This window comes from Veillonella sp. LMAG:90 (genome assembly GCF_008679445.1).
In the GTDB taxonomy this organism is placed as follows: domain Bacteria; phylum Bacillota; class Negativicutes; order Veillonellales; family Veillonellaceae; genus Veillonella_A.
Window position 1 is genome coordinate 749,730 of sequence record NZ_NAND01000001.1, and the last position, 57,671, is coordinate 807,400.

General features: G+C 41.2%; 50 protein-coding genes and 3 tRNA genes (1 of these 53 only partly in view). 45 read left to right on the forward strand and 8 right to left on the reverse strand.

The window, feature by feature from the left end:
* Window positions 1–183 precede the first annotated feature (183 nt).
* The 20 genes from CCC71_RS03295 to CCC71_RS03390 all read left to right on the forward strand — a co-directional run bounded on the left by CCC71_RS03295 (window position 184) and on the right by CCC71_RS03390 (window position 19,409).
* Window positions 184–999 (forward strand): amino acid ABC transporter substrate-binding protein, encoded by an 816-nt coding sequence (locus CCC71_RS03295; protein ID WP_021841583.1) that lies wholly within the window; start codon window positions 184–186, stop codon window positions 997–999.
* A gap of 116 nt (window positions 1,000–1,115) precedes the next feature.
* On the forward strand, window positions 1,116–1,778 hold the full coding sequence (locus CCC71_RS03300) for an amino acid ABC transporter permease (protein ID WP_021841582.1): 663 nt from the start codon (window positions 1,116–1,118) through the stop codon (window positions 1,776–1,778).
* 11 nt (window positions 1,779–1,789) lie between these two features.
* The gene (locus CCC71_RS03305) at window positions 1,790–2,548 is read left to right on the forward strand and encodes an amino acid ABC transporter ATP-binding protein (protein WP_156703893.1); all 759 of its coding nucleotides are present in this window, start codon (window positions 1,790–1,792) and stop codon (window positions 2,546–2,548) included.
* A gap of 18 nt (window positions 2,549–2,566) precedes the next feature.
* Window positions 2,567–3,808, forward strand: a complete 1,242-nt coding sequence (locus tag CCC71_RS03310) for a hypothetical protein (RefSeq protein WP_156703891.1) — start codon at window positions 2,567–2,569, stop codon at window positions 3,806–3,808.
* Window positions 3,809–4,002: 194 nt separating this feature from the next.
* Window positions 4,003–4,470 carry a universal stress protein gene (locus tag CCC71_RS03315; RefSeq protein WP_021841579.1) on the forward strand — a complete coding sequence of 156 codons (468 nt, stop codon included), beginning with the start codon at window positions 4,003–4,005 and terminating at the stop codon, window positions 4,468–4,470.
* 63 nt (window positions 4,471–4,533) lie between these two features.
* Window positions 4,534–6,108 carry a DUF2157 domain-containing protein gene (locus CCC71_RS03320; RefSeq protein WP_021841578.1) on the forward strand — a complete coding sequence of 525 codons (1,575 nt, stop codon included), beginning with the start codon at window positions 4,534–4,536 and terminating at the stop codon, window positions 6,106–6,108.
* Window positions 6,098–6,739, forward strand: a complete 642-nt coding sequence (locus CCC71_RS03325) for a hypothetical protein (protein ID WP_021841577.1) — start codon at window positions 6,098–6,100, stop codon at window positions 6,737–6,739. Before CCC71_RS03320 ends, CCC71_RS03325 begins: the two co-directional genes overlap by 11 nt.
* A 129-nt stretch (window positions 6,740–6,868) precedes the next feature.
* On the forward strand, window positions 6,869–7,165 hold the full coding sequence (locus CCC71_RS03330; RefSeq protein WP_021841576.1) for an ArsR/SmtB family transcription factor: 297 nt from the start codon (window positions 6,869–6,871) through the stop codon (window positions 7,163–7,165).
* A 221-nt stretch (window positions 7,166–7,386) separates the two neighbouring features.
* Complete coding sequence (locus tag CCC71_RS03335; RefSeq protein WP_226974236.1) at window positions 7,387–8,550, forward strand: isochorismate synthase; 1,164 nt, start codon at window positions 7,387–7,389, stop codon at window positions 8,548–8,550.
* Between the two features lie 198 nt (window positions 8,551–8,748).
* Window positions 8,749–10,692, forward strand: coding sequence for a 2-succinyl-5-enolpyruvyl-6-hydroxy-3-cyclohexene-1-carboxylic-acid synthase (gene menD, locus CCC71_RS03340; protein WP_296332952.1), 1,944 nt, complete (start codon window positions 8,749–8,751; stop codon window positions 10,690–10,692).
* The gene (menH, locus tag CCC71_RS03345; protein WP_156703885.1) at window positions 10,682–11,599 is read left to right on the forward strand and encodes a 2-succinyl-6-hydroxy-2,4-cyclohexadiene-1-carboxylate synthase; all 918 of its coding nucleotides are present in this window, start codon (window positions 10,682–10,684) and stop codon (window positions 11,597–11,599) included. Before menD ends, menH begins: the two co-directional genes overlap by 11 nt.
* Window positions 11,600–11,772: 173 nt before the next feature.
* The gene (gene menB, locus CCC71_RS03350) at window positions 11,773–12,615 is read left to right on the forward strand and encodes a 1,4-dihydroxy-2-naphthoyl-CoA synthase (RefSeq protein WP_006556072.1); all 843 of its coding nucleotides are present in this window, start codon (window positions 11,773–11,775) and stop codon (window positions 12,613–12,615) included.
* A gap of 18 nt (window positions 12,616–12,633) precedes the next feature.
* Window positions 12,634–14,085 carry an o-succinylbenzoate--CoA ligase gene (gene menE / locus CCC71_RS03355; protein ID WP_021841573.1) on the forward strand — a complete coding sequence of 484 codons (1,452 nt, stop codon included), beginning with the start codon at window positions 12,634–12,636 and terminating at the stop codon, window positions 14,083–14,085.
* Between the two features lie 136 nt (window positions 14,086–14,221).
* Entirely contained in the window at window positions 14,222–15,451 is a 1,230-nt protein-coding gene (gene menC, locus CCC71_RS03360) for an o-succinylbenzoate synthase (protein ID WP_247239908.1), read from the forward strand.
* A 107-nt stretch (window positions 15,452–15,558) separates the two neighbouring features.
* Entirely contained in the window at window positions 15,559–15,936 is a 378-nt protein-coding gene (locus tag CCC71_RS03365) for a PaaI family thioesterase (RefSeq protein ID WP_021841571.1), read from the forward strand.
* Between the two features lie 158 nt (window positions 15,937–16,094).
* Window positions 16,095–17,309, forward strand: a complete 1,215-nt coding sequence (locus CCC71_RS03370) for a chloride channel protein (protein WP_247239909.1) — start codon at window positions 16,095–16,097, stop codon at window positions 17,307–17,309.
* A 193-nt stretch (window positions 17,310–17,502) separates the two neighbouring features.
* Window positions 17,503–17,579: transfer RNA gene (locus tag CCC71_RS03375), tRNA-Pro, on the forward strand.
* A gap of 9 nt (window positions 17,580–17,588) precedes the next feature.
* Window positions 17,589–17,662, forward strand: a tRNA-Gly gene (locus CCC71_RS03380).
* A gap of 256 nt (window positions 17,663–17,918) precedes the next feature.
* Window positions 17,919–17,995: transfer RNA gene (locus CCC71_RS03385), tRNA-Arg, on the forward strand.
* 301 nt (window positions 17,996–18,296) lie between these two features.
* A complete protein-coding gene (locus tag CCC71_RS03390) occupies window positions 18,297–19,409 on the forward strand; it encodes an IS1249 family transposase (protein ID WP_296333591.1) in 1,113 nt (370 codons plus the stop codon).
* 673 nt (window positions 19,410–20,082) lie between these two features.
* On the opposite strand, the gene CCC71_RS03395 is transcribed toward CCC71_RS03390, so the two are convergent.
* Window positions 20,083–20,316, reverse strand: coding sequence for a DUF2314 domain-containing protein (locus CCC71_RS03395; protein ID WP_295243880.1), 234 nt, complete (start codon window positions 20,314–20,316; stop codon window positions 20,083–20,085).
* 462 nt (window positions 20,317–20,778) lie between these two features.
* Between CCC71_RS03395 and CCC71_RS03400 the strand changes: the two genes are divergently transcribed.
* Window positions 20,779–21,858, forward strand: a complete 1,080-nt coding sequence (locus tag CCC71_RS03400; protein ID WP_226974713.1) for an IS30 family transposase — start codon at window positions 20,779–20,781, stop codon at window positions 21,856–21,858.
* A gap of 127 nt (window positions 21,859–21,985) precedes the next feature.
* Here the strand turns inward: CCC71_RS03400 and CCC71_RS03405 are convergent, their stop codons facing one another.
* Window positions 21,986–23,800: an N-6 DNA methylase gene (locus CCC71_RS03405; RefSeq protein WP_021842556.1), complete on the reverse strand. Its 1,815-nt coding sequence runs from the start codon at window positions 23,798–23,800 to the stop codon at window positions 21,986–21,988.
* A gap of 394 nt (window positions 23,801–24,194) precedes the next feature.
* On the opposite strand from CCC71_RS03405, the gene CCC71_RS03410 reads away from it, so the two are divergent.
* The 6 genes from CCC71_RS03410 to CCC71_RS03435 all read left to right on the forward strand — a co-directional run bounded on the left by CCC71_RS03410 (window position 24,195) and on the right by CCC71_RS03435 (window position 31,340).
* Window positions 24,195–25,361: a DUF2827 family protein gene (locus CCC71_RS03410; protein WP_156705911.1), complete on the forward strand. Its 1,167-nt coding sequence runs from the start codon at window positions 24,195–24,197 to the stop codon at window positions 25,359–25,361.
* 495 nt (window positions 25,362–25,856) lie between these two features.
* Window positions 25,857–26,723: an alpha/beta hydrolase gene (locus CCC71_RS03415; protein ID WP_226974380.1), complete on the forward strand. Its 867-nt coding sequence runs from the start codon at window positions 25,857–25,859 to the stop codon at window positions 26,721–26,723.
* A gap of 20 nt (window positions 26,724–26,743) precedes the next feature.
* On the forward strand, window positions 26,744–26,884 hold the full coding sequence (locus CCC71_RS03420; RefSeq protein ID WP_156705906.1) for a cupin domain-containing protein: 141 nt from the start codon (window positions 26,744–26,746) through the stop codon (window positions 26,882–26,884).
* A gap of 395 nt (window positions 26,885–27,279) precedes the next feature.
* Window positions 27,280–28,713 carry a 23S rRNA (uracil(1939)-C(5))-methyltransferase RlmD gene (gene rlmD / locus CCC71_RS03425; protein ID WP_226974379.1) on the forward strand — a complete coding sequence of 478 codons (1,434 nt, stop codon included), beginning with the start codon at window positions 27,280–27,282 and terminating at the stop codon, window positions 28,711–28,713.
* A 37-nt stretch (window positions 28,714–28,750) separates the two neighbouring features.
* Window positions 28,751–29,716: a Fic family protein gene (locus CCC71_RS03430; protein WP_021842624.1), complete on the forward strand. Its 966-nt coding sequence runs from the start codon at window positions 28,751–28,753 to the stop codon at window positions 29,714–29,716.
* A gap of 211 nt (window positions 29,717–29,927) precedes the next feature.
* A complete protein-coding gene (locus tag CCC71_RS03435) occupies window positions 29,928–31,340 on the forward strand; it encodes a glucose/sorbosone family PQQ-dependent dehydrogenase (RefSeq protein WP_021842625.1) in 1,413 nt (470 codons plus the stop codon).
* Window positions 31,341–31,691: 351 nt separating this feature from the next.
* Here CCC71_RS03435 and CCC71_RS03440 read toward each other — a convergent pair whose 3' ends face one another.
* The 4 genes from CCC71_RS03440 to CCC71_RS03455 all read right to left on the reverse strand — a co-directional run bounded on the left by CCC71_RS03440 (window position 31,692) and on the right by CCC71_RS03455 (window position 36,926).
* Window positions 31,692–32,720 (reverse strand): virulence RhuM family protein, encoded by a 1,029-nt coding sequence (locus CCC71_RS03440; RefSeq protein WP_021842626.1) that lies wholly within the window; start codon window positions 32,718–32,720, stop codon window positions 31,692–31,694.
* A gap of 345 nt (window positions 32,721–33,065) precedes the next feature.
* The gene (cooS, locus tag CCC71_RS03445; RefSeq protein WP_296332958.1) at window positions 33,066–35,216 is read right to left on the reverse strand and encodes an anaerobic carbon-monoxide dehydrogenase catalytic subunit; all 2,151 of its coding nucleotides are present in this window, start codon (window positions 35,214–35,216) and stop codon (window positions 33,066–33,068) included.
* A 324-nt stretch (window positions 35,217–35,540) separates the two neighbouring features.
* A complete protein-coding gene (locus tag CCC71_RS03450; RefSeq protein WP_296332961.1) occupies window positions 35,541–36,671 on the reverse strand; it encodes an alpha/beta hydrolase in 1,131 nt (376 codons plus the stop codon).
* 21 nt (window positions 36,672–36,692) lie between these two features.
* The gene (locus tag CCC71_RS03455) at window positions 36,693–36,926 is read right to left on the reverse strand and encodes a hypothetical protein (protein ID WP_021842630.1); all 234 of its coding nucleotides are present in this window, start codon (window positions 36,924–36,926) and stop codon (window positions 36,693–36,695) included.
* Window positions 36,927–37,073: 147 nt separating this feature from the next.
* On the opposite strand from CCC71_RS03455, the gene CCC71_RS03460 reads away from it, so the two are divergent.
* From CCC71_RS03460 to CCC71_RS03485, 6 genes are all read left to right on the forward strand, one after another.
* On the forward strand, window positions 37,074–37,946 hold the full coding sequence (locus CCC71_RS03460) for a LysR family transcriptional regulator (RefSeq protein WP_296332964.1): 873 nt from the start codon (window positions 37,074–37,076) through the stop codon (window positions 37,944–37,946).
* 93 nt (window positions 37,947–38,039) lie between these two features.
* A complete protein-coding gene (locus CCC71_RS03465) occupies window positions 38,040–38,429 on the forward strand; it encodes a hypothetical protein (RefSeq protein ID WP_226974377.1) in 390 nt (129 codons plus the stop codon).
* Window positions 38,430–38,457: 28 nt separating this feature from the next.
* On the forward strand, window positions 38,458–38,787 hold the full coding sequence (locus CCC71_RS03470; protein WP_296332967.1) for a hypothetical protein: 330 nt from the start codon (window positions 38,458–38,460) through the stop codon (window positions 38,785–38,787).
* 19 nt (window positions 38,788–38,806) lie between these two features.
* A complete protein-coding gene (locus CCC71_RS03475) occupies window positions 38,807–39,481 on the forward strand; it encodes an alpha/beta hydrolase (protein ID WP_156705827.1) in 675 nt (224 codons plus the stop codon).
* A 37-nt stretch (window positions 39,482–39,518) separates the two neighbouring features.
* Window positions 39,519–40,379, forward strand: coding sequence for a GIY-YIG nuclease family protein (locus CCC71_RS03480; RefSeq protein WP_247239640.1), 861 nt, complete (start codon window positions 39,519–39,521; stop codon window positions 40,377–40,379).
* 125 nt (window positions 40,380–40,504) lie between these two features.
* The gene (locus tag CCC71_RS03485; RefSeq protein WP_021842636.1) at window positions 40,505–41,098 is read left to right on the forward strand and encodes a helix-turn-helix domain-containing protein; all 594 of its coding nucleotides are present in this window, start codon (window positions 40,505–40,507) and stop codon (window positions 41,096–41,098) included.
* 157 nt (window positions 41,099–41,255) lie between these two features.
* On the opposite strand, the gene CCC71_RS03490 is transcribed toward CCC71_RS03485, so the two are convergent.
* Complete coding sequence (locus tag CCC71_RS03490) at window positions 41,256–42,416, reverse strand: toxic anion resistance protein (RefSeq protein WP_021842637.1); 1,161 nt, start codon at window positions 42,414–42,416, stop codon at window positions 41,256–41,258.
* A gap of 166 nt (window positions 42,417–42,582) precedes the next feature.
* The gene (locus tag CCC71_RS03495; protein ID WP_021842638.1) at window positions 42,583–43,275 is read right to left on the reverse strand and encodes a 5-bromo-4-chloroindolyl phosphate hydrolysis family protein; all 693 of its coding nucleotides are present in this window, start codon (window positions 43,273–43,275) and stop codon (window positions 42,583–42,585) included.
* 360 nt (window positions 43,276–43,635) lie between these two features.
* Here CCC71_RS03495 and CCC71_RS03500 point away from each other — a divergent pair, with 360 nt between their 5' ends.
* From CCC71_RS03500 to CCC71_RS03555, 12 genes are all read left to right on the forward strand, one after another.
* Window positions 43,636–44,940 (forward strand): ATP-binding protein, encoded by a 1,305-nt coding sequence (locus tag CCC71_RS03500; protein ID WP_296332971.1) that lies wholly within the window; start codon window positions 43,636–43,638, stop codon window positions 44,938–44,940.
* A gap of 679 nt (window positions 44,941–45,619) precedes the next feature.
* Window positions 45,620–47,551, forward strand: coding sequence for an N-6 DNA methylase (locus CCC71_RS03505; RefSeq protein ID WP_296332974.1), 1,932 nt, complete (start codon window positions 45,620–45,622; stop codon window positions 47,549–47,551).
* Between the two features lie 26 nt (window positions 47,552–47,577).
* Window positions 47,578–47,940 carry a hypothetical protein gene (locus tag CCC71_RS03510; RefSeq protein WP_296332976.1) on the forward strand — a complete coding sequence of 121 codons (363 nt, stop codon included), beginning with the start codon at window positions 47,578–47,580 and terminating at the stop codon, window positions 47,938–47,940.
* Window positions 47,941–48,082: 142 nt separating this feature from the next.
* Window positions 48,083–48,448, forward strand: a complete 366-nt coding sequence (locus tag CCC71_RS03515; protein ID WP_021842642.1) for a hypothetical protein — start codon at window positions 48,083–48,085, stop codon at window positions 48,446–48,448.
* A 30-nt stretch (window positions 48,449–48,478) separates the two neighbouring features.
* Window positions 48,479–48,892 (forward strand): hypothetical protein, encoded by a 414-nt coding sequence (locus CCC71_RS03520; protein ID WP_021842643.1) that lies wholly within the window; start codon window positions 48,479–48,481, stop codon window positions 48,890–48,892.
* Between the two features lie 176 nt (window positions 48,893–49,068).
* Window positions 49,069–49,494 (forward strand): hypothetical protein, encoded by a 426-nt coding sequence (locus tag CCC71_RS03525; RefSeq protein WP_021842644.1) that lies wholly within the window; start codon window positions 49,069–49,071, stop codon window positions 49,492–49,494.
* A 233-nt stretch (window positions 49,495–49,727) separates the two neighbouring features.
* Window positions 49,728–50,648, forward strand: coding sequence for a restriction endonuclease (locus CCC71_RS03530; protein ID WP_295785432.1), 921 nt, complete (start codon window positions 49,728–49,730; stop codon window positions 50,646–50,648).
* Between the two features lie 24 nt (window positions 50,649–50,672).
* Entirely contained in the window at window positions 50,673–52,175 is a 1,503-nt protein-coding gene (locus CCC71_RS03535; RefSeq protein WP_021842646.1) for a class I SAM-dependent DNA methyltransferase, read from the forward strand.
* Window positions 52,165–52,797, forward strand: a complete 633-nt coding sequence (locus CCC71_RS03540) for a restriction endonuclease subunit S (protein ID WP_296332980.1) — start codon at window positions 52,165–52,167, stop codon at window positions 52,795–52,797. The genes CCC71_RS03535 and CCC71_RS03540 overlap by 11 nt, the downstream gene beginning before the upstream one ends.
* A gap of 648 nt (window positions 52,798–53,445) precedes the next feature.
* Entirely contained in the window at window positions 53,446–54,426 is a 981-nt protein-coding gene (gene xerA, locus CCC71_RS03545; RefSeq protein ID WP_021842649.1) for a site-specific tyrosine recombinase/integron integrase, read from the forward strand.
* 16 nt (window positions 54,427–54,442) lie between these two features.
* Window positions 54,443–54,988, forward strand: coding sequence for a restriction endonuclease subunit S (locus CCC71_RS03550; RefSeq protein WP_295256059.1), 546 nt, complete (start codon window positions 54,443–54,445; stop codon window positions 54,986–54,988).
* A 702-nt stretch (window positions 54,989–55,690) separates the two neighbouring features.
* A protein-coding gene (locus tag CCC71_RS03555) for a type I restriction endonuclease subunit R (RefSeq protein ID WP_156705816.1) crosses the window boundary here: on the forward strand, window positions 55,691–57,671 show its 5' portion. It continues 1,178 nt past the right edge of the window; only the first 1,981 of its 3,159 coding nucleotides appear in the window; the start codon lies at window positions 55,691–55,693; its stop codon lies off the right edge, out of view.

Genomic DNA, 57,671 nt, shown 5'->3' on the forward strand with positions numbered 1-57,671 from the left:
TTTGAAATTAAAAAGGCCGGCCGGTCTATTTCATAACTATGACTTTTGGTAAAAGTTCCTATGATTAATTAGAAGTATAAATTAAAATTTAACTCTTTATTTCTTTAGTTAGATAAAGTATAATGAGTTCATGAATTAAAACTAATGCTTTGGATTGAGAAAACAGAAAGAGGGGACTTAGTTATGAAGTTGAAGAAGATGTTGGCCTTGGGCCTGGCAATGTTTACGATGGCGGCGTTTGCAGCCGGTTGTGGTAATGACGCCGATAAAGATAAAGCGGCCGCCACTGAATTACCGAAGAAAATTGTAATCGGTTTGGATGACAATTTCCCACCAATGGGCTTCCGTGATGATAAGGGCGAAATCGTAGGTTTTGATATCGATTTAGCCAAAGAAGTGGCGAAACGAGCCGGTATGGAAGTAGAATTTAAACCAATCGACTGGGACAGCAAGGAAGCAGAACTTAAGAGTAAACGTATCGACGCTTTGTGGAATGGCTTAAGCCTTACACCGGAACGTGAAAAGAATATTTTATTCTCCACCCCATATGTACAGGATAAACAAATCATTGCCGTGCGCGCTGATTCCCCAATCCAAAGCAAAGACGACTTAAAAGGTAAAATCGTAGGTACCCAGCAGGGTAGTAGCGTAGAAGCGGCTGTTGAAAAAGATGCGCAAGAACGCGGTTTTAAAGAAGTGAAAAAATATGGCGACTTCGTTAACGCCTTCATGGATTTGGAACTCGGTCGTATTGATGCCCTCGTAGTTGACGGTATCGTTGGTCAGTTTACCATGACTCAAAAACCGGGCGTATTCCGCTTGGCTAACGGCGACTATGGCGCTGAAACAATGGGCGTTGGTTTCCGCTTAGACGATAAAGCGTTACAAGCCAGAATCAATGAAGTATTAAAACAAGTAATGAATGACGGCACAGCCGACAAGATTGCTGAAAAATGGTTCGGCAACAGTAACTTATTAAATAAAGATGCTTTTAAATAATCGCTTTGTGGCAGTGATGGCGTAAGGCTGTAACCGTTTACACAACCCGGTTAATATAGCAGTGAAGAAAGGAGGTAGTCCTTACCTCCTTTCTTTCTTTGAAAGGAGTCAGTTTGATGGAATTAATAGACTATTTATTGAAGATTACGCCGGTCATCGCCAACGGGCTGGGAGTAACCGTCTCCCTGTTTTTAATCGTATTGGTATTGTCCGTGCCGTTCGGTGTTTTAGCGGCTCTGTTGCGCTTGTCACCTATCGGCATTGTACGCAAAATTATGGCATTCTATGTATATATTATGCGTGGCACCCCGTTAATGTTACAGATCTTATTTATTTACTACGGCTTGCCATTCATTCCTTACGTCGGCGTGCAACTCGACGATACGACGGCGGCGGTTATTTCCTTCGTGCTCAACTATGCGGCTTATTTGTGTGAAATCTTCCGCGGCGGCATTCAATCCATTCCGAAAGGCCAGTATGAAGGGGCCAAGGTTTTGGGCTTTACCTATGTACAGACCATGCGCAAAATTATTTTACCCCAGGTAATCAAACGCGTTTTACCGCCGTTGGCGAATGAAACAATCAACTTGCTCAAAGATACGTCTTTGGTGTATATTTTAGCTATGAACGATGTTCTTAGAATTACGCGCGGTATTGTGCAACGTGATTTTGACACGTCTGCTTTTATCGTGGCGGCTATTTTCTATTTAATAATGACCTTTGTATTGACTAATATTTTTAACTATTTGGAAAAACGTTACGCTGTGTACGATGAATAGGAGGACTACACATGAGCTTTATTGAAATGAAAGAAATAGAAAAAAGCTTTGACGGCCTACCTGTTCTAAAAAAAGTATCCCTGGCTATGGATAAAGGTGAGGTTGTGGCTATCATCGGACCATCCGGTTCGGGGAAATCTACATTTTTACGCTGTTTAGGTCAGCTGGAAGTGATAGACCGTGGTACAATAGTAGTAGATGGTACACCTTTGGTACAGACTGAAGGGGACGGTAATGCCGTGTATACTGATAAAAAGACACAGCAGGCACTCTTGCTTAAAATGGGCATGGTGTTCCAGCAGTTCAATTTATTCCCACACATGACGGTTTGGGATAATATTTTGATTGCCCCGCAAATGGTAAAAGGCATGAAAGCCGCTGATATTGCTCCGACGGCGGAAGCGTTACTTAAAAAAGTAGGCCTCTGGGAGAAAAAGGATGTATATCCGTCCAAATTGTCGGGCGGCCAGAAACAGCGTGTGGCCATTGCCAGAGCATTGGCCATGAATCCGAGCATCATGCTTTTTGATGAACCGACGTCGGCCCTTGATCCGGAATTGACCGGTGAAGTACTGCGTACGATTCAACAATTGGCGGAAGAGCATATGACGATGATTATCGTAACCCATGAAATGGCGTTTGCCCGTCAGGTGGCGGATCGCATCATTTTCATGGCGGACGGCATCATTCAGGAAGAAGGCAAACCGGAAGACGTTTTTACCAATCCAAAGTCACCACGTACCAAGGCATTTTTAGATTCTATGCTATAAGTAAAGGAGACATATGTAATGAAGCAACGATGGCAAATGCGAATTGCTACCTTAGCGGTAGGGGCACTGTTGGGCGTAGTCGGCACCGGCTATGCTAAGAGTTTACCGACTTATGATACGACGAAAGCAACGGCGGAAGCTCAGACTTTTGAAGCTCGCGGGGTTCACAGTGAATCCGATTTACCGGCGGCGTATCAATCGTATGCTACCACGATGATCACAGAAATTCGCGATTACTCTGACGGTTATACATTTACCGTGCCATGGCGTCTCACCAATGGTCGTTATGAATCACAAGCTAAAGATGACGGCAGCACCGAACGCGGTTATTTCTTTAACTTGGCGGAAAGCTCTATTTCCGAGCCATTCCTTGTTTCTTTTACCAAACGTGACAATATTGTGGAAGGCAATGTGAGTTTGCAACAGTGGAACACTACTTGGTATAACGAATCTGTTACGAATATGACGAAAGAACGCTACCTTGCTTTGTGGCGTGAAAACCGCAAGGACTTAAGCGGGTACACCTTAGACGGCGATTTATTCGATTTCAAAGGGGCTACGACGGCTCGTTGGGACTCCTTCGTGCGCAGTGATGCTGGCGAAACCGGTTCTACTTTCTTTGATGCTGAATTTATCATGGCGGCGGACCCTACGCAGCGATATACCATGACCATGATGTATCCTAGCAAATACAATGATTATATGATGCAGGGTGTTGTAAAGAATGTCGTGCCTTCGTTTAAACTTATGAAAGAAAAATATCGCAATACGGGCAACTTGGTATTAACCGATGAAATCAGTTATATTAAACCAAGCGGCTTTAAAGTGGTAACACAAAATAGAAACGGTGCCGTTTTAACCAAAGATTTCTATCGCATCGAAGTGGGCCTATTCCCGATGGATAAAACCGTATCCATCGATTCCCGAGCCAGCTATCCGACTATGACGGCTCGTCAGGAAATTGCCGATTTCTATGTAAATGAATTAGTCACCAATTATGGCGCTACGATTGAAGGTTATAAAACTTTGATTGATAACCATAATACGGGCTCCTTAATCGTAGGCAGCTTACAACGTGGTGAAGGGGTAGCCATTAAGTTTGCTTCTTACATCACCCTTACCGACTCCGGTCAAGCCGTTGTGGCTCGCGTTATGGCGCCGGATAACGGTCAGTTTACCGACGAAGACTTGATGAAAATGGTCGAAGGTGTTCGCATTCAGCACAAAGGCCTTTTGAGTGGCGGTACGGTTATACTGTAAGCGTGTGCAAGAGCTTCTGTTTAGGTTCGCATACGGTGATATTATGAGTATCTCCGCATTAATTTAAAAATTCTAAACTTTTTTTGAAAATTTTTTGAAATAAAAAAGGACTTTTGTAACTCCGTAGAGAATACTTAAGTATAGAAGAAGTCATCGTGAATGAATCGAATCATTCACCAATGGGAGGGATTCATATGCAAGAACAAAATAACGCTAAAGTAGTATACAAGACGATAGTTGTACCGGCTGACGGTTCCGAGAACTCGAAACGTGCATTACAGCATGCTGTTTCGATTTGCGAACGTAACGAAGCACAGCTTGTTATCGTACACGTAGCCAATATCGTGTCCGCTATTTCCAATTTTGACCAGACCCCTATCAGTGGCGGTTATGTATCGGAACAAATCGCGGAAGACATGGAAGAAACAGGTAAAAAGATTTTGGAAGACGTTTCCAAAGATGTACCTGCTGATATTGCTGTTAAAAATGTATTTGAAGTAGGCTCTCCCGGCCCGGCTGTATTAGCGGTAGCTAAGAAGTTTAATGCCGATTTAATCGTAATGGGCAGCCGAGGCCTTGGACCTTTGAAAGGTTTATTTATGGGCAGTGTAAGTAGCTATGTAACCAGTCATTCTACTTGCCCGGTGCTCGTTGTCAAATAAATAGTCACATATGAGGGGCTTTGCTCGCCAAGGGGCAAAGCCTCTTTTTAGAATGGAGGTACTATGAATAAACAACGGATTGTTTGGCTTCATGAACAACTGCCCGAGTGGGAGGCAAAGGGTTGGATTTCTAAAGAACATGCGGCACAGATGCGCGTGTTTTATGGTACCGTAGACACCACTCAGGGGCCTTCGCTCAGAAGGTTATTGGTGTTATTATTAGGGCTGTTGTTAACGAGTTTAGGTGTATTTTTACTCTTTGCCGGTTATTGGTACAGCTTTTCACCGGCCGGTCGTATGGACTGGTGTATTGCGCTCTTGCTCTTGGCGGTTATCGCTTTAGGCTTAGGTCTTTGGAAAGCGCCTAGGGGGAGCATCTATGCGGAAGGCATAGGGCTTTTTTATGTGGCGACCCTTACCATCTCGACGGTGCTCATGAGCGATACCTATTATACGGGTGAAGGCTGGGGCTTTTACGCCCTCATCATAATGCTCCTCACCTTGCCGGTCATATATCTGTTGGGATCCGGCTTCACCATGATGGCCTATCTCTTAATTGGCCTTTTATGGAGCGTATCGGCGCGGGAAGTTACCATGTGGGGTGAACCTGTTTGGTTATGGCTTCTTCTGGCAGCGGGCAGTCCGTTCTTTGCGGAGCAGTTACGTAAACGCACACGCTCATATTTGTCCACGTTGTGGCTCTCATGGGCCTATGTGGCGGCTATTTTCGGGGCGTTCTTTTTTACCATTACGTCGTATAACTTATCGCTCGGTCTATTCTTTGTAGCGTCTTTATCGGCGGCCACTTATGCACTGGGCAGCTTGTCCCGCGAACAGGGTCTCTGGTCTTTGCCGTTCCGCGGTATCGGGGTACTCGGCCTCATGTATGTGGTCGTATACGGTACATTTATCAGTACCTGGCAGGAAGAAGCGGCGGCTTCGGCTGATTGGCTCAGTATCGGCTTAGGAATAGTTGCCTTAATCTTGGTTGCGGGCGGCTTAAATGCACTTTGGCAAAAACGAATGGGCACGGATCTTTTAATCACGTTTTGTCCTATTGTAGTAGGGCTTTTGATGTTGTCTGTTCATTGGGGTGTGACACCGCTAACCGGTTCTATCCTATTTAATGTATATGTAGTATTATTAGCCATTGTCCTCTTGTGGCAAGGTACGGTAACCAAACGTGTAGGTTTGGTAAATGGTTGTATTTTTACCTTCTTAGCTATGATTGCGGCGCGCTTCTTTGATCCTACGTTCTCCTTTGTTGAACGCGGTTTTACCTTTATGGTAACAGGCGTAGCTATTTTTGCGGTTAACTTGTTCTACATGTGGCGTAAGCAATCGCAACAGGCGCAGGTGAATACATCGGTAGCCAGAGCCAATCGACGTTTACGTCGTCGCCAAACCTTGGGTGATGATGAACATATTGAAGTGACGGATACCGGTGAACATACCGAATCGGCCGGTAATTATACGAGTGCGCCGAGCGATGATCGAACGGGGGCAGACGCAGCGAAATCTGCCACTGTTAAAGAAGACGGTAATATGGCCTATACTGCTCGCGAGCAGGAATCGGCGGCCGCTGTAAGTTCTGATAAAACGACGGCACGAAAGGGGGAATCCTCTGATGCGCAATAGAGTTTATATAAAATGGATTCTCTTTATTGTAGTCGGTATTTGTACTTTGCTATCGCCGTTTTTTATTCAACATCGGTCCACCTCATTGTTGCAAGGTGGCGGTGAATATCAATGGCCCGTGTCCTTGTCGCGTACAGCCGGTTGGATTCCGTCCGATTATTTGGAAGTCAGATTTTTAGGCAGTCGCGGACCATGGCAGGGCGGTCGTTTGCCGGTGTATGACCAGGAAGTATATGTGTGGGTAACGGCTAAGCCGAACGGCATCTTGGAAGTAACCGGCGTGTCCGATAAAAAGCCGACTACAGGCGATTATATTTTTGCGCGCGTAACTCGCGTAGATAATACGGATGTAGAATTTAAACTATTATTTAATCGTGTGACCTTGGATTTAAATAAAGTAAATCCCGATTTTTACACGACCTATAAAGGAACTTTATTGGCTACGCTTAAAATCAAAGACGGCCACGGTATCGTTACGGGCGTATATTCGCGCGGTATACCTTTAGAATTGGCTACCCCTGAGAGTGAAGCACAACAGGAAATTGACAGCCGCACACCAATCAATCAAATCGGTGAACCGCAGGCAACTGCTGAAGCAACGGCCGCCATTGACGGGGCGGGTCAAAATTAAACTGGTTAAATTTGCTTGTTTCGTTATATAATAATTAAACAGGCTCTGAAAGCTTTAAGTAACCGTTAGCAAATAGAAGTCTATAAGTATTAGAACGTGAGAATATAAATGGTGTAATAGGAGTTAGGTATGGATGTTGCTCATGCACAAGTAGATGTGCAAGAATTGGCTGATTTGTTTAAAGTGCTGGGAGATCCTACGCGGATTCGCATTGTGCAGCAATTATTGAATAAAGAAATGTGTGTAACGGATATTGCTGAAGCCATGGGTATGGGGCAATCCGCTATTTCACACCAATTGCGAGTGTTGCGCCAAGCGCGCTTGGTAGCATTTCGTAAGGAAGGGAAAACCGTGTACTACAGCCTTAATGACGAACACGTGGTTATGCTTCTCAGTCAGGGAATTGAGCACGTATCCCATCAGTAAAAACAGAATAGCCCTAGGGTTAAACGTAAAAACCGCCTGCAAAGGCGGTTTTATTTTGTTCTGTAAATACAATGTTGCAGACTTAATTTTATGGCAGCGGTTTAATTTTGTTATATGAAGCAGTTGAAAATCGTGGTAAGCCGCATTATGAGAGACATTTTCTTTTGACTGGTGAGAGTGGTATAATAAGATGTTAACGTTATTTATGAATGAGGAAGTTTATGAAATATACAATCTTTCCAACAGATATATGGGAACCCTTAGCTGTTTGGCAACATTTTGAGGGCGAGGAAAGGGTCTATTGGCATGATACGCAGGTTAATCGCGTTATCGTGGCGGCCGGCCGTGTTAAAAGTATTACGGAAGCGGAATTACCGGAGTATCCGTGGGCTTGGTACGGTCAGACTTTTTTTGAAACAGTCAACGATGAAGCATGGCAAAACATGGGGAATGAATTGGTTGTTTTCACCCATTACTATGTACAGGAAGAAGGACGTGCCTATTGGGTCACCGCCGCTGCGGCGCCACCGGTTATTGAATCGGAACCGATTAAGCCGGTAGCACACAGCTATCGCGAAGCGGGGGCCGATGATTATGAAGCCTGGCAGACCTTGTTCGGTCATATTCAAGAAGGTATTGCGTCGGGCGAAGTGACTAAAGTAGTGGCTTCCCGTAAAGTGACGCTGGAAAGCGATACACCGTTTGACAGTACCTCGATTATCGGTCGCTTAGTGGCGCAGAACCAAGGGGCGTTTATTTTTGCCTATAACAAGGGTGACGCCGTATTCCTCGGTGCATCGCCGGAAGTATTGGTGCGTAAGCGCGGTCAGGACTTCATGAGCTATGCCTTAGCCGGTACGATGAAAAAAGATGACATTCATGATCAAGGGGCGCGTCTCTTGGCGGATGCTAAAAACCGCTATGAACACAATATTGTGGTGGATATGATTAAAGCAACCATGAGTGATTTATGCGATAGGGTAGAAGTGAAAGATACGCATATTATGGAACTACCGAATTTGTATCATTTGCGTACCTTACTCTACGGTCATGATACGGAACACTCTATTTTGACCATGGCTAAAGCCCTTCATCCGACACCGGCCATGGGCGGTGAACCGCGGGCAGCGGCGTTGGCCCTTTTACAGCAATATGAGCCGTATGAACGGGGCTTATATGCGGCACCTATCGGTTGGGTTTGCGGGAATACGCCACTTTTCCGTGAAGCGGGCGACGGACTCTTAATCGTAGGTATTCGTTCGGCCCTGATTCATGGCAAGACATTGTATGCCTATGCGGGTTGCGGTGTCGTGGCTGATTCCGATTGCGAGTCGGAATACAAAGAAACAATGACTAAATTACAAACTATTATGCGGGCCTTGTAAGTGGCTTAGGTACCTACAGCTTCGTGGCTAACAGGTTCCTTTGTGGTTAACGGCTTTTTGAACCATCTGATTATAGGCCCTATGAACCAGCCGGTTATAGGCTCTTTGAACCAGCCGGTTATAGGCGTATATCGAAGATTATGATAAAATAAAAAAGCAGGATACGTGTAGTGGTCGTTGTTTTCATGGAGGTGCAGGATGAACGAATATATAGCAGCCGCAGTGGATGAGCTTTTTGAACTTGGTGTGCGCCATGTGGTTTTCAGCGGGGGATCTCGCTCGACGAGTATGGCCGTACCATTCATGGCTCACGGCGGCTACAAAACATATATGAATATTGATGAACGTTCGGCAGGCTTTTTTGCCCTCGGTTTGGCAAAACGTTTGCATACACCGGTGGCTTTGGTATGCACCTCCGGATCGGCAGGCGCTCATTATTTTCCGGCCGTTATTGAAGCGTTTCACAGCCGAGTGCCTTTAATCGTGCTCACTGCGGACCGTCCGCCGGAAGCTCAGTTTGTAGGGGCACCGCAAACGATGGACCAAGTAAAACTCTTCGGTTCTTTCGTGCATCATTTTGAAACCCTCAGTCCCGATATTGCCGGCAGCGGCGCTCTTGAGTCGTCCCTGTATGCGCGTCAGGTAATCCAAAGGGCCTATATGAAAGCCATGGATGTGGTACCGGGGCCGGTACATATTAACGTACCCCTTCGTGAGCCTTTGGTGCCGGATACGAGCGCCGAGCAGTTTGCTAAAGGCCGGTTGAGCGGAGCTAAGCGCTTTGTAACTCAATCGGGTATTATGCGTCTCAGTGAAAATGCCTTAAAGCCTCTGATTGAAGAACTTAAAGGTCGTAAAGGCATTATTTTGTGCGGCCCCGCTACGGGACGCGACGGTGATGATGAGTACTACCGAGCTAATGGTTACGGCAATGGCTTTGAATTTTGCCAGGGCGTAGAAATACGGCCCGGTTTTTACGATAATCCTAAAAACGTAATCAACAATGCCTATGGCACGGCCATGCTAGCCTTAGGTGAAGCTTTGGAAGCGCCCGTACTGGCTGATCCCCTATCGCCGGTTAGAGCTTTGAATCATCCGCTCATCATTGACAAGTATGATGCGTTTTTGAGTAATGAGGAATGGCAAAGTGAGTTGGCACCGGAGTACATCTTGATGATGGGTCAAATGCCGGTTTCAAAACGATTGCAACAATTCATCAAAAAGCATTCCGCAGCTGTTTGTTATCAGATTGATGCGGGGGCCGGGTATCGCAACGGCACGGTAACGACGAACCGTGTTATTCAATGCGACCCCATTGCTTTTGCCTTGGATGTGGCAAAACAGTTGATTTATACCTTATGGGTGCCGGAGATGATTGATAATCTCTTAACCACCAAAGGCGAGTTGAGGACCTTTTTAAAAGCCAAGGAAAATCTTCATAAGAAATTAAGCGACAATGCCTATACGAAAAGTTGGCTGAAAGCACAATATAGAACGAGTCTTTCCATGGCCCGCGTAAGGGAAGAGAAAACTCTCTTTGAGGGCAAGTTCGTGGCCCTCTTGAACGATGGTCTCGATGAGCGAACCTTCATCAAACACGGGGCCCCACAGACGGTGAATGTGGTGGTGGCCAACAGCATGCCGATTCGCGATTTTGACTATTTTTGGCGCCAAGGTAAACCGAATACGCGCGTGTTCGGAAACCGCGGTATCAACGGTATCGACGGCACCGAATCGACAGCGTTGGGGATTGCGGCCGCTTTAGGTGAGCAGACTTTACTCGTGACGGGCGATTTATCCTTCTTCCATGACCTGAACGGTCTTGTGATGGGCAAAAATGAAGGCCTGAACTTAGTAATTGTATTGTTTAATAACGATGGGGGCGGTATTTTTGAATATTTACCGCAAAAAGGCATCGACAATTTCGAATATTTATTTGGAACGCCGCAAGGCCTGAACTACAGTGCCCTAGCTGATTTGATGGGCATTCACTATCAGGCGGTGACGAGCTATGAAGACTTTGAAGACAATGTAGTGCGCGCCATGAAAGCGGGCGGTATCCATGTATTGGAAGTAAAAACAAATCGTGAAGTGAGTCGTGAACTTCACAGAAAGTATACGGTAACTGTGTATGAAAAATGACTTTGACAGTCTTGATGAAACATCAATGTACGATCAAGGTGATCGAGAAGAGATTACGGCTGTGTTGGAAGCGGCCGATGATGTATATATAAGTATTGACAACGTGTCTTATCACGTGGCCCTGCGGGGTGAGGGCATGCCCCTCATTTGTCTCCACGGCTTCGGCGAAGCCGGTGACACGTGGGATAAATTGAATCTCCCCGGTTTTCGCCTCTATTGTGTGGATTTTTTGGGCCACGGCGTATCGGACCGGTCGCACAATCCGGTGCTGTATCAGTTTGATACGGTGCTGCGCCATTTATATACCTTGATTCACACCTTGGTAGGTGAAGAACCATACGGTATTATGGGGTACTCCATGGGCGGTCGCATGGCCTTGCAGTATGCGGCTATGTATGAACCGTCGCGGTTAATGTTCCTCGTATTGGAATCCGCTTCAGCGGGCATTGAAGATATTAATGAGCGGCAGGAACGGGCGGCTGCCGACGAAGTGTTGGCCCACAAAATTGAGACCCACTCCATTGAATGGTTTGAAGAAATGTGGTCAAAACTGCCTATTTTTGCGACTCAGCAAAAACTATCACCGGCGGTGCAGCACACCATCAAAGAGCGTCGTCTCAGTAACACACCGGAGGTGCTCGCCCATACTTTACGCGGCACCGGTCAGGGCATGACGCCCTACGTAGGGAATAAAATTGCCGATTTGGAAATGGAAATCCTTTACGTATCGGGGGCGCTTGATACAAAGTATGATGACATAGGGAAGACTATTTTCGGGTTTTGTGAAAACTCGGCCCATGTGTCGGTCCCTGAGGCGGGGCACAATGTGCACACCGAAATGCCCGATGAATTTAATGATATAGTAAACCTGTTTTTGTCAGATTATAATGACAAAAACATCAGTTGATTAGCTGTTAACTATGAATACTTTATGTGTTTTAGCTGTTAACTATGAATACTTTATGTGTTTTAGTTGTTAACTATGAAGACTTTAAGTGCTTTTTAGATGTATATTAATGTAGCTAGCATTGCCGATTGCAACTGAAATACGGTCGGCAGAGGTTTAAAAAGGAGGCTATTATGAGCAAGTTTGATTGGCAAGTATTGGATCGCGGTTATGAAGATGTAATTTATGAAACCTATAACGGCATTGCCAAAATCACTATTAATCGTCCTGAAATCCGCAATGCGTTCCGTCCTAAAACAGTGGTGGAACTCATTGACGCGTTTACCATTGCTCGTGATGATACCGAAGTGGGCGTAATTATTTTAACCGGTGCCAACCACGGCGGCGATGTGAATAAAGAAGCATTCTGCTCCGGCGGTGACCAGAGTGTGCGCGGTAACGGCGGTTATGTAGGTGAAGACCGCATTCCACGCCTTAACGTGCTCGATTTGCAGCACTTAATCCGCATCACGCCAAAACCGGTTATTGCCATGGTTAACGGCTATGCTATCGGTGGCGGTCATGTACTTCACATCGTTTGTGACTTGTCCATTGCTTCTGAAAATGCTAAATTCGGCCAGACCGGTCCGCGCGTAGGCTCCTTCGATGCCGGTTACGGTGCAGGCTACCTCGCTCGTTTGGTCGGTCATAAAAAAGCCCGTGAAATCTGGTTCTTGTGCCGCCAATACACCGCGCAGGAAGCCCTCGACATGGGTCTTGTTAATACGGTAGTGCCATTTGACCAATTGGAAGAAGAAACCGTTAAATGGTGTGAAGAAATCCTTCAATTATCCCCAATGGCCCTTCGCTTCTTAAAAGCATCCTTCAACGCTGATACCGACGGTCTTGCCGGTTTACAACAGTTCGGTGGCGACGCAACTCTCATGTTCTACACCACCGACGAAGCGAAAGAAGGTCGCGACGCGTTCAAAGAAAAACGTAAACCTAATTTCAAACAATTCCCTAAATTCCCTTGATAGGAGGACGTTTTAATTATGCGATGGTTACGAGAGCGGGCGCAAGCAACTCCCAATCAGCCCTTTCTTGATGGCTATACTTATAAAACGATATATGAGCGCACCGTACTGCAGGCCGGCTTTTTGTCGGCCGTAGTGCGCGGTGAGAACCGCATCGGTCTTTGCAGTGAAAACTCGGTGGACATGGCGGTGATGCTCTTCGCGTTATGGTCCTTAGGGAAAGAAGTATTTTTAGTAAATCCACACCTCACTGTACAGGAGCAGGAACAGCAAGCCCTCGACTTGGGCGTTCATTTAATCTTTGCGTCACCCACGGTGCAGGAACGGGTGGAAGCAACCTGTAACGGTCGTTTTTGCCGACCCCATCACAGTGCGGTCAACGAAGTAGCTTGGCGTACCTGGGGTGCCTTGCCGCCTATGGATGAAACATCCCGCACAAGACTTGTGCAATGCTTTGAAGGTCTCTTGGTGCCGCCACTGATGGATCAGGCTATAGCGGCCATTATGAACACCAGTGCTACAACCGGTTCGGTAAAATCCGTACCCCTTCGCTGGGGGCAGATTGAAGCCCATGTGAAAGCGTCGGCCAAGGTGCTGGGCGTTTCGCCGAACGATAATTGGCTTACCGTACTACCTATGTTCCACGTGTCGGGCTTGTCTATTATTTTGCGGACCTTATATAACGGCACGGCGGCTACGATTATGTCGTCTTTTGACGAAGCCAAAGTCATTGCCGGCATTACGTCCGGTAAACTTACCATGGTATCGTTGGTGCCCACCGTATTGCAGCGCATCATCGATCGTATTGATAACCACGCCTTGCGGGTGGTGCTGCTCGGTGGTGAGTTCATCCCCGATGCGTTGGTGGAAAACTGTTTAGCCAAAGCCATGCCGATTTTTAAGACCTACGGCATGACGGAAACCTTTGCTCAAAGTGCGACGGTGAATGTATTGGCTCATCCGGATAAGCGACAGGCTGTAGGTAAGCCATTACCGGGTGTTGTTATTGAAGTGCGTAATCCCGATGAAACGGGTATCGGGGAAATTTGGCTTCAGTCGCCTATGCTCATGACAGGCTACCTCGGTAAGCCGCCGATTGTTGGCTTTTTCAATACGGACGATATGGGCTATTTGGATGAAGACGGCTATTTATATATTGTGAATCGCCGCCAGGATATTATTATCTCCGGTGGTGAAAACATTTATCCGAAAGAATTGGAAGATTGCCTCTATCGCTTGCCGGGCGTGACGGAATGTGCCGTAGTCCCTAAAGCGGATGAACGGTGGGGACAGGTACCGATTCTCTACTATGCCGGCGAGGCCAGTGTAAAAGCGGTTAAAGAGCACTTGAGTGAAAACTTGGGCCGCTACAAACAACCAAAGGCGATTTGCCGTTTGGCAAAATTACCACGTAATAACTCTGGCAAAATCATGCGTCGCACGCTGATTGACGAAGCGGCGGATATGTAAAATAGAATGATCGGCATGGCAGATTGCTGCGAAGGTAATCGCTATGTGAGGGCGATGCCAACATTTGAAATAAGGCTATGTGGCGTCGATGATATTAATATTGTTTTAAGGCGAGGGACGAACGATGACTCATCAGATGACAATCTCAAAAATCACCTTATGGCACATTGGTTTACCGATGCGCTTTACCTTTCGTACGTCCCAAAGCACCTTATCACATCGAGAAAGTCTTATCGTAGGCGTCACCATATCGTCAGGCTATACCGGCTATGGCGAAGTGGTGGCGTTTACAGAGCCTTTTTATACGGCAGAAACGTTGACCAAGAGTAAAGAGATACTGTTGACGGCGTGGCTGCCGTTTTTTGTAGGCAAAACTATGGTAGGGCCGTGGGCCATGTATGAAATGGTGGATTCGTTACAGGATGTGTCGGTTGAGCCGAATGCGAATGCTGACTATGCTAATGAGGGTGCCGATTCTCCTAGGGCGACGGGCAAAAAATTGCGCATGTGTTATCCTATGGCTTGGGCGGGGCTTGAAAATGCCATCCTCCATGCTTATTATGGTGAACAAGGGTTAGCAACTATCGATACTTTAGTACCCGGTAAAAAATGTAAAACCATTGAATCCGGCGTTGTTTTGGGCGATATGCCGATTCCGGAGCTTTTAAAGGCTGTGGAAAAACACGTAGACAACGGTTGCCGACGTATCAAGTTAAAACTCAAGCCCGGTGATGCGGTGGACCGTGTGGCAGCCGTACGCAAGGCTTATCCAGATATTATCTTGGCCGGGGATGCGAACTGCAGTTTTGCGCCGGACAAGGCTGATGAGATTATTGCTTTAAATGAGTATAATCTGCGGTCCTTGGAAGAACCGTTTGTGGTGAAGGATGCAGCAGGAAACTATAAAAGTGCTGAAGTTTATGGTTCACTGCCTCAAGAATTACGACAGACGATTCAAACGCCACTTTGTTTTGACGAAAGTGTACAATCCTTAGCAGAATTAAAAGCCATGCATCAAACAGGCTGGCTCGATTTATTGAATATTAAAGTAGGACGCCTTGGTGGGCTCCGCGAAACTTTGGACTGCTTAAGTTATTGTCGTCAACATAAGATTGGTTTTTGGATTGGCAGCATGGTGGAAAGCGGTGTTTCAAAATACATGCATGTACAGCTGGCTACCTTGGCAGATACGTGGATGGCCGGCGATTTATCGGATATGAGCCGTTATTTTGAAAAGGACATTATTACCACGCCTATTGAGTTTTTACAGGGAAAGTTAGCCGTGGATTTCAAAGCCGGTCTGGGAACGGATATAAATGATGCGGCTCTGCGAGAATATACCTTGGACAGGACTGTGTTTGAATAGAGCTGGGGCTAGACGACATAGAAGATAGATAAAATAGATCATGGTTAAAAATTGAGCCTTCAAAATGATGAGGTGTAAGATTTATAGCAATCGGAAGGGAGTGCACTATGACTTTAGTTGATCAATTAAATATAGATTATGTAAATTTAACGGATACAGGCTTTGAAAGTACTATGACCATGGGTGAATTTCATGCCCAGCCGTTTGGCTTTTTAAACGGTGGCGCAACGCTTGCGTATTGCGAAGCTATCGCGGGCATGGCCAGTAATCTTATGGGTGAAGGTGCCTATGTGGGCGTAGGACAGACTGTTACAGCTCACCATTTAAAAGCAACGAAGCCTCAGGGCAAATTGTTGGCGCAGGGAATCTTATTACATGGCGGTAAACGCAGTCATGTGTGGGAAATAAAGTTGACTAATGAAAAAGGCGAACACATTTCGCAAGTAACTGTGGTTAATGCATTGATTGAGATGAATTGTAAATAGCTGGTTATGAAGTACTTGTTTAGTAATTGGTTTGTAAAGACGTTTTAAGAGATGTAAATAAACTGTACGGAATGTCGAAAACACAGAGTGAAGTGTTATAATAGGGATATGTTTATAATTTTGGAATAAATAGAGTAATACAGGTGTAGGAGTTTGGTGTGTTAGAGCGTAAAGTATTTGGCCTGGTTGTATTAGTCGGCATTTTTGCCGGTATCGTAGGTATAGTATTTACCAATTTATTGCATGTGATTCAGCATTTTACCTTTGGTTACAATGATTTGAGCTTTGGTGTTGGCGTAGCGCAGGCGAGCGGCGAACGTCGTGTTTGGGCGTTGCTGGCTTGTGGTCTTGTGGGCGGTATTGGCTGGGTGCTGATTCACCGCTATGGCGGCAAACTTGTTGAAGTTAAAGACGCAGTAAAAGATGTGACGAAAGAAATGCCGCCGGTAACTACTTTGATCCACTCTACTTTGCAAATTATAACCGTGGCTATGGGTTCTCCGCTCGGTCGAGAAGTGGCACCGCGCGAAGCAACTTCGGCGCTAATTACTTGGGTGATGCGCTATGTGAAACTAACGAATGAAAATCGATCCCTTCTCATTGCTTGTGCATCCGGTGCCGGTTTAGCGGCCGTGTATAACTCGCCGGTATCGGCCACGATTTTCGTTTTGGAAACACTGCTGTTAACCTGGAACGTGAGAGCGTTGAGCTCCGCTTTTATCGCCTGTGGTATTGCCACATTTGTGGTTCGTTTAGGGCTTGGTGATACGGTTCAGTACGATATGCCACAACCGGTTATGATTGGAAATTTTGCCGAATTTGCCGTACTTATCGGGATTATTATCGGCGTGGCTGTAGTGTTTTTTGATAAATCGCAAGCTTATTTACCTAAGTTTGATCGTAAAAGTCCTAAGATGATTTTATTATCGGTGATTGCCTTTGGCCTCGTAGGCCTTATGGCTGTATATTTCCCGGCCATTTTGGGTAACGGTAAACCTGGAAATCAGCTTACCTTTGCTCATTTAGTACCTTGGGAATATGGCTTAGGACTCTTTGCCGCTAAATGGGCTGCTGTCCTACTCGCTATGGGCGCCGGCGCTTATGGTGGTAAAATTACACCATCCATGATGCTGGGGAGTACTTTGGCCCTCGTTGTAGCCATTGCGTGGAACTTCGCTATCGGGCCTATTTCAATTGGACTCAGTGCCTTTTTGGGGGCAGTAGTGTTCTTGGGTCTCGCGCAAAAAATGCCGCTTACTTCCTCTGTATTTATGCTGGAATTATCGCGGTTTTCAGTGGAACTATTATTCCCGATTGCACTCGCTATGGGGATGGGGATGATTACGCAGGCGTGGCTTAAAGATAAAATATAATGCTAAGATAATCGGCATATTATATAAAGAATACGTACGATTCTTGATGATTTATAATGTTGTAAAGTTTTTTGCAAAATTTGTAAAAAATTTATAAAAAAGTACTTGCGCTGATTTGCGTGGTATGATACAATATCTTTGTTGTTGAGAACGAAGCAATAAACAACGGCGAAAAGAATACTATTCTTTATATCGGGGCATAGCGCAGTTTGGTAGCGCACCTGGCTTGGGACCAGGGGGTCGCAGGTTCGAATCCTGCTGCCCCGACCATTTTTTTATGCGGGTGTAGCTCAATGGTAGAGCCCCAGCCTTCCAAGCTGGTCGCGAGGGTTCGATTCCCTTCACCCGCTCCATAAACGACTTTTACCGCAATCATTCGATGAGTGATTGCGGATTTTTTTGTGAACAGGCACTCTGTTGACTGTTGTCAGTCTGCAAGCTGTTTAAAAATAAAAAAGTATAAAATAATGTAGTTGATATGCATAGAGTAAATCGTGTAAACTATGTAAAGAACTTAGTGATGAGAATTGATTTTTTCTCAAACTTTGGTGTATAATAGTATACAGTGATTTTTGGAGAGCTTCTGATTGTCACAACTAAATTAAATATGGTCCAGTAGCTCAGTTGGATAGAGCAACGGCCTTCTAAGCCGTGGGTCGGGAGTTCGAATCTCTCCTGGATCACCATAAAAATAAAGCAGCCATGCCGATTTTACTAAAGTGTAAAATTGTTCGCATGGCTGCTTTTTTGCTTTTGGGGCTTATTTTTGGGGCTGCGCGATATTTGATGAGTTATAGGACAAAAAGTGTGTGTAAAAAGTGCTGTAAACCTAGATAGATACTGGGTTTATAGCACTTTTATCTTTTTTTGACAAAGATAAAGGGTGGACAAAAAGTGTGTGTAAAAACATGCGTGAACCCACATAACTACTGACTAAAATGGTATTATATCTTCCTAAATAAAAACATAAATAGGAGGATGATTAATATTAAACAAGTAGTTTGCCCTGATTGTGGTCGAAAATGTATAAAACACGGTATATTGAAATCCGGTTCTCAACGATGGTTTTGTAAGCACTGTAAAGTCGCTTTCACTAACAAAATTAACACCGATAGTCATAATCTAAAGCTGTTTTTGAAATGGTTATTTAGTAAACAGATGCAGCAGGATATGCCTGGAGGCGGGCGTACATTTAGACGTAAAACCGCTAAATTTTGGTCCATATGGTGCCTTCCACCAAAGATTGAGGAAGTATATGATGTGCTTTACTTTGACGGCATATACCTAACGCGTAAGCTCTGTGTACTTATTTGTTGTAGTAAGGACCATGTGTTAGGCTGGTATGTATGTAGATATGAGAACTCTAGAGCTTGGCAAGCATTAATGGACCGTATTGCTCCTCCGCGTGTTGTTATCTCAGATGGCGGATCCGGATTTGCTAAGGCCTTGGCAAAGAGGTGGCCAACAAGTAACCATCAACGTTGTTTATTTCACGTTTTTGCGCAAGTAAGAAGGTATACAACTTCTGCACCAAAAACAATAGCCGGCAAGGCTTTATATGAACTGGCAAAGCGTTTATTTAAGATTCAATCGATAGATGATGCTTATACTTGGATTGATGGATTATTAGCTTGGAGAGAAGAATTTGATGACTTCTTACGGGAAATGACAGTCGACGAAAATGGGAATAAAAGGGCTACTCATGAACGCCTCTTAAAAGCTGAGGCAGGACTTTTACGATTAATTAGAGATGACACTCTATTTACCTACCTGACGTTTGTAGATATTACCGTACCTACAACGAACAATCGACTGGAAGGAGGCGTTAATGCGCAACTTAGGGGGATGTTACGAGATCACAGAGGGTTATCCTTAGAAAGACGATTAAAAGCGGTCTATTGGTGGTGTTACGAGCACTCACCTAGACCGCTTCCTGTTGCTGAAATATTAAAATGTATGCCTACAGATAAAACAATCGCTGCTACTTACCGTAGGATAATGCGGAATAACCGTGTGGATAATATCTTGCCGCAATGGGGGGATGCCATTGTTTGGAATGAGTTCCATATGTCCACGGAATTTCCAATTTATTGGGATTAATTTAAAAAAGCCACACACACTTTTTGTCCTATAAGCCTATTTGATTTTCATCGGCTGCGGGCTTTATAATATAAGGAGAAAGATAGTGAACGTTTGGAACCGCTGGCTATCCTCAGAAGAGTTTAGCAACAGGCCCACACCGTTATCGGCGTTGGGCCTTTTGCATTAGTATCTAAAATCTTCAGATGGTAAAAAATACAATACAGATGATGATATGGAATTGAACGATTAGTTTGTTTACAGCAATGGATAAAGACCAGTATACTGATATTATATAGATAGATGTTTTTATATATTGGGGTAAGGGGAAATCATTATGCAATTTATCATTATGATGACATTATTCATTATAACAACGGCCATATTTAACGTCTGGTCCATACCTATATGGGTTGCCATTGCTATTTTTAAAGGTATCAATCAATATATTCTTGAGCCGAGAGAACGTAGAAAGCGCCTCGGATGGCGGGATTAATAGAATAATAGACCGTTGACCGGCACATGTTACCGGAATTCAGTCAAATTTAAAAGGCCCCTACAGGGGCCTTTTTCGTTTATGAGAGTTTTATTTTGGACTTATAGGGGGATAGGGATCTATAGGAGATTTTGGGGCCATTGAAATAGTTGTGTTTTAGGTCTATTTGGTAAGCCACTCATTGATTGGCGTACTATATCACCGTAAGAACACCGCCACAAAAAATCCGTCTTTTACTTCAATTAAATTAAAAACAACTTTGTCGTTTTTATGGATTCCTTCAATGATTTTGGGTTCGTTTAACAACGTACCGAAGAAACGCGGCGGCTGGCAATCTTCGCAGCGAACCCAGCAATATTCCGGTTCTTTTTCTTGGTCGTAGAAGATAACGGCTACATCATCGGGATAATCGGCATGACGGTAAGCATCCAACTCTTTAATTTTGCGACATAATTCAATACCTTTGTCGGCTTTGTAGAACTTGTGAATTTGCTCAATTTTTTCATCATACGCATTAGGCGTAAGTTTATTGAGTAATACAATTTCCTCATCGCCGATAGATTCAGAGCGAAGTTTGACTGAAATCTCGTCATTTCCCGGGAATAGCGTTGTCGTGTCGTTTTCGTGCCGCGCGGCACTTAAAACTTCAAATGTAAGCCCCGCTTCGTGGTCGATATAACCATAGAGTAAGAGTGCGTTGGCATCGTGGTAATTAGGGAATTCTTTGAAAAAATCCGGAATATGAGGATCGTTTTTGTCGATAGGTAATAATATAAATTGGTGGTTAATTGTACAATGAAATTGAACACATAAAAAAATCCATAGTGAATACCGATTTGTGTTATGATTAAGGTCTCTAATCTAAAATCTTATACACGAGGTATCGATATCACTATGGACTCTATTAATCATAACACATCATTACGTACAAACAAACACTTATCTTACGCAGAACGCTTTCATATTGAAAAACAATTGCAAGCGGGTGCTTCAAAACTGTCGATTGCTAAAGCTTTAGGCCGTTCTCGTACAACCATTCATGCTGAAATTCAACGAGGTACTGTTGAACAAATAAAGGCTGGTAAACGGGTCATGGTGTATCTAGCCGATCATGGACAGGCAAAGTATGAAACCTCTCGTAAAGGCTCGTTTAATACTCGAAAAGCCGGTATGATTACACCTTTTCTTACTTGGGTTGAAGACCAGGTATTGGAGCATAAATGGTCATTTGATGCTGCCGTAGGCTATGCATTGCGTAAGTGCTTGTTTGTACGTAATGAAATGGTGTCTACTAAAACTTTATATAACTACCTTCATGAAGACCTTCTCCGCGTTAAACCAATGGATTTACCGCTAGTGCTACGCCGTTCAATGCGTAAAGCTATTACGCGTAAGCACAAGAAAAATCTAGGTAAGTCTATTGAACTACGTGATGAATCTGTTTTGACTCGCGAGGAATTTGGAAATTGGGAACTCGATACCGTTCGAGGCATTAAAGATAAGCATGATGAAGTAATTATCTCTCTATTAGAACGTAAAACACGAATTTATGTAACGTTACGGTCACCTTCCGCTAAAGCAGTTGACATAAAAAACACGCTACACAACTGGCTATTAGGCTTTAGTACCGATATTTCATTACAGCAACTCTGCAAGACAATTACAGCTGATAATGGCCTTGAATTTGCGTCTATTACTGAACTTGAAACAGAGAATTTACAGATCTTTTTTGCTCATCCATATGCCGCATGGGAACGTGGCTCTAATGAACGACATAATGGTTTATTACGCCGCATTATTCCTAAAGGAACACCAATTCGTGACGTATCCGAAACAACACTTCGCCGGGCAACCGACTGGTGTAATTCCTTACCTCGTAAGATCCTAAATTACCGTACGCCGCAAGAAGCCTTTGTTGAAGAAGTTAAGAAGTTAGTGGATTTACAAAGTGTTCAATTTGATATTGCAATTTAGCAATATAAATTGGTGAAATAAGTCACGAAAAGCGTGTTCATGCAACTTCATAGCTCATAACCTCACTTTTAATATTTTGAACTGCTGTAATGCAGTCACAATCAACTAATCTTTTTTATAAATTTTACTACTGTAGAACAGTCTCGATGAGCTGTTCTTTTTCTTTTTCCAAGGTTTTTAAACTTTCTTGAATCTGGCTTTCTTTTTTTAATAGTTTCTTATATGTATCAGCTAGTTTATCCTGTACGGCAGGCTCGATTAAAGGAATCTTTAACTCTTTTAAATCGCTGATGCTTAAGGTACTTGTCGAACTGCCACGTGAAAGTTGTTCCAGTTGTTTTTTACCCGAATTCGAATTTAAATACATCCACAAAAAGAGGGGATTGATTTTTTCTTTGTTAATTTGCAAAAAATAGGTGTTGCCATTCGAGAATACCTGATTGTTTCTGGTGTTTGACACATAGCCGGTCTTAAAAGGCAGAAGTTTGCTCATGACGATAGTGTCGTTGCCGATAGATTTCTTTTTCAAAATATCGTCCGTCTCAATCAATGAGGTAACGGTGGTTAAGTCGATAACGCTATCGTTTAGATGCTTAGGGGTGATGTACTTTACGGAGTTGTCATCAGACACTAACTCATCCAACTCTTGCGCTTTTAAGAGAACCCCGCGGTTGATCTGGCAGACGTCTTTTAGCAAAATATACTCGGCCGGGAAGTCTTCGCCTAAATGACGCGAAGGTGATAGGTTATAGTTGGATTCGGCTAATTCGGAAGCCGAAACATAGCGGATAAGCCCTTGATATCCTTCGAAAAGCTCGGAAATAGGAGTTCGATTAGTAACTAAATACGTTATTTTTTCAATATCGCCGAGAGATAGGCTGAATTTGCGGCGCCCTTCCGTTCTAATACGAGACGCATCAATTAGGCGTACCGTTTCGTTGTTTTTTGAAAAAATCCACAGCATTGACGGGATAGATGTGCCCGGCAATAGGTTTTCAGATAATTGAACAACGCATTCTACTAATCCTTGTTGTACTAAATTACGCCGGATTTCGCTATATGTTTCCGTTGAGGCAGCACCGTTAGTAGTGATAGCGTAGAGTCGCTTTTCATCAGCTAAATCATCTAAGGCTTTCAGTATAAACGGCCATTCGCTCTTATACGCGCTGGGGCCCATAATGTCAGCAAAGCGCGGTAATGTCGGTACTCGCAGCCCTTTGTTATTTTCAAAAAACTCATCAATCATGACACCAAATGGAGGGTGGATGATAGCGGAATGGGGTTGTTTGGTAGAAATATCGCGGAAGTTAGTAAAAATACTTCGATGCCGGTCTTCTTCGTAAAACATATTGCCAAAGTGCAATTTGATGGTCCGCTCGTGTGGCAGGAGGGACAGTCTGAGTTTGGTAACGACATAGCATTCCGGATTGATTTCAATTCCCTCTAGTGATTGCGCGTTGCCGTAAAGTGCGGCGGATAGTAGGAATTGTCCGTAACTAAAGCCCCAATCGTAGATAGACATTTCGTTTTTTACAAGTTCGACGAGCAATCTGTTTAGGCTGCGGCCGCTGTCGAAAGCGGCGTCTTTTTTGCTGTTAGGATTGGCAAACATCAAATAAGTTAGCAGTTGCAGACTAGTGCAGCTTCGTAAGGCTGAATGCATTGGGGTGAATGATTCCAAATTACTGCTTTGATAATAGTCTGCCACCGTTTCAAGCGCTTTGGTGACAAAAGAGTCGTTTAGTTGAGATCTGAGCTGAAAAAAGGCAGACTTGATTCTTGAATTATCTACTTTACTTACCAGCGTTAAAGCCACTATGAATAGGGAGTCTTGAAAACTCGCGACGGCGAACGGTTTGAGTATATCTTCTACCTTTGCGATGTATGCGTTAGTTCTGTCTGTGTTTTGCAGTTTTAATTCTGCGAAAAGCGATTCAAACATGGAAGACCTCCTTTTATTGATTGGTATAGTTATATTACTTTTACTCACTTTTATTGTATCTACTTATCTATTTAAAGTCAAAGGTTTTTAATAACCAATGACTTGAAAGATAAAATTCAAGATTAGCAAAAGACAATTAACACTCAAGCCAGTCAGATTGAAGAATTGCAGGCTCAAGTGAAAGTACTGATGTCCAAAATAAATTCTTAATACAGTATTTATGCTAATAAGGATGTATTTCACATAATTTGTCTGAAAATTCAAATAAACGATTTGTGTATTTGAATAAAGTTTTACTGAAAAAAGCGTTATGTAAGCTATAATATGTGATATATTAATATAAAATACATCATATTTTAATCTAGTTACGATGAATAACAAAAAGGATATTTATATGGGTTTAGGTAAGAACAATAGTGGAAATAAATCAAACAGACAAGGGCTTCGCATTGGCATCACATTTTTCTGGGGCTCAACGTACAAACACATATGGTCCAATGGAGCCGGTCAGAATATGTATTTTTTACGTGAAATGCTCGCTCAAATTGACGGCGTTGACGATGTATACTTCGTGTTCTGGGGCAATGATTTAAAGACATTGCCTAAAGAACTGGAAATCGAAGCCATGGGCGTCGATATTTTCCCATACGAAGAAGTTGTAAAAACCACCGATGTCTTGATTGAAGGTACGCTTACGTTAGAACCAAAGTATGAAAAAGAATTCCGCAAATATGGCGCCAAAATTGTTACCTTCCGCATGGGTAGTGATTTTATCATGGATATGGAAAAATTCGTGAATAAAAAGGATGGCGGTCGCGGTTTTAACGGGTGCACGTTTGATCAAGTCTGGTTAATTCCTCAAGTATATAAGACTAACAAAGACTATTTGGAAGTCATGACCGGGACAAAAGCCTACAAAGTACCGCATGTGTGGAGCCCATTCTTTTTTGACCGACAAGTGGCTAACCTGCAAGACGGTTTGAGTTTTGGTTATAATCCCGACAAATCGAAACGGGGCCGTCGCATAACCGTGATTGAGCCGAATATATCGGTTCTAAAAAATTGCTATACGCCGGTCCTCATTGCCGAGGCAGCCTATAAAAAAGATCCGGAGGCTATTTCCCACGTGTATTTGTGTAACACCTATGATGTACGAGATATTTCCGGTTTTCACAATTTTATCGGTTATACCACACTGGTAAAAAACAATGTTATGACCGTTGCAACTAGACATCTATTGCCCTACTTTTTGTCGCGTTACACCGATATCATGCTGGCTTTTCAGTGGGAACTGGGGCTTAATTATACCTATTACGAAGCCCTTTACGGCAATTATCCGCTAGTACACAATTCGCCGATTTTACTTGATGCGGGCGTTGGTTTTTACTATCCGGAATTTGATGCTCAACGAGGGGCCGACGTATTACTCGACGTAATTAAGAATTACGATGCTCAAATTGAAATTCATAAGAAACACAATCAGGCGTTTTTAGAAACTTTGTCGCCATACAATCCGGCAGTATATAGTGAGTACGAAAAATTATTGAAGCAGTTGTTTTAAAAAGAAACGGTTCCGTTAAGTTGGAGGCTCTTCAAAGTTAGATGTTAAAATCTACCTTTAAGAGAGATTTCACAAAACGGAATCGTTTTTTATTAGCGGAATTATTTATGATGTTAAGTTGTTAGTAATTATAAGGCTAATTTTTCATCCGTAATATGCTTCCAAAATCCTAAGCGACCTCTTAAAAGCATTGTATTGCCATTTAAATCCTCGAAACGCAAGGATTTATTGCCAGCCAGTGCATGGGATGGGGGCGACGGTGCATTTTGATGTTTCGGTATAAAGAAAAATTATAGTAGTCTGCATAATTGTTACTGTACTTTCATAAAGGCGCACTCTAGAATATAGATAGCTAAAAGAGCAAAATAATTTAAAAAATAAAGAATTTAACACAATAAAGTCGTTAAAAGAGTAAAAAGAATTAAAAAACATTATTAGATCGTAATAAGTGTTAAAGAAAGGGAAAATAATAAGATGACAAAAGAGCTATTTTCAATGGGTTCAAAAGTTCGCGATGTCATCCGAGATGAGGCATTTGCCGGCTTCGGCCGGCTTTTGTTTCCGGTAGATTTGGCGATACCGCCACAGACAAATTTAAAAGACTTAGGAAACTATTTTATTTGGTATAGCTATATAAAACCGGAGCGGACGGTGAGTATTGTCAATGAGCTGAAAGAAAGAGTCCTTGCCGGTGAGACCGTTTTTTATGATATTTATAGCCCGCAAGAAAAGGCTGTCGATCTTAATAAAAAGAACACAGGTTTACTTTTCTTTCGCGGTAAGCCTCACGGCAAGACCGCCATTATCAGCGCCGGCGGTGGTTTTGCCTATGTCGGTGCCATGCACGATAGTTTTCCTCATGCCCAAGCATTGGCTAAACGAGGCTATAACGCCTTTGCTCTCATCTATCGCGTCGCTGCTCGCGAAGCCTGTGAGGATTTGTCACGAGCTGTTGCTTTTATCCATGAGCACTCAAAGGAACTTCAGGTTGATGTCCGTGATTATTCACTGTGGGGCGGTTCGGCCGGTGCTCGAATGGCAGCTTGGGTCGGTACGTATGGGACGAAATCTTTTGGTGAAAAATCCTATCCACAGCCGGCTGCGGTTATCATGGAGTATACCGGTTTGGGCGATGTAACCGGTAACGAGCCGCCTACGTATAACTGTGTGGGAACGGCGGATCGTATTGCGTGGTATGGCACCATGAAACGACGAATTAAGGATATTCAGGCTAATGGAACCGATGCCGCCATCGAAGTGTTCCCCGGATTGCCCCATGGCTTTGGTCTTGGCGAAGGAACTGTTGCGGAGGGGTGGCTCGATCGAGCTGTATCTTTTTGGCAGCGGCAGATTAAAGTGTAAACGATTATTTGGGGGTTAGGATGATGGCCCGTTGCTGTCAGAAAGGAAGACCGCAGACTAATGTGATTACGTTTGAACCGGGCAGTTATAGCGGTTGGCATACTCATGTCGCTATGACTATAATCGGTGTGCCCGGTATCGGAATGAACATATTAGTCTGAATGAAATTATTCAGGCCAATCTTCAGCATTGACAGTAAGACTCAGTATGTTAAAAGATATAGTTTTAAATCAATTTTTGGTGAGTGAAAATTCAAATACACGGACTCCGTGCATTAAGGTAAAGCCCTTTTAAAAATGCACGGAGCCCGTGTATTTTGTTGTATAATAGAACTAATAAATGAGTACCATTAGATATGATAACGATAATAATTAATAGGAAGCCCACGTGATATGATTTAGAGTAAAAGAATTGGTTATAGGGAGGAAGAAATGAACTATCCGGAATTTCCGGATAGTTCAACTTGATGAGGCGACGTTTAGTTATCCCCTATATTTTGTTATATAATAAAAGAAAGTAGTTTTTAATTTTCTTACAGTAAGAAAGGATAATCATCATGAAACAGAATGTGCCTGTAGCAAAGGGCCAAGTCTATGAAATTGCAATTGAGAGTTTAGGTAACAGCGGTGAAGGCGTGGGCCGTTATGAAGGGTTTACGGTGTTTGTGCCGTTTGCCCTCCCCGGGGAACGTATCAGTGCCCGCATTACATTGGTGAAAAAGAACTATGCCGTGGGGACGTTGGTTGAAATTTTAGAACCGTCACCACATCGCATTGAACCGGTTTGTCCGGTGTATGGTACTTGCGGCGGATGTACTTTGCAACATGTGACGTACGAAGAGCAATTGCGTTTGAAAACACAAAAAGTGCGCGACATTATGGAGCGTATCGGTAAAACAAATCCTGATTTGGTGCAGCCCGCCTTAGGCCCGAAACAACCTTGGCATTATCGGAATAAAATGCAGATTCCGGTGGGTTGGGGTGTTGATACCGGCTCAAAGTTACAGGGACAAACAGGCAAAACTCAGGCGGGGGGAGCTAATGAATTAAAGCCGGTGCTAGGCTTCTACGCCATGGGCTCTCATGACATCGTGCCTTGCACAAATTGTGCGATTCAAAATGAGGGGAATAATCAGATTGCTGCCGTTTGCGAGCGTTTAATTCGTGAAACCGGACTCACACCATATAATGAAGTGACCGGCGAGGGCATGATTCGCCACATTATCGGCCGTATCGGTGAAAACGGCTGGATGGTTATTATCGTAAGCACAGCCAAAACATTGCCGCAAGCAGAGCACTGGATTTCTGAAATTCGTAAACACTTGCCGCAAGTAACGAGCATAGTGCTCAATCATAATTCGCGTAAAACGAATGTTATTATGGGCCGTGATTGCACATTGCTTTGGGGTGACGAAACGATTAGCGACACCATTGACGACTTGAAATTCAGACTATCGCCGCATTCGTTTTTCCAAGTCAATCCGGAACAAACCCTCGTATTATATAAGAAAGCGTTGGAATATGCTAATTTAACCGGTGAAGAAACGGTTATCGATGCATATTGCGGTACCGGTACGATTTCTCTGTTTTTGGCAAAACAGGCAAAACATGTTATCGGTATTGAAATTGTGGAACCTGCCATTGTAGATGCCAAAGCGAATGCGAAGCGCAACGGCATTACGAATGTTGAATTTATCGCCGCTGATGCGGCCAAAGAAATGCCGCAACTCGTGAAACGGGGCGTGAAAGCCGATGTGGTTGTGTTTGATCCGATTCGGGCAGGCTGTAAAGAGGAAGTTTTAAAAGCGGCGGCCACCATGAAACCGAAACATATGGTGTATGTGTCTTGTAATCCGGCGTCCATGGCGCGCGATATTTGCGTGCTACGTGAGCTCGGTTATGAAGTGCAAACCGTGCAGCCGGTGGATATGTTTGCCATGAGTGCACATGTTGAAGCCGTGGCTTTAATAACAAGAGTCGACGACAACTAATAAAGAGTTGCTGTTAATCAAAATGATGAGGTGATATATGGTGCCGAAAAAATCGTATGAAGATGCATTTGAACACCCCGTTGAACATCCCAAAGATGTGCCGGACCAAGATCCCTTCAAAGAATATATAAAAGAATCCGAACCGGCTAAGCGTGAAAAAGGTTATGCATGGCAGACGGCTATCGGCCTGCAGGCCGTTGATGGTCTGCAGCCTTCGAAGTATTTATTGGATACGGCGATTCGAAATATTGAAGGCGAGATTTCCTTGGAAGATGCTCAGCAACTTTTGCAAAATTATTACGAGGCGAAGCCGAACACGGATGCGTCGAATCGGACAGAAGAAGCCGATAAAGTGTCTGTTCGTATTGCAGCACTTCTTTCAGAACATGCTTTCAGCTTTACCCCAAATGAGTATCTGGCCATTCATAAAAAGCTTTTTACGGGCATCTATCCTCATGCAGGGACATATCGTGATTATAATATTACAAAAAAAGAATGGGTGCTGAACGGAGCAACTGTTCTTTACGCCAGTGCTTCAGAACTACGGGCAACGCTGGAGTATGATTTTTCACAAGAAAAGAAGTTTTCTTATAAAAATCTGTCCATGGATGAGATTATTCACCATCTTGCCGTATTTGTAGCCGGCTTGTGGCAAATTCATGTATTTGGCGAAGGTAATACACGGACAACGGCTGTATTCTTTATTAAGTATTTGAGCACATTGGGCTTTGCTGCTACGAACAATATTTTTGCCAAGCATGCTTGGTATTTTAGAAACGCGTTGGTTAGGGCTAATTATAGCGATTTGAAAAACGGTGTTTTTGCAACAACGGAATTCCTTGAGTTATTCCTAAGAAATTTATTGCTTGATGAAGAAAATGTGCTACAGAATCGAGCCATGCATATTGGTAGTATCTTAAAAGAAGAGGAAGCACCGTATATGTTTGAAGAATATGTTAAGGCTAAAGTTGAAGAATCATACGAGATAGAGTCAATAAAATAAACTATAGACACTTTCGCTTAGGTGTTCAGTATACAAGTAACTGTTTTTTATTTATAATAATAAGAGATATGAATGAAATGTGAAGTACAGCTTACCGTCTTGAGGACCGGAAAGACTTCACGATTCAGCACGGTTATAGGCTATCTCTAGTCGAAAATAATCGATTAGAGATAGCTAAGTATGAAGGACTTTTATGTGAAAGGAGAACCGTATGAAGAAATTAGCAGCAAAAGTACTTTGTGGTCTTTTTGCCATTACGGCAACAGCAGGTTTTAGTATGGTGGCTGAGGCAGCCCATGGAGACAAGGTCAATATTGCAGCGCCTTTTAAGGCGACTGTCCTTGTAGATGGCTTGGGTTCTCCGTGGGAAGTTCTTTGGGGACCGGATAATTCGTTGTGGGTAACCGAACGTCAGGCAAAATCGATTTCTAAGGTTGACCCGAAAAAGGGTAAGCATAAGGTATTGTACACCTTTAATAATGCCGTGGCGGCGCCGCCTCATCAAGGCGTTCTGGGCCTCGCACTGGACCCACAGTTCCTTAAAGGAAATAATTATGTCTACACGGCTTATACCTATGAAGTGAATGGTGAAAAGCATGCTCGTATTGTCCGTATGACTTATGATCCTAAGACCGAGACACTTCGTGATGAAACAGCTATCCTCGATAATCTGCCGGCCAGCGTTGATCATAACTCCGGTCGACTTCGTTTCGGACCGGATGGTAAGCTTTACTATACCATCGGTGACCAAGGGAATAATCAGGGGACTCGCGTAGCCAAGGAAATCCAGGCTCAGATGTTACCAACAGCAGAGCAGGTAGCCGCTAATGATTATAGTCTCTATCCGGGCAAAATTTTGCGTCTCAATGCAGATGGCTCCATTCCTTCAGATAACCCTGTATTAAATGGTGTCCAAAGTCATGTATATGCCTATGGGTTCCGCAATACTCAGGGGCTCGCCTTTGTTGGTGATAAACTCTTTGCGACCGAACATGGTCCGTCTACAGATGATGAACTGAACCTTATTGAAAAAGGCGGCAACTATGGCTGGCCGTATGTGGCAGGTTATAGAGATAATGAATCCTATGTGTATGCCAACTATTCCCAGGCTTCCAAAGAATTGCAGGCAAAATTTGATTCAAACAATATTCCGGCAGGCGTTCCGACTCAGTTGGAAACAGACTTTAATGCTCCGAACCTTAAAGATCCGCTTAAATCCTTTAACGTTGTTCGCAATGGCTATGATTTTGCCGATGAAACCTATGCACCACTTTACTATGTAGGTTGGCCAACCATTGCTCCTTCCAGTGTTGCCTACTATCCGGCAGACGGGAAGATTACAGAGTGGCAGAATTCCTTGCTCATTACGACGCTTAAGAATGGTGCCATTTATCGTGTGAAACTTGATGGTAAAAGTGAACAAGTTCAGGGCGATGTAGAAAAATTATTCAAGACTAATAACCGTTACCGCAATGTTCTTGTAAGCCCGGATACTACAAAGATCTACGTTGCTACGGATAACGGCGGTAATGCGCTAGGTAAAGATGGCAAGCCGATTACAGAAATGGAAAATAAGGGCGCTATTATCGTCATTGAATATACAGGAGATAAGACCGGCAAATAAAAAGACTGATTCCCGGTAGAGATTTCAGTTTACGTTCTTTTCGAGAATATAGCATAAATGAATATATGTAAAAGGGACCCAGCGCCATAACGGCGGAGGGTCCCTTTTTGAAAATTTAAGAGCACTTGATGAATATAAAAAGATATAAGCCTTGTAATTAGTATCATCAATCTGGCAGCTGCAATACTGATTTACAAGGCTTCTAAAAAGTAAAAAAGCAAGAGGGTGAAACACCCTCCACCTCTTAAAAGTAATTATAGACTCAAGAGAATAAAAATGCAATATTGAGGAATGATATTAAATAATTGTAATGCAAAATATAATATCTATTGTATTAGGCGAGATAGTTTTTTACTTAATTTTCTTGACTATTTTATCAAAATCAGAGATATATTCTTTGTCTTGGATGACGCGAAATTTTTTATATTCACTTTTAGCAAGTGATTTTGCTACCTCGGCGGATATTTTTCCTGCGTTATTTAAAATATCATACTCATTGAACTGCAAGAAATTATCAAGTCTGCCTGACCAATCGGACATGCTCATGGCAATTTGTCTTTCTGCCTGATTTTCCGCATAATCTAGGAACATTGTTACTACTCGGTTTAATTCTCGTAGCTCGGATTCAGTCAAATAGTTTTTTGCAGTGATAACATCGCTTTGGAGTATTTTGCCATCAGGCATATTTTTCCACGTTGTTAATCCCATATGTGGTTTTTGATGATTCGCACGCTCATGAATAATTTCAGCCGCCGTATGATTTGTAATGGCCCAATGGAGCTTATTTTGAACAGTAGAATAGAATAGTTGAGCCTCTTGGCTATTTTTATCGTAGTCATAGCTGCATTGTGAAAAAATATCGGTAATTTTTTGATAGAAACGTCTTTCAGAAGCACGAATCTCCCTGATACGTTCTAATAATTCATCGAAATAGTCTTTGCCGAATTGACGACCATTTTTTAGTAAATCATCATTTAAGGCGAATCCTTTTACAATATATTCTCGTAGTGTATTTGTGGCCCATATACGAAATTGAGTAGCCTCTTTACTATTAACTCGGTAGCCAACGGCGATGATGGCGTCAAGGTTATAATAGGTGACATTTTTGGTCTGAGTTTTTTCATCTATAGCACCATGTTTAGTGGTATGTGCAATTTCTGCACATACCACTGATTTATCAAGTTCGTGTTCATTAAAAATATTTTGTAAATGGCGGCTGATGGTTGAACGTTCAACATTGAACAATTGAGCTATATCTTTTTGAGGCATCCAAAATGTCTCATTTTTAAAAAGCACATTAGTGGTAATATTGGTATCATTTGATTGATAAATAATTACATCTCCTTGAGGATGTAATCCGTCCGGGAAAGGAAAAAACATATTGAACCTCCTAAAAATATTTTATTTCATATACTCACTAATTCTTTCTTAGAACAATTATAACATGAAAAGAGTTATAAGGATTAAAGGCGGCTTCGATGATAGGGATGGAATTAGTAAATTGACATTAAAATCCCTCCCCCTTACGTTAGAATCTGAGCCTTAACGTTAAGAGGAGGGATTTATTGAATACTATTTTTAGTTTTTATAAGAGCTGAATTAAATCACTTTCTATATCGATTCGCACATAAAAAGTAATTCTGATTTAGTTTATAGTAACTAGCAATTCTCACTTAGTTTTTACAAACCAGAAATTTTGACTAGTTTATACTAATAAGGCTTCCACTAGTCCCAACCTAACTTACGACGTTTTTCTTCGATGCCTTCGATAATCTGTTTAGCCAAGGCTTTTGGATCCGTATTAACGGTCATAACAGAACCGAGCGTGTCTTTCGTGTCGTGTTTTAAGAAGTTTTCCACATTAGTGGAGCCTTGTACCGGTGGTTCTACGCAGTGGTAGGAGTTGATACCGAACATGCGGAATGCAAGGGAAGCGTCGAGACCTTTTTCATTGGACCATTCAGGACTGGTGAAGGCGTAAGGCATATCTTTAATGTCTTTGCCCGCTGCCTGAGCGACGCCGGCTAAAACGGTGGATACACGCGTGTTATCTACGCATTCGCCTACATGCCATACCGGTGGTAATTTGCCGCCCAAGAATTCCTGTAAGGATTTACCGGCTTTGGACGCACCGTCTTTACTGCAATAGCCCAATTTTAAGAGTGGGAAGGATGCACAACCGTTTGTGAAAATTAAAATGTTGTTTTTCAATAATTCGTCGGCAATATCAACAATGGCTCGTTCGTAAATAACGCGCGGGTTGTTACAGCCAACCATGTTAACCATACCTTTGATTTGACCGCTCTTCAAAGCATCTACAAAAGCACCGAAACCATTGAATTCTTCAGCAATGTTTTCAGCATTGAAGCCTACATCGGCGGTTACTTTGTATGGTGGAATGAAAACCGGCACATCGCGACGATTAGCAAAGCTTTCGATAGCGCGGGTTACGATTTTGCGCGCCAATTTTTCAGTGTCTTCAATGTTGGAATGATGATGATCATACGCATAATGTTCAGCGCCTGGGAGACGAGCTGCATCGTTAGTAGTCACGACCGTTGTTTTGAAGCAACGCGCCACATCCATGATGGCAGGGAATACGTCCTGTACATCGGCTACCCATAAATCAAGCGCACCGGTACCTAAAACGAGTTCGGCACCAACGGCGTTTGACAAAGGAATAACGCCTTCGTAACGGTACATAGCGGACAAGCAGGAACAGCATACGCCGTAGAACTGAATCCCTTCGGCACCATGGGCTTTCGCCATGTCGATGAATTCCTGAGTGCGGCCGACACGAACGATTTCGCTCACTAAGGTTGGTAAATGACCGTGAACGGCAATGTTAACATAGCCTTCTTTCAAAGCACCGACATTTACTTTTGAAGTCGCCCGATGACCGATACCGAAGAGAACATCGGTAGCAATATCGGCAGCGACTACGCCGGTGTAGCAGAAAGCAAGACCGCAACGCAAGAATTGTTTCATAATGCTTTCCCAATCACCATCGGTACCGCAACCGGTGCGGTGGTAAGCATCGAATACTTCGTTATAAGCACTGATTGGAATAATGTCCAAATCTTGCCAAACTTTTTGGCGTTCAGCCGGAGCCAAGGCTTTGATGGCTTCGTAGTCATCCGGTGTGGCGCGAGATAAGTCGGCCAAGAGAACATCAGCCAATTTGCCGGCTAAGGCTTTAACATCATCCGTGTCATCCGGGATGCCAAAGGCTTTGCAAACTTGGTGTAATTTTTCAACACCGATAATCGGTAAATTCAAACGACCTTCAGCAACAAATTTTAAGGATAAAATAACTTCGCGAGCGTGCGCACCGTGTTGAGCCACGCCGGCAGCGGCACTGCGCAATAAGTTACGAGATACGATGAGGTCTGCATCGGCACCACAGACACCGCGTGGCGCTTGTGGTGTAATCTTACATGGACCCATGTTACAGATTTTACAGCAGACACCGGCTAAACCGAAGGTACACTGTGGTTTTTGTTTGTCAAAACGATCAAAAGTAGTATCGCAACCGATTTGTTCCATACGAAGAATCATTTCACGTACCGCAGGATCCGGCGTTTTGTCCAAAACGTCTTGTTTGGAGGCAAAAGTTTTGCGATATTCCGCAACGGCTTTCATGTAGTCGTTAACGTCGCCATGTACATGAGGATGATTGTGGTCATGAGGATGTACGTGGTCGGCGAGACAATCATGTTCATGGTCGTGGTCGTGTGCGTGATCATGAGCGTGTTCATGAGTATGAGGATGATGGTGGTCATGGTCATGATCGTGAAGATGCTCATGATTGTGGTGGTGATCATGGTTATGATCGTGAACGTGCTTTTTGTCTTGTTGATTGTCGTGTTCAGACATAAGAATTCACTTCCTTTAAGTGTAAAAAGAATAGTACTTACTACCGACTATTTGCTACTTTAAGTATAGAACTACTTCAGTGTATTATCAAGAAGAAATCGTTGTTTTTGTAAAATTATCAAGTACATTTGTATATTTAGGAAAAACGATTTTGCTGTATGCCCGAGTCATGTATAATGAGAGGTAATGAGACCAATGGTGGTCCGAAGATAAAAAATGAGTGGAATGGAAAGGGCGTTCCTGTCATTGCTTAAATAAAATACTACAAATAAATGAAAGGTCCCACTCGATTAATATCTGAGTGAGACCTTTTTCAGGTTTTACTTATTTCAAATATTGTTGATAGAATGCATCGATTTTATCAAACGGAATGTAGTTTGGATTATCATAGAAATCAGTATGCCATGCACCCGGAACAATAATCAACTCTTTGTTGTCCCCTTTAAGTTTTTTGAAGGCATCTTCACTGAAGTAACGGGAATGCGCTTCTTCACCGGCGATGATCAATACGGCACTCTGAATTTCATCGGAGCGTTGTAAGAACGGCATGTTGATAAAAGATAAGGCGGATGTTTTATTCCAACCGCCAAGGGAGTTGACGGAACGTGGATGGTAGCCTCGGTCCGTTGCATAATACTCAGCATAGTCGCGGATAAATTTCGGTGCATCAGCTGGTAATAAATCCGGATTTACATTGGCACCGGTGCGGACGAAGGTATCGTTTTTATAATCTTCCGTACGCTGTGCATTAAGCTCTTCTAACGTCTGATGACGTGCTTCGGCGCTGTCATTGGCATCGTTATAGCCATTCGCATAGTAACGGGTCATGTCGTACATAGTTGTAATAACGCTGGCTTTTACACGAGTATCCATGGAAGCGTTATTTAAGGCAATCCCACCGAAGCCGCAGATACCTAAGATGCCTAAGCGGTCAGTATCAACCAGACTTTGTGTGGTAAGAAAATCGATGGCGGCAGAATAATCTTCCGTGTTGATTTCCGGCGATGCTACATTGCGGACATTACCGCCACTTTCACCGGTGAAAGACGGGTCAAAGGCGATGGCAATATAACCGCGTTCTGCCAAAGTTTGGGCATACAGGCCGGATACCTGTTCCTTAACGGCGCCGAACGGGCCCACCACTACGATAGCCGGTAATTTTTCGACGGCTTTGATATTTTTAGGCACATACATATCGGCTGCGAGAGTAATGCCGTAGCGGTTGTGGAACGTTACTTTTTGATGATTTACTTTATCGCTCTTTTTAAACTTTTTATCCCATTCGTTGGTAAGTTTAAGGTCTTCGGTGATTACACCCGGTGAAATGAGTGCGTTGGCTTGTGCTACTGCAGGGCCGGCCGCCGAAACTGTTTGGGCCGCGATGCCGGTAGCTGTCATGAGTGTGCCTAATGCTAAGGTCATAAGAATTCGTTTCGTTTTGAATAATTTCTTCATAAGGGTCTCCTCCGTAATCGTTTACTTTTTAGATTTTGTTAATTGATAAATAAGATAATCCAGACAGTCGATTTGTTGTTGTTTACAATGAAGTACATTCAATAATTCCTTACGATGAGCCAATAAGCGTCTGTGTAGCTGGACTCGTTTACCTTGTGTGAATTCATCCATACAAGATTTTGTCATCGTTTCACTACAGCCGGCATCAAGGAGATTTTGTCGAATGATACCCCTAATATCTGAAGCTTCGGGCATTCGTGTCACCCCTTTCTAATTGGTCGTTGTTTGTTTACTTCAACTGTATGACCATAGTATAATGGCTACAAAGATAAATTACCAATATCAATAATAAATTGAAATCTATTAAAAATCTTAATCGATTAAACCGAAAGGGGATGCAGTATGGATACCACTATTTTGCGCCATTTCCTGACGATAGCAAGGGAAGGCAGTATGACAGCGGCTGCCAATGAATTGCATATATCACAACCCACCCTCTCTGTTCAGATGAAACAGTTGGAAGATACCTTGGGGAAGAAGGTTTTTCAAAAACAGGGGCGTAATCTTGTGCTCACGGAGGAAGGCGTTTTGCTGAGAAAACGAGCGGAGGATATTCTGTCTTTGGTCGATAAAACGATGCAGGAATTTCAAGACATGGATAATCTCATAGGTGGCGAGATTCGTTTCGGTTGTGCAGAAACGTATTTGGTTCATCATATTGCCACTGTTTTTCACGAGTTACAACTACAGTATCCGTTACTTCATTTTCACATTACCAGCGGCAATACCGAGCAGGTTATTGAGCGCATTGAGCGAGGCATATTGGACTTCGCCTTAATTGTGGAGCCGCCGAGCCTTGATAACTTTAATTATATTGAACTGCCGGGCACTGATACCTATGGTGTATTGATACGGCCTGACCATCCATTGGCAGCGAAACAGGCCATTGTTTTTGATGATCTTGTTAGTGAAAACCTGATTGCTTCGGAGCAGACGATTCAAAATGATATCTCCCGTTGGTGTGGTGAAAAAGTGAATCAGTTGAACTTTATCGGGAATGTAAACTTGTTTTATAATGGCAGTCAGTTTGTAAAAAACGGCGTAGGCCTGCAGCTTATTTTTGAACATTTAGTGCCGCAGTGTGATGAGTTAATATGGCGACCGCTGTCGCCTAAGCTGGAAACCCGTTGCTATATCGTGTGGAAAAAATATCAGATATTTACACTCATTACAGAAATATTTATAAAAGCGCTGACTAACTTGCTAGTGGCATGAGAACTATGTTTTTGTGTACCGGACAAAACGCTTGTGCTATACTGTAAGTAAATATCAAGTAGTGCGTTTCATTGATTGAAAGGGATGAGGTATATGAAGCGGTTATGGCAGGGATTATTTATTTGTTGTTTAGGGTTAGTTTTTATGTTCGCCGGTATGAATTCGGCAAGCGCTACGGATGTTTGGGTAGATCATTGGAATTATGAAAATATTGATATATATGTTATGAACGATACAATAACATATAGTTCTGATTCGAATGGTCGAGGTTTTTCAGTGTCCACTAAGTTCGTCAAAAATGGCCAATTAAAGCAAATCGTGGTTTGGAATTTTTCTAAGTTCAGAAACGATATGTGGCGCTATCGTACAAATACGATGAGAGGTGGACACACTACCGTAGTAATCCCTCATAATGGGGTATTTGAGTATGGCATGAATCAAATTGGCTGGCGTTATTATATTGATCAGACGTATTACTATTAAAAGTGTATAAAATCAAGAGGGTACTATTATGATGATAAGTCCGGAAGAGTTTGTAGAACAGCATAAGAATGACACACTTGAAGAATTAATAATGGTCCGTAGGCGTTTAGAAAAAGACCTTGTGGAATTAGAAAAGAAGTTGTTTTATATTGGTGTCGATGAGAATGATCCGAGTATGTTTACCTTGGTTGAATTTGAGGTAAATCCGGGACCTGAAGTGGAATACCAATGTAATCTTATGTATTTGGCTGAACTTTGTAATTTTTTGCTTGAAAAATATAATCGCGAAGAAATATGGGGATATTTGAACGACGATGATGACGATATTGATGACTTAGAGGCTGATATTGAAAAGTAATCATATGGAAGGGGAACTTATGAAAGAGTGTTTTAAACTATCAGGCAAGGATATAACCTTATATAAAGCTGAAAAGCCCAATCAACCATTAGTTGTACTGAATATGTTTGAAGACGATAGTTCCGGCGTGTTGGCAGAACTTCAGAAAATGGGCGATTTTGATATAAATCTTCTTGTTATCAGTAAGCTTAATTGGAATTCTGAGTTGTCACCGTGGGAAATTCCTCTCATTTCAAAACAAGAGCCGCCATTTACCGGCGATGCTTCTGTGTATCTCGATTGGCTCCTAAATGAGGCGTTGCCAAAAGGACTTGAGTTAATAGACGGTACACCGACAAAAACATATATTGCCGGTTATTCTATGGCGGGACTTTTTGCTTTGTATGCTCTTTATAACTGTGATGTATTTGAACGGGCTGCCTGCATGTCCAGTTCGTTCTGGTTCCCGGACTTTAAGGAATATGTTGAATCGCATCAAATGAAGCGTATTCCGGAAAAATTATACTTCTCTTTAGGTGATAAGGAATCTAAAACGAAACATCAGATTCTTAAAACGGTACAGGATAATACAGAAGCTATTGTTAAGCATTTAAGAGAACAGAATATAGATGTAACCTTTGAAATGAATGAAGGAAACCATTTTAAGGATATAGATTGGCGGATAGCCAGGGGGATTGCGGAGATTTGCGGATAAATATGAAGTGCGAATGATTATAAAGGAGTGTATACGAATGGCTAGGGGTAAATCAATTGAATTATTTTTGGCCAATGGGACAGCTGATAGTCTTATTACGGCTGAGTTTTCAAATTGGAACGGTAAAGCAATTAAGATTCCAAGAATTGAAGTGAGTGAATGTAAACGCACAGATATAAAGGGAGCCGGTGTATATTTTCTGTTTTGCAAGGAAGAGGATGACACTGATTCTGTGTACATTGGTGAAGCTGAAAATATTCAAGAAAGATTAATGCAGCATTTAAGAGATTATGCGGCTGAAAAAGAGACGTATTATTGGAATACAGTAGTATTATTTGTAGGTCGAGATTTAAATAAAGCTCTTATTAGATATCTTGAGTCTCGATTAGTTGATATGGCTAGAGATAGCAAACGTTATTTGGTGTTAACTAAAAATACTTATCGCAAAACGATTTTAAAAGAATCTCAAATTGCTGCTATGGAAGAATTTCTTGATAATATTAAAGTTTTAATTAATACGTTAGGGTATAAAGTTTTAGAACCTATTGTTCAAAAGAATGAGATAACACGTCAAGAATATCCTAAGTTATATTTAAATATTGGAAGTGCAACAGCTACAGCTATGATTACATCTGAAGGTTTTGTATTGTTGTCAGGAGCTTCTGTTAATGAAAGAACAGCCCCTAGATCATTCAGTTCCGGATTGATTAAATTAAGAGATAAACATTATAAAGCTGGTAGAATTAAAGATTGGAAAACAGTTGAAGATATATTATTTTCGAGTTCTTCCACCGCTGCATGTTTTGTCCTTGGATATAATGTTAGTGGGCCAGCAGTATGGAAAAACGAGGACGGTAAAACTTTAAAAGAGACTGAAGCGGAAAAATCATTCGAATAAATAATGTTTTGGGAATAGTTTAATGATAAAAGCTTAGATTCTTTCGACATTCTACGCAGCGTAGGTAGCCAGTACCCCCATTTTATCTTAAGATAGCCATAGCAAAAGAAAGAGGTGTAATGGCTATGAATTATATATCAGGCACGATGTTAAAAGAACTGCGTGAACGCAAGAAGCTCACGCAAAAAGAATTAGCTGAAAAGCTACTTATCAGTGACAAGACGATTTCTAAATGGGAGACCGGCAAGGGTCTACCGGATATTACTTTGGTTACGCCATTGGCGGAGGCACTCAGTATCTCCGTAGCAGAATTGTTTGCCGGCGAATATGCTATCAATGATAACTGCTCCGCCAATGTAAAAAAACTCAAATTTTATGTCTGCCCAATCTGCGGCAATATCATTACAAGTTTTGGTGAAGGTGACTTCAATTGCTGCGGTGTTAAACTACCGGTTCTTACTGTAGAAGAAGATTCACCGGAAGAATCTCCGGAACATATCATTAACGTTGAGAAGATTGAGCATGACTTTTTCGTGCATATGGAGCATCCCATGACGAAACAGCACTATATTTCCTTTATGGCGTATGTGACATCAGATAGATATACATTAGTGAAACTTTATCCTGAACAAAATGCAGAGTGCCGTTTTATGAGTCGTGGGCATGGCATTATTTATGCCTATTGTAACCGTCATGGGCTGTTTAAATTGAATGTATAAAAGAATCTGAAGAGTTTGTATTAAAAACAGGCAGTAATTGAACATAAATTGACAAAACTAAAGGCCTACAAAGTTAGATATTTCTGACTTTGTAGGCCTAATTGTTTATATAGATTTTATAGTATAGCAATACTAGTCAATTTGATGATTAAAGCAACTATTTTTGTTCTTCCACCCGCCCCGCACTCTTAAGCAGTGCGTCTTTGAGCTTACCTTCAATCTGCAGCAATTCCTGTTCCGCAGCTTGGCGTTTTTGGCGTCCTTCACTCTGGATACGGATAGTATCCTCGATGGTAGCGATGAGATCTTCGTTAACCTGCTTAATTGTCTCGATGTCCACGATGGCCCGTTCATTTTCAACGGCCGTTTCGTGCGAGTTTTGTTTGAGAAGCGCAGCATTGCGTTTTAAGAGCTCATTGGTAGTTTCGGAAACAGCTTGCTGCATCTTGAGCGCTTCTTGCTGACGCCCGAGGCCGAGGGCAAGAACCATCTGGTTTTTCCACAATGGAATAGTGTTGTAGATGGCTGTTTGGATGCGATCCACCAAAATCTTGTCGTTATTTTGGATGATGCGGATTTGCGGCGCCGTTTGAATGGCAATCATTTTGCTGAGCTTCAAGTCATGCACTTTCTTTTCAAACTGAATCACGGAGTTTTTAAAATCCTGCACCACTTGGTGAGCCATCGGATTATCGGAGAGCTGAGCATCGGCTTCCAGCTTAGGAATCGTTACTTCATTAAGTTCCTGGAGTTTTTCTTCGCCCGCTTGGATGTAGAGCTGAAGCTGTTTGAAGTATTCCAGGTTCTTTTCAAACAAACCGTCAAACATGGCCACGTCTTTCATGAGCACCATTTTTTGCTTGTCCAGACCGGCTTGAATCTTATCGATTTGAACAGCCAGCGTAGTGTAAGACTCTTTGAGGTTCGCCACTTTTTTGAAAAGGGAACCGACTACCGGCAGATTGGCCAACATGCCTTTAGTGCCATCCTGCTCTGCTTCGAATTCGTTAACCTGTTTTACCAAGTCGGTAAGCAAGGTGCCGGCCGCTTCGTGATTCGTGCTTTTCACGGTCGCCAAGATGCTGTCTGAAAACGTCGCAATGTTGTCCTGTGCCGCCATGCCGTATTGGGCGATAGCATTGGACGTCACTAAATCGATGGAGTTTTTGATTTGATCTACTTGTTTACGTTCTTCCGGCGTGAGCGTCTCTACTTGTTGGTTAACGCGAACCAATTCCGTTGTTTCAATGGTTGGTGTATCTTCCGTAGCTTCTGCCTGTTTCTTCGCTAAGAGGTCGTTCAAATTAATTTCAGCCATAATTGCACCCTACTTTCGTCTACGATTTAAAAATTAACCAATGTTGCTGCCCAACTTCACGCAAGGTACAGGTGGGGATTCTGAGCCATATATTAGATGGGTATCCTACGCCATGCCTTAGGTGGGAATTCTGCACCCTGCATTAGGGTGGGTATCCTGCGTTCATTTACTTACGATTTAAAAATTTATCACTAAGCTCAATCAGGGAATTGATGAGAGGATTATTCGCTTTAGTGATTGGTGGACGCTCTTGAATATTCGGATTGAGCCCGTCCGCCGACATATTCTCCCTCATGACCTTCATCTCCGCATCGAGATCGATGAGCTGTGAGTTAAGAACCTTGGTAAACTGATCGGCATAGGCTTCGTCGTAATAATGGAGGAGCTGTTTGATCTCTCGTTTAGAATGTTCCACTTCTGGCTCCTGAAGACCGGTCCGATCCAATTCTTTGTATTTTTGCACCAATAAGATGGCGCGGTCCTGATAATAATCGATGAAACGGCGCGCCAGCCCGATACGTTCCGGATGCTCTTGCAGATAGGTCAGAAAGTTCTTGGCAATACCTTGTGTTTTTTGTAACTGCTTGCGGAACGATTTATCGTTTAACGTTTTGATTTCCCGCTCCATTTTGTTGTAGTCCGTAATGGCTTTATTAAAAAGCTCCGTGTTGAAGCGGTCCAGCTCTTTGTTACCGCTGTTGAATTTTAGCTTAGGGTTAAAACTCTTTTTCCAACGAATGGCACGGTAAAGAGCCAAAAAACCAAGGATAACAAGGCTTGTTGTTTCAAAACCGGAAAAATAAGATTCCGTTGAAAGGGTGAAGCAAAAAACTGCTATAAATAACCAAAAATATCGCATGTATGGTTCCTCCTTAATATGAAGAATCGCTTGTATTAATTTTATCATATTTTCATAAGCTCTGCCGATATCCATTTAGAACTCACAGGTGATAAATAGACCAATCGGGCGTGAAGTAAAAGGCATGCGAATATAGTCTGAGGGCCGTAGATTGACGAGGAAGTTTCTTAAGCCTATTTATTACATACTTGAAGAAATGCCGAAGAAAAGCTTGAAGAAAAACTCGACAAAAAAATGCGGAATCCGCAATAAAAATTCGAATTGTCTTGAAGCAAGTTAATATCATTGCTATAATATAGTCGAGGAAAAAATGCGGAATCCGCAATAAAATTTCGAAATATGAAGTGAGGTGAGAATATAATGGAATTTGCCAGAGCGGAATATATTGAAAAATTAGTGGCTAAAAAACATAATGGTAGAATCAAAGTGATAACGGGGATTCGAAGATGCGGAAAGTCGTATTTACTTTTTAAATTATTTGTTAATTACTTACATCAAAATAATGTTCATGATAATCAAATTGTCCAATTAGCTCTCGATGAAATTGGCAATGCCAAATATAGAAATCCAATCGAGTTGGACGCGTATCTTAGATCGCAAATAGAGAGAACTTCAACACAATATTATATTTTAATTGACGAGATTCAATTTGTAGCTGAGATTAAGAATCCATACGTTAATGATAATACAGCAAAATTAACCTTCATAGATGTTTTGCTGGGGTTAATGAAGTTGCCTAATGTGGATATTTATGTAACCGGTAGTAATTCTAAAATGCTATCTTCAGATATTCTTACCCAATTTCGGGATCGTGCGGATGAAATTCAAGTATATCCTCTTTCCTTTGCAGAAATGTATGAAAAATATGAGGGACCGGAACGCAATGCATGGCTTGATTATTATACCTATGGCGGGATGCCGGTAGTTTTTTCACTACAAACGCACGAAGAAAAGAGTAAGTATTTAAGTGATTTATTTTTGCGAACCTATTTAAAGGATGTAGTAGAACGTTATCAAATTCAAAATGATACGTCCATTTTGGAAGATTTATTAAATATTATTGCTTCCAGTATAGGATCTTTAACGAATCCGACAAAATTAGCTAATACTTTTTTGAGTGAAAAAAAAGTTAAAATCAATTCGACTACAATCAGTAGATATTTGAGTTATTTTGTTGATGCTTTTTTAATAAAGCAAGCTAATCGATATGATGTTAAAGGAAAAAAATATATCAAAACAACGTTAAAATATTATTACACTGATGTGGGTATACGAAATGCAAGATTAAGTTTTCGTCAACAGGAAGAAAACCATATTATGGAAAATGTTTTGTACTGTGACTTAGTACGTCGGGGCTATAATGTGGATGTAGGTGTTGTTGAGGAGTATATTAGAACTGATTCCGGTAAAAATACTCGTAAGCAATTGGAAGTTGATTTTATAGTCAATCAATCCAATCAGAGATACTACATACAATCGGCGCTATCGATTGATAAACCTGAAAAACGAAATCAGGAAATAGCTTCATTACTGCGGATCCCGGATTCGTTTGGCAAACTTGTGGTTATACGTGACTATATTAAACCTTGGCGTGATGATAATGGGATTGTTTATGTTGGCGTAGAGCAGTTCCTGTTAAATAAAGATATTACTCGATTATTTTAATAGTGTTATTTTGGCAATCATTTGATTAAATGATTGCCTTTTTTACTTTAAAAATCAGTTAAATAGATCGGCCCAAGTTTAATATTTAATAGATAAATAAATTAGTAGATTAGAATTAAAATAGCAACCAAAACAATAACCAAAACAATAACCAAAACAATAACCCAAACAACAACCAAGTGAAAAATGGTTGTTTAAAACCATTTGACTTCGTGTAATTTTGGTTGTACAATGAAAGTGCAGAGAGGGGTTGAAGCTCATAAATAGGAGAAAGCTCCTTAGAGGCTTAAGCGTAATATACGGATGAGTCAATAACCGGTAGGCCTGAAACAATGTATCCGGTAAAAGTGTTAGCTCATCCGGCAAGAGTGTTAGTTTATCTAGTAAGAGTGTTGCTTCATCCTGTAAAGGAGGTTTTAAAATCATCTAGTAAGAACGTTTTAAATTTTTTTAGCATTCTTTAAAATGGTTATACAAAACCAAAAAGAATAAAAGTGTTAGTCAATAGATTATCTAGTAAGCCCAAAAGTTATCTAGTAAATCTAAAAAGTATCTAGTCAGCAAAAACCATCTAGTAGAAAATATCTAGTAAAAACTATCTAGTAAACCCATAAATTCATCTAGTTAGCTTACTAGATAAAAACGGACGAATTTGTATTCACGTAAGGAGGAGTTAGTTATGTTAGGTTATTCAATTGGTATGTTAAAAGAATTCAGTGAGGATGTTCTTGAAAAGTTTGTCGGCAAAGTGGCGAGTGTTTTCGAATATTACTATTATGATTCTGACGATGATTTACCACTTATCCCGTTCAAGGACAGCATTTTGTTTGCTACGTTAATGTTCACTATGAAACGTCATAGACTTACTGAAAGCGAGGCAGAGGACTACATTGCAAAAGAGGTTAAGCTGCCTTCAATTAAAAAGGATTATATTGATTTGAGACAATACTATCCGAACGTATTACCACCTTTAGAGCCTTGTAAAACGGAAGAGCTATTTGCCTATATCCTTCTCGCCGAGCCAATTATTCGGTCGAAGTCTGAATACAATGTGGGAAGAAGTATTAATCGCTTGTTTGTTGAATTGTTAAGAGGTCAAGAGTCTGTATACGACTGGGGGTTTGCACAAGGTCAATTTCTGATTCAGTCACTCTTGAAAAATTCTTCAAAACCACAGGTATCGGGGATTGAAGTGAAAGAAAGTAACTATGTAGTTACTAAAATTCGGATGTGCATGGTGGGTGAAGCAGCAGACCTTCAACTGGGAAACCTTTTTATTGAAAAACAGGCCAATAGTGAAGGGGCCGCCGCCGTTATTTGCCCACCGCGTAAAAACCTGCTAACGGAGATTCAATATCGTGGCTATTATTTACAAAGCTCACTGGCTGAGTTGTTTTATAGCAGTTCAGACAGAGCTATGCATAACGGAGAATGGCCCTATGTTCTTAAAGCGTTGGATTCACTGCAACCCGGCGGTAAACTCATGGCCCTTACATCGACTGAGGCCGCTTCAGATAAACTTTATAGGGCGATTCGTCGTAAACTGCTTGAAGAAGGTTTGGTGGAGAGCGTTATCTTATTATCGAATCGCCTGATTCCGGGAAATAAGAAAGCCGCTATCCTCTGGATTTTTTCAAAAAAAGATAATCGCTACGTACGCATGATTAATGCCGGTGAAATCAGGACTAAGAGAGAGCCGGTGTACTATTTATCGGACGAGAATATAAAACAGATTGCCGATCTTTATCGCTATGGTGAAAAATACACGGGAACTATGACTGATGACGAAACTGTCATTGAAGATATAGTGAGGGATGTAGCTGTTGAAGACCTCTTGAAGGCCCCTATGTCTCATAGACGGCACCATCGTTTTGATGACGAAGAAATTGTTAACGTATGGAATTTAGGCCGGGATGAAGGGCCGCAATGTGATTTGGCGCCGGATCGATACACCAATAGAAACGCTACGGCAACGACTGATACGGAGGAGCTGTTTAAGGGTCCATCCTATTTCCTCGGCGATGTGTGCAAGATTCGACGTGGCGCCGATGAAAAAGTCGATGAGTCGGATACGGCGGATACCGGTGATTTGGCAAAATACATTACGCCGAAACATCTAAATAACCGCACGATTGATGTTTTGAAAATGCCTTCGCTTACGACAGTCACAGTAACGGGAAATCGGAAACCGCTGAAGACAAACACAATTATTATGAGTAAATCGGCACCGTTTAAATTCGGCTTTATCGATGATTTGAAGGGGCGCAATGTATATTGCAGCGGCAATACCTATAAGCTGACCGTTGATGAAAATGAAATAAATCCCATCTATTTGTTTATGTATCTGACTTCGGATTTGGCAAAAGAACAATTGACTCGAATTAGTGAAAACATGAATCCTTCATCGCGCACGAAGACAATCAGTATCACCGATTTAGGGGAGGTTCAAATTCCAATCGTGCCTCGTGACGAACAAGAGATGCTTGCTAAGGAATTTTTGAAAATGGCAGCTGAAGAAGAAAACATTCAAAGGCAATTAGATACGATTTCAGAAGGCAAAAAGGCACTCATTGAGAACGCGATGGCTAAAGCAGAACAAGAGAATAAATAGGATTTTGTATAGTGAGGAGGATGTGTATGTTTACGAAAAAAAGCATTTTTTACGACCCAATCGAAGACGGCACCGCCGATATTTTACGTATCAATGCGGATGGCAGCTATAACGTCATATCGGTTAATGTTTTTTACAGCATCGGTGGCGTTGCGCCGGGGTATTTGGAATTTAGAGAACGGGCGGAAGGCATGGTATTTGAAGACGTAACCATTGGTGAACGAAACTATGGCATGTGGATGCCTATCGGCAAAACGGCCTATAACGAAAAGGCCTCAAAGCTGCTTGGCAAACCGGTGCAAGGCAATGTGTATATCATTCGCACCGACAGCTATAGAGAATTTCTGGAAGACGAGGATATGGAATATATCCAAAAGGTGCTTGGTTAATCAGGCCTGCCGGCGGATATATACGCGAAGAGGCATATACGAAGATGCATACATGAAGAGGCATATAGAAAGATGTATAGATGAAGTGGCATATAGAAAGATGTATAGATGAAGAGGCCTATGCTGAGTTAAGGGGGATACTATGTTTCGCAAAGATTTTATCGAAGGCAGTCGAGGCCTTCATTATGAAGACGAAGAGGAGTACATGAAGATGCATAAAGTTATGTTGCCGTATAAAAAAGACGGGCGCGTGGTGGCATCCATTCGCGGGGAAATGCGCGGGAGCATGACCTTGCGTGATGAAAAAGGCAAGGTGTTGGCCCGTTATAGCTTGGTTAATAATTCTACGAAGGTTGTGAATGGTAAAAGCCTTGGTAGGGGCAATTGGTTGGCACAACTTTTAGTGGAGTATGTAGCGAGTTTGTCCTGTGAAAAAACTGCTGTGGCTGAGGTTGATAGCGGGAATGAGCCGGAGACGTTGAATAAAATGGCCGAATCGGATAATTAGTTGTCGTGTGGGAGTAAGGAGCGTGTTTTTATGAAAAAATATAAAGAACTGGAGATTGGGCGTGATGGTGTATCTCGATTTGTAGAAGTAGAGGCGGGGCCCTATGGTCAAGACGGAATAGCCGGTGCCGCACGACATAGACACTTCTGTAGTATACGGAAAATTAAAGTTAAAAATTTAGGCAAGAATTTTTATATCGTTGTAAATGGTCACAACACGATTAATCCGTTTAATAAAGACCCCCGGAAGGGATTTACTAAAGCCGATGATGCCGAACTTTTCAATGAAAATGCCTCAAAGCTTGCGGAACGAAATATATTCGGAAATGCCTATGTCGTGAAATTTGATAATGGCACTTACCGTGCCCTCTATGATGAGGATATTAGGGAGTTGAAAAAAGTATATCCATTTCCGATTAAAGGGGACGATGAGGAGCCAAAATAGCACCAAGCGAGCCATATGAAATTAGTAAGAAAAAGCAGGTAAAATACCCGAAAAATCAGCTCAAAAAAGAGGAAACGCATTACATGTAGTCGAATATTATAAGGTAATGCGTTTTTTTACAAAACTTATTAGGCTATAGGAGATCGTTGCTATTTAGGGGATAGAGGACTGCTGCTATGAAACGGGATAAAGTGTTAAAAATCGGGTATGACGGCCATTCTGAATTTATTACCATTGAGACCGATAACCATGGTTGGGGCAAGATACTGGATATTTGCAAGCACGAAAGTTTTCACAAAGTCGATATATTTGGGGCCTATCGTCTGGCGGGCTATGTATTTGTGGTTGATGCTAAAAACTCCATCAAGAGGATGGAAGCTGAATTGATAAATCCCTTCTTTTGCCCGCTTGATGACAACTATTATAATGGTAACGCCAGCATGCTAATCGGCACGAACATCTACGGCAATGCCTATGTGGTGAAGGCCTATGGGATGAAGTACGGGGCTTTTAGCAAAAAAGATATGGGGGATCTGGCAAGGAAATATCCGTTTACCATTGATAATTTGAGTGAAATGGGGATTACGCCGAAGGGGCGTTAAAACCGGGAAACGTGAAAATGCGTTAGTTCTGTTGATTGATTTAAGATGAAACAATATATGCTGATTTGAAAATGCGGTTTGAGCGGATATGTGAATTCAAACCGCATTAATGCTATATAAGTTTATTTTTATCAAGCCAAAACTCCTTGATTAAGGTATAATTAAATATAAGATTAAAAGTGACGATAACTTAGTAAGATGATTAGGTAAAAGGTATCTGTTGAGGTGAGTTTATGGCTATACCTAAGTATTTTGAGTTTTTTCCTACAGTTATTGAATGTTTAAGTGATGCTACGTTGCATACTTCAAAAGAAATTCGAGAGTATTGTATTTCTGCATTTAAATTGACAAAAGATGATTGCCTTGAACAGTTAGAAAGTGGTCAACTAGTTGTTAATACACGCATAAGCTGGGCTTGTACTTATTTAAAGAAAGCAGGACTGATTGATAGACCTCAAAGAGGTTCTTATTTGTTAACTAAATTAGGTAAAGCTGCTTTAAAAGATGGTGTAGATAATATTACATTGGACTATTTAAAACAATTTGAAGCTTTTCGCGATTCTGTGCACGTTGAGCCAGGAATACAAAGTAGCGGAAATACCCCTCTTGCTCCTAAATCTGATGATAAAAGTCCGGAGGAGCTAATTGAATATGCAATGAATCAACTAAATTCATCATTAGCGGATGCATTATTGATTGAAGTAATGAAAATGACACCATATGAATTTGAGAAACTTGTTGTTAAGTTGTTAATTAAAATGGGGTATGGATCAGCTGAGTTATCTTTAAATTCTGTTACAAAGTTATCTGGTGATGAAGGTGTAGATGGTATGGTTGCTGCGGATCGATTAGGATTTGATGTAATTTATACGCAAGCAAAACAATGGAAACCGGATTCGGTAGTAGGACGCCCGGAAATTCAGAAGTTTTTAGGGGCATTAGCCGGCCAAGGTGTGGCTAAAGGAATATTTATTACAACGGCTAAGTTTTCATCAGAAGCTAGAGAATATGTGGCGAAACAATTGCTACAAAAAATAGTTCTCATTGATGGCAAACGACTTATGGAATTGATGATAGAATATAATCTTGGAGTTTCTGTTGAAAATCTTTACACCGTGAAGAAGCTTGATACAGACTTCTTTACTGAGGATTAATTAGGCTTGTAAAGGAGAAAAATTGTGGCGGACAAAAATACAGTTAATGTTGGATTTGAAAAACAAATATGGGATGCAGCCTGTGTACTACGAGGTAATATGGATGCCTCAGAATATAAGGGAGTAGTATTAGGCTTAATCTTTTTAAAATATATTTCAGATAGATTTGAAGATAAACATAAGGCGTTAGTGGCAGAAGGCGATGGATTTGAGGAAGATATTGACGAATACACTTCAGAAGGTATTTTCTTTGTCCCTAGTGGTGCGCGCTGGAGTGATATAGCTTCTAAATCTCATACCCCTGAAATTGGTGTAGTTATTGACAATGCAATGCGTGCTATTGAGAAAGAAAATAAACGACTTAAAGACATTTTACCTAAAAACTTTGCTCGCCCAGAATTAGATAAAGGCAGACTTGGCAATGTTGTTGATCTATTTTCTAATATTAAGATGATTGAGCATGGCAGTGAAAAGGATATACTTGGACGTACGTATGAATATTGCTTATCAATGTTTGCGGAACAAGAAGGTAAACGAGGCGGTGAGTTTTTCACACCTTCGTGCATTGTAAGAACCTTAGTTGAGATTTTACAACCGTATAAAGGGCGAGTATATGATCCTTGCTGTGGCTCAGGAGGTATGTTTGTTCAATCTGCTCAATTTGTAGAAAATCATAGCGGAAATATTAGTAATATTTCTATTTATGGCCAAGATTCAAACCCTACTACATGGAAAATGGCGCAAATGAATTTAGCTATTCGTGGAATTGAACCTAATTTGGGCGGGTATTCAGCGGATACTTTTTTGAACGATTTGCATCCAACACTTCGCGCTGACTATATTATGGCAAATCCTCCATTTAACTTGTCACCATGGGGAGCTGAACAGTTAAAAGAAGATGTTCGTTGGAAATACGGAATGCCACCGGCAGGCAATGCCAACTTTGCTTGGTTACAGCACATGATTTATCATTTAGCTCCGGCAGGTAAAATAGGGATGGTTCTTGCAAATGGCGCTTTATCATCACAGTCGGGTGGTGAAGGTGAAATCCGTAAAAATATCATTAATGATGATTTAGTTGAGTGCATTGTGGCTATGCCGACACAACTCTTCTATACGACACAGATACCTGTTTCTTTATGGTTTTTGAATAAACAAAAGAAACAAAAAGGCAAAACACTCTTTATTGATGCCAGAAAAATGGGGTCTATGGTGACACGTAAACTCCGTGAACTCACAGAAGAAGATATTAAGCAGATAGGTGATACCTATGTCTCTTTCGTTGATGGTACATTAGAAAATGAAAAAGGCTATTGTGCTGTAGTAGATACAGAAGAAATTGCTAAACAAGACTATATCCTTACACCAGGTCGTTATGTAGGTATTGAAGCGCAAGAAGATGATGGGGAGCCATTTGAAGAAAAAATGGCAAGACTTACATCTGAGCTTGCAGAAATGTTTGAAAAAAGTCATGAACTAGAGGCTGAAATTCGAAAGAACTTGGAGGCTATCGGGTATGAAATGTAAGTTAGGAGAAATAGTAGATATTACTATGGGGCAATCGCCTAAGTCTATTTATTATAATCAAGTAGGTGAAGGCTATCCTTTTTTACAGGGCAACAGGACTTTTGGATTAAAATATCCTACTTTTGATACTTATACAACGGTTATGACAAAATTAGCTAAATCTGGTGATGTTATAATGAGCGTTCGAGCACCAGTAGGAGCATTGAATATTACGCCCAGAGATATGTGTTTAGGCCGCGGAGTCTGTTCTTTACGAATGAAAAATGGTAATCAAGAGTTTTTATATTATATGATGAAATATTATGTATCTGATCTTATTAGTAAAGAAAGTGGCACTGTTTTTGGTTCAGTAAACAGAAATGATATAAATGATTTAGAGGTTGATATTCCTGAGAATGTAGAGAAACAGGTAAGAATTGGGCGAATTTTATCTTCAATCGATGATAAAATTGAATTAAATAATCAGATAAACAATAATTTAGAGCAACAAGCATTAACTCTATTTAAAGCATTTTTTATAGATTATCAACCTTATAAAGGAACGGTTCCACTATCATGGCAAAGAGTTTCGCTAGATGAAGTTTGTACAAAAATCACCGATGGCGCCACTATAGCCAATTGATACTCCAAATGCTCCTTATCCTATGTATTCAGTTAAAGATATGGAAACCTATGGTTTCACTAACAATGATTGCAAACATATTACTAAATCGGAGTTTGCCAAATGAAGAAAAATGACTGCGTCCCTTGCCTAATGATATTCTTGTAGCTAAAGATGGAGTTACTTGAAAGAAGTTTTATCTGTTCAGAATATAAAGAATGTGCGATATTATCTTCCATTGCATATTTAGACCTAATAATAATATCATTGTGCCTGAAATTTTACTTTATCTTTTAAAGCAGCCTCAATAAAAAAAGATGTGGGGACAACTATGTATCCGGTTCAGCATTACCAAGAATTGTATTAAAAGATTTTAAAAAATACACTTTTATTCTTCCACCAATGGTAGAGCAAATAAAATAAGTACTATTCTTCATGAGATTACAGGAAAATTCAAGTAAATACAGATGAAATAAAAGTGCTTTCATCCTTGCGAGATTATTTACTCCTAAACTGATATCTGGTGAGATTAGTGTATCTAAAATCAGTATTTAAGCCACTAAATTATTGTTTATCTTATTTTAAGAATATATTTATATTTCCGAGAGTGGGGAATATTTTGTGAGAATTTTCCACTCCTTAGTTATTCTCTTTTATGAGAGGATAACTATGAAGACTATTTTTATTAATGATATTATCCAAATGATGTTGCCCCATATGAATAATGCTCAATGTGAAGCTTTGCAGGAAGTATTGCAGCATGTTTTGTTTCAATATGATCTTGTTAAACATAAAGACTGTTGTGCCGAAGAAAGGGATTATTTAGCATTATTTTTATCGGCAAAACGAATTGAAGGATGTTCTGAAAAATCACTTAAATATTACGAATCAACAATACAAAAACTATTAGGAACACTTGGGAAATCTGTTAAGCAAATTGTAACGGATGATATACGAAAATATTTAACAAAGTATCAAGAAGAAAATAAATCTAGCAAGGTGACAATTGATAATATTCGTCGGATTTTATCTAGCTTCTTTTCTTGGCTTGAAGATGAGGATTATATCCTAAAAAGTCCAGTGCGTAGAATTCACAAAGTAAAAACAGGTGTAAGTGTTAAAGAAATATATTCTGATGAGATGTTGGAGTTTTTACGTGATAGCTGCACTGAATTAAGAGATTTAGCAATGATTGATATGTTAGCATCAACAGGTATGCGTGTTGGTGAGATGGTTCTTCTAAATCGAAATGATATAGATTTTAATGAAAGAGAATGTATTGTTTTTGGTAAGGGAAATAAGGAAAGAATAGTTTATTTTGATGCTCGAACTAAAATTCATCTGCAAAACTATTTAGAAAGTCGTTCAGATATTAATCCGGCATTATTTGTATCTTTAAAGGAACCTTGCAACAGGTTAAGTATTAATGGAATAGAAACTCGACTTAGAAAATTGGGTAAGAATTTGGGGTTGCAAAGAGTACATCCGCATAAGTTTCGGAGGACGCTAGCAACGATGGCGATAGATAAAGGCATGCCTATTGAGCAATTACAACAGCTATTAGGTCATCGAAAAATAGATACAACATTGCAATATGCTATGGTTAGACAAAGCAATGTAAAAATAGCACACAGAAAATATATAGGTTAGGAAGGAAGATAATAAAGTGTGGCAAGTCATGAGTTTAGGTGATGTTTGTACAATTTCATCAAGTAAAAGAATTTTTGCAAAAGAATATAAAACTGAGGGAATCCCATTCTATAGAGGTAAAGAAATTATTGAAAAGCATAATGGTAGTACTGTATCAACAGAACTATTTATATCACTAGAACGATATGAAGAGATTAAAAGTAAATACGATGTGCCAAAAAAAGGCGATATACTTTTATCCTCTGTAGGAACATTAGGTGTTCCATGGTTAGTTAACGAAGATAATTTTTATTTTAAAGATGGGAACCTTACTTGGCTGAGGTCTAATGAAAAGATTATACCTGATTATTTATATTTTTGGCTTACATCAGATGAAGCACAAAATCAGATTGACTCTAAATGTATAGGTTCTACACAAAAAGCATTGACTATTGAGGCGTTAAAAAAGTTTAAAATTACTTTGCCAAACGTCGAAGTACAAAAAAAAATTGTATCAATGATAAAACCAATTGAATTGAAGATTGATATTAATAGAAGAATAAACAATAATTTAGTGGCTTAAGTGTAAGTTCTCCTGTCATTAATTTTGGTAAAATGAAATTTTTTTGTTCTGCTAAAAGATAATTTTCTTTTCATTTTTCTTCATATATTTAATAATAGGATGTACTATTCCATGTATTTCTGAAGTTCTGCTTGAGGTAGCATAGGTATTAATAGTGATTTAATTGTTGTTAAACTCAAATTAGCCTGAACTGCTTGTTGCACATGCTTTTATAATAGTCATTATGCCATTGCCTAAAAAGGAACTATATAAATATTCAGGTAAAATCTTATCTTTATTTACTCTAATAATCGCAACAGCTTGATTTGTATTGGCAGGAGAATACTATCATCTACTAGTGCAAACCGCCCTAATGTACCTGCAATTGTAAATAAAATATCCCTGAATGAAGTATCGAACGTTTTAGGATAAAGTTAGTGGTTTTATTAATATATGAAAACTTTTCTTATTAAACGAATGATTTTCAAGAATAGATTCAACTTTTATAAAATTTATTCCACTATTAGTAAAATTTTTCCTAAAGTAGTAGGTGTTGTCCTTTTGTAATTAATTTACATAATTCGGATAAAGGCGTTAATTTAAAAGAATGAAAATTCGGATTATTAATTACAAGATGATTGAATATAATTTTGCTTGTTGCTCTAAATTATTGTTTATCTCTCCACCACCTCATTAACCAAAAAAATCTAAAGGAGGTTAATTATGCCAAACTTATTTAATGAAGATACATACGAACAGGCGATTATAGAATTGTTTGAAGAAATGGGCTATTCTCATCTCTATGCGCCGGATGTAGAACGCGATTATACAAGCCCTTTGTTAGAAGATGTATTAAAAGATAGCTTGGCACGTATTAACCGCGAACTACCTAAAGAGGCAATTGATGAGGCGCTCCTTAAACTACATGATTTAGAAACGGGCAGTTTATTGGAAAAAAATATTAGATTTATGGATTACTTGCAGAATGGCATCACTGTAAAGTTTTTTGCGAATGGGGTAGAGGATTCTCAAATTGTACGTTTAATTGACTATAAAAATGTAAACAATAACACTTTTTATGTTGTAAATCAGTTTACTCTCATTGAAAATGCAGAACGGCGTCCGGATGTGATATTATTCATAAACGGGTTACCGCTAGTTGTTATGGAGCTGAAAACTCCTGTTAAAGATGAAGTTACTGCAGAAAATGCATTTAATCAGATTAGAAATTATATGCAGGATATTCCACCGTTGTTTTACTATAATGCCATTTGCGTAATTAGTGATTTATCGACGAATAAAGCCGGTACAATTACATCCGGAATGGATCGTTTCATGGAATGGAAAACTAAAGATGGTAATTATGAAGAAACGGCGTATGCCTCGTTTGATACTTTTTATGAAGGTATGTTTCAAAAAGAGCGATTGTTGGATATTATAAAGAATTTTATCCTTTTTTCGGGAACACCTACAAATCGATTTAAAGTGCTAGCTGGATATCACCAATATTTTGCCGTAAAAAAAGCGATTGAGAAAGCTAAGGTTGCAACACAAACTGATGGTAAGGGCGGTGTATTTTGGCATACTCAAGGTTCGGGTAAATCCTTATCCATGGTCTTCTATGCTCATTTGTTACAAGAAGTTCTAGAGAGCCCGACTATAGTTGTTATGACAGATCGTATCGATTTGGATGATCAACTTTTTACTCAATTTTCGCAATGTGCACAGTTTTTACGTCAGGAGCCGGAACAGGCTGAAAGTAAAGCAGATTTAACTCGACTTTTGGAAAATCGCAGTGTAAATGGCATAATTTTTACAACAATGTTTAAGTTTGAACGTGGTGAGAAACCCTTGTCAGAGCGTCGCAATATTGTAGTTATGGCGGATGAAGCTCATCGTGGGCAATATGGTTTTGAAGAACGTATTATAATGTCAAAAAATGAAGCGGGTGAACTTGAAGCGCATACGTCTATTGGTAATGCTCGTATTATTCATGATGCTTTGCCAAATGCTACTTTCATTGGATTTACCGGAACGCCGATAGCAGCTAAAGACCGTAATACACGAGAAGTGTTTGGCGATTATATTGATGTGTATGATATGACTCAAGCTGTAGAAGATGGTGCTACGAGACCGGTATATTATGAAAGCCGTGTAGTCCATTTAAAATTAGATACTAATACATTGGCGTTAATTGACTCTACATATGATGTGTTGGAAGAACAGTCAGATAAAGAGACCATTGAAAAAAGTAAAAAAATGTTAGGCCAGATGGAGAGCGTATTAGGTGCTGATTCTACTATCGATTCATTGTGTAGCGATATTATAGAGCATTATGAAAAATACAGAGCTAATTTATTAACCGGTAAGGCGATGATTGTTGCTTATTCCAGACCAATTGCGATGAAGATTTATAGACGCATATTGGAGCTTCGTCCGGAGTGGAAAGAAAAAGTCGGCGTAGTAATGACCGGCGGAAATAATGACCCGGAAGATTGGAAAGAAGTTATTGGTACTAAGGCTCACAAAGAAAAATTGGCCACTAGGTTTAAAGATAATAATGATTCAATGAAGATTGCTATCGTAGTAGATATGTGGTTGACTGGGTTTGATGTTCCTTCATTGGCCACTATGTATATCTATAAAGCAATGTATGGATATAATTTAATGCAGGCGATCGCTCGTGTAAACCGTGTTTTTAAGG

Bases quoted from the DNA above. Each gene is read 5' to 3' on its own strand.
- CCC71_RS03295 (WP_021841583.1), top strand. From the start codon at position 184: ATGAAGTTGAAGAAGATGTTGGCCTTGGGCCTGGCAATGTTTACGATG.
- CCC71_RS03300 (WP_021841582.1), top strand. From the start codon at position 1,116: ATGGAATTAATAGACTATTTATTGAAGATTACGCCGGTCATCGCCAAC.
- CCC71_RS03305 (WP_156703893.1), top strand. From the start codon at position 1,790: ATGAGCTTTATTGAAATGAAAGAAATAGAAAAAAGCTTTGACGGCCTA.
- CCC71_RS03310 (WP_156703891.1), top strand. From the start codon at position 2,567: ATGAAGCAACGATGGCAAATGCGAATTGCTACCTTAGCGGTAGGGGCA.
- CCC71_RS03315 (WP_021841579.1), top strand. From the start codon at position 4,003: ATGCAAGAACAAAATAACGCTAAAGTAGTATACAAGACGATAGTTGTA.
- CCC71_RS03320 (WP_021841578.1), top strand. From the start codon at position 4,534: ATGAATAAACAACGGATTGTTTGGCTTCATGAACAACTGCCCGAGTGG.
- CCC71_RS03325 (WP_021841577.1), top strand. From the start codon at position 6,098: ATGCGCAATAGAGTTTATATAAAATGGATTCTCTTTATTGTAGTCGGT.
- CCC71_RS03330 (WP_021841576.1), top strand. From the start codon at position 6,869: ATGGATGTTGCTCATGCACAAGTAGATGTGCAAGAATTGGCTGATTTG.
- CCC71_RS03335 (WP_226974236.1), top strand. From the start codon at position 7,387: ATGAAATATACAATCTTTCCAACAGATATATGGGAACCCTTAGCTGTT.
- menD (WP_296332952.1), top strand. From the start codon at position 8,749: ATGAACGAATATATAGCAGCCGCAGTGGATGAGCTTTTTGAACTTGGT.
- menH (WP_156703885.1), top strand. From the start codon at position 10,682: ATGAAAAATGACTTTGACAGTCTTGATGAAACATCAATGTACGATCAA.
- menB (WP_006556072.1), top strand. From the start codon at position 11,773: ATGAGCAAGTTTGATTGGCAAGTATTGGATCGCGGTTATGAAGATGTA.
- menE (WP_021841573.1), top strand. From the start codon at position 12,634: ATGCGATGGTTACGAGAGCGGGCGCAAGCAACTCCCAATCAGCCCTTT.
- menC (WP_247239908.1), top strand. From the start codon at position 14,222: ATGACAATCTCAAAAATCACCTTATGGCACATTGGTTTACCGATGCGC.
- CCC71_RS03365 (WP_021841571.1), top strand. From the start codon at position 15,559: ATGACTTTAGTTGATCAATTAAATATAGATTATGTAAATTTAACGGAT.
- CCC71_RS03400 (WP_226974713.1), top strand. From the start codon at position 20,779: ATGGACTCTATTAATCATAACACATCATTACGTACAAACAAACACTTA.
- CCC71_RS03405 (WP_021842556.1), bottom strand. From the start codon at position 23,800: ATGTTTGAATCGCTTTTCGCAGAATTAAAACTGCAAAACACAGACAGA.
- CCC71_RS03410 (WP_156705911.1), top strand. From the start codon at position 24,195: ATGGGTTTAGGTAAGAACAATAGTGGAAATAAATCAAACAGACAAGGG.
- CCC71_RS03415 (WP_226974380.1), top strand. From the start codon at position 25,857: ATGGGTTCAAAAGTTCGCGATGTCATCCGAGATGAGGCATTTGCCGGC.
- CCC71_RS03420 (WP_156705906.1), top strand. From the start codon at position 26,744: ATGATGGCCCGTTGCTGTCAGAAAGGAAGACCGCAGACTAATGTGATT.
- rlmD (WP_226974379.1), top strand. From the start codon at position 27,280: ATGAAACAGAATGTGCCTGTAGCAAAGGGCCAAGTCTATGAAATTGCA.
- CCC71_RS03430 (WP_021842624.1), top strand. From the start codon at position 28,751: ATGGTGCCGAAAAAATCGTATGAAGATGCATTTGAACACCCCGTTGAA.
- CCC71_RS03435 (WP_021842625.1), top strand. From the start codon at position 29,928: ATGAAGAAATTAGCAGCAAAAGTACTTTGTGGTCTTTTTGCCATTACG.
- CCC71_RS03440 (WP_021842626.1), bottom strand. From the start codon at position 32,720: ATGTTTTTTCCTTTCCCGGACGGATTACATCCTCAAGGAGATGTAATT.
- cooS (WP_296332958.1), bottom strand. From the start codon at position 35,216: ATGTCTGAACACGACAATCAACAAGACAAAAAGCACGTTCACGATCAT.
- CCC71_RS03450 (WP_296332961.1), bottom strand. From the start codon at position 36,671: ATGAAGAAATTATTCAAAACGAAACGAATTCTTATGACCTTAGCATTA.
- CCC71_RS03455 (WP_021842630.1), bottom strand. From the start codon at position 36,926: ATGCCCGAAGCTTCAGATATTAGGGGTATCATTCGACAAAATCTCCTT.
- CCC71_RS03460 (WP_296332964.1), top strand. From the start codon at position 37,074: ATGGATACCACTATTTTGCGCCATTTCCTGACGATAGCAAGGGAAGGC.
- CCC71_RS03465 (WP_226974377.1), top strand. From the start codon at position 38,040: ATGAAGCGGTTATGGCAGGGATTATTTATTTGTTGTTTAGGGTTAGTT.
- CCC71_RS03470 (WP_296332967.1), top strand. From the start codon at position 38,458: ATGATGATAAGTCCGGAAGAGTTTGTAGAACAGCATAAGAATGACACA.
- CCC71_RS03475 (WP_156705827.1), top strand. From the start codon at position 38,807: ATGAAAGAGTGTTTTAAACTATCAGGCAAGGATATAACCTTATATAAA.
- CCC71_RS03480 (WP_247239640.1), top strand. From the start codon at position 39,519: ATGGCTAGGGGTAAATCAATTGAATTATTTTTGGCCAATGGGACAGCT.
- CCC71_RS03485 (WP_021842636.1), top strand. From the start codon at position 40,505: ATGAATTATATATCAGGCACGATGTTAAAAGAACTGCGTGAACGCAAG.
- CCC71_RS03490 (WP_021842637.1), bottom strand. From the start codon at position 42,416: ATGGCTGAAATTAATTTGAACGACCTCTTAGCGAAGAAACAGGCAGAA.
- CCC71_RS03495 (WP_021842638.1), bottom strand. From the start codon at position 43,275: ATGCGATATTTTTGGTTATTTATAGCAGTTTTTTGCTTCACCCTTTCA.
- CCC71_RS03500 (WP_296332971.1), top strand. From the start codon at position 43,636: ATGGAATTTGCCAGAGCGGAATATATTGAAAAATTAGTGGCTAAAAAA.
- CCC71_RS03505 (WP_296332974.1), top strand. From the start codon at position 45,620: ATGTTAGGTTATTCAATTGGTATGTTAAAAGAATTCAGTGAGGATGTT.
- CCC71_RS03510 (WP_296332976.1), top strand. From the start codon at position 47,578: ATGTTTACGAAAAAAAGCATTTTTTACGACCCAATCGAAGACGGCACC.
- CCC71_RS03515 (WP_021842642.1), top strand. From the start codon at position 48,083: ATGTTTCGCAAAGATTTTATCGAAGGCAGTCGAGGCCTTCATTATGAA.
- CCC71_RS03520 (WP_021842643.1), top strand. From the start codon at position 48,479: ATGAAAAAATATAAAGAACTGGAGATTGGGCGTGATGGTGTATCTCGA.
- CCC71_RS03525 (WP_021842644.1), top strand. From the start codon at position 49,069: ATGAAACGGGATAAAGTGTTAAAAATCGGGTATGACGGCCATTCTGAA.
- CCC71_RS03530 (WP_295785432.1), top strand. From the start codon at position 49,728: ATGGCTATACCTAAGTATTTTGAGTTTTTTCCTACAGTTATTGAATGT.
- CCC71_RS03540 (WP_296332980.1), top strand. From the start codon at position 52,165: ATGAAATGTAAGTTAGGAGAAATAGTAGATATTACTATGGGGCAATCG.
- xerA (WP_021842649.1), top strand. From the start codon at position 53,446: ATGAAGACTATTTTTATTAATGATATTATCCAAATGATGTTGCCCCAT.